General features: G+C 74.5%; 60 protein-coding genes (2 of these 60 running past the window's edge). 31 read left to right on the plus strand and 29 right to left on the minus strand.

The genetic code is table 11. The features are described 5' to 3' along the window. On the plus strand, positions 1–262 hold the 3' portion of the coding sequence (locus ZF1_RS08135) for a class I SAM-dependent methyltransferase (RefSeq protein WP_482636910.1). Its footprint begins 491 nt before the window's first position; only the last 262 of its 753 coding nucleotides appear in the window; its start codon lies beyond the left edge, outside the window; its stop codon occupies positions 260–262. A gap of 22 nt (positions 263–284) precedes the next feature. Here ZF1_RS08135 and ZF1_RS08140 read toward each other — a convergent pair whose 3' ends face one another. Then, positions 285–767 carry a Rieske (2Fe-2S) protein gene (locus ZF1_RS08140; RefSeq protein WP_482636911.1) on the minus strand — a complete coding sequence of 161 codons (483 nt, stop codon included), beginning with the start codon at positions 765–767 and terminating at the stop codon, positions 285–287. Between the two features lie 171 nt (positions 768–938). On the opposite strand from ZF1_RS08140, the gene ZF1_RS08145 reads away from it, so the two are divergent. Together ZF1_RS08145 and rlmN are read left to right on the plus strand one after the other, a co-directional pair. Then, positions 939–1,517, plus strand: a complete 579-nt coding sequence (locus ZF1_RS08145) for a hypothetical protein (RefSeq protein WP_337830210.1) — start codon at positions 939–941, stop codon at positions 1,515–1,517. A gap of 31 nt (positions 1,518–1,548) precedes the next feature. Beyond that, complete coding sequence (rlmN, locus tag ZF1_RS08150; RefSeq protein WP_482636912.1) at positions 1,549–2,658, plus strand: dual-specificity RNA methyltransferase RlmN; 1,110 nt, start codon at positions 1,549–1,551, stop codon at positions 2,656–2,658. 87 nt (positions 2,659–2,745) lie between these two features. On the opposite strand, the gene ZF1_RS08155 is transcribed toward rlmN, so the two are convergent. From ZF1_RS08155 to ZF1_RS08170, 4 genes are read right to left on the minus strand one after another with little or no spacing between them, the layout of a single operon-like run. Next, positions 2,746–3,870, minus strand: coding sequence for an ABC transporter ATP-binding protein (locus ZF1_RS08155; protein ID WP_482636913.1), 1,125 nt, complete (start codon positions 3,868–3,870; stop codon positions 2,746–2,748). A 30-nt stretch (positions 3,871–3,900) separates the two neighbouring features. Further along, positions 3,901–4,764 (minus strand): carbohydrate ABC transporter permease, encoded by an 864-nt coding sequence (locus ZF1_RS08160; RefSeq protein WP_224403201.1) that lies wholly within the window; start codon positions 4,762–4,764, stop codon positions 3,901–3,903. Next, a complete protein-coding gene (locus ZF1_RS08165) occupies positions 4,764–5,702 on the minus strand; it encodes a carbohydrate ABC transporter permease (RefSeq protein ID WP_373324099.1) in 939 nt (312 codons plus the stop codon). Before ZF1_RS08165 ends, ZF1_RS08160 begins: the two co-directional genes overlap by 1 nt. Then, positions 5,699–7,096, minus strand: a complete 1,398-nt coding sequence (locus ZF1_RS08170; protein WP_226369757.1) for an ABC transporter substrate-binding protein — start codon at positions 7,094–7,096, stop codon at positions 5,699–5,701. Before ZF1_RS08170 ends, ZF1_RS08165 begins: the two co-directional genes overlap by 4 nt. Before the next feature lie 159 nt (positions 7,097–7,255). On the opposite strand from ZF1_RS08170, the gene ZF1_RS08175 reads away from it, so the two are divergent. After that, complete coding sequence (locus ZF1_RS08175; RefSeq protein ID WP_482636914.1) at positions 7,256–8,248, plus strand: LacI family DNA-binding transcriptional regulator; 993 nt, start codon at positions 7,256–7,258, stop codon at positions 8,246–8,248. Between the two features lie 58 nt (positions 8,249–8,306). Here the strand turns inward: ZF1_RS08175 and ZF1_RS08180 are convergent, their stop codons facing one another. After that, entirely contained in the window at positions 8,307–9,173 is an 867-nt protein-coding gene (locus tag ZF1_RS08180) for a DUF559 domain-containing protein (RefSeq protein ID WP_482636915.1), read from the minus strand. A 125-nt stretch (positions 9,174–9,298) separates the two neighbouring features. Further along, complete coding sequence (locus ZF1_RS08185) at positions 9,299–10,363, minus strand: ATP-dependent DNA ligase (protein ID WP_208822446.1); 1,065 nt, start codon at positions 10,361–10,363, stop codon at positions 9,299–9,301. Between the two features lie 89 nt (positions 10,364–10,452). On the opposite strand from ZF1_RS08185, the gene mug reads away from it, so the two are divergent. Then, entirely contained in the window at positions 10,453–11,025 is a 573-nt protein-coding gene (gene mug / locus ZF1_RS08190) for a G/U mismatch-specific DNA glycosylase (protein ID WP_251784826.1), read from the plus strand. Here the strand turns inward: mug and ZF1_RS08195 are convergent. Genes ZF1_RS08195 through ZF1_RS08205 form a run of 3 tightly spaced genes read right to left on the minus strand, consistent with a single transcriptional unit; the run spans position 11,022 to position 12,485 of the window. Beyond that, a complete protein-coding gene (locus ZF1_RS08195) occupies positions 11,022–11,198 on the minus strand; it encodes a hypothetical protein (protein ID WP_208822450.1) in 177 nt (58 codons plus the stop codon). The genes mug and ZF1_RS08195 overlap by 4 nt on opposite strands. Before the next feature lie 11 nt (positions 11,199–11,209). After that, a complete protein-coding gene (ligD, locus tag ZF1_RS08200) occupies positions 11,210–12,190 on the minus strand; it encodes a non-homologous end-joining DNA ligase (RefSeq protein WP_476654148.1) in 981 nt (326 codons plus the stop codon). 7 nt (positions 12,191–12,197) lie between these two features. After that, complete coding sequence (locus ZF1_RS08205; RefSeq protein ID WP_168172194.1) at positions 12,198–12,485, minus strand: DUF2631 domain-containing protein; 288 nt, start codon at positions 12,483–12,485, stop codon at positions 12,198–12,200. A 73-nt stretch (positions 12,486–12,558) separates the two neighbouring features. On the opposite strand from ZF1_RS08205, the gene dxr reads away from it, so the two are divergent. The 10 genes from dxr (at position 12,559) to map (ending at position 22,107) form a co-directional block, all read left to right on the plus strand. Beyond that, positions 12,559–13,704 (plus strand): 1-deoxy-D-xylulose-5-phosphate reductoisomerase, encoded by a 1,146-nt coding sequence (gene dxr, locus ZF1_RS08210; protein ID WP_346101981.1) that lies wholly within the window; start codon positions 12,559–12,561, stop codon positions 13,702–13,704. After that, on the plus strand, positions 13,701–15,020 hold the full coding sequence (locus ZF1_RS08215) for a M50 family metallopeptidase (RefSeq protein ID WP_345642852.1): 1,320 nt from the start codon (positions 13,701–13,703) through the stop codon (positions 15,018–15,020). Before dxr ends, ZF1_RS08215 begins: the two co-directional genes overlap by 4 nt. Next, positions 15,017–15,508, plus strand: coding sequence for a phosphatase domain-containing protein (locus ZF1_RS08220; RefSeq protein WP_482636916.1), 492 nt, complete (start codon positions 15,017–15,019; stop codon positions 15,506–15,508). Before ZF1_RS08215 ends, ZF1_RS08220 begins: the two co-directional genes overlap by 4 nt. Positions 15,509–15,563: 55 nt before the next feature. Continuing rightward, a complete protein-coding gene (ispG, locus tag ZF1_RS08225; protein ID WP_174565920.1) occupies positions 15,564–16,721 on the plus strand; it encodes a flavodoxin-dependent (E)-4-hydroxy-3-methylbut-2-enyl-diphosphate synthase in 1,158 nt (385 codons plus the stop codon). A 45-nt stretch (positions 16,722–16,766) separates the two neighbouring features. Further along, a complete protein-coding gene (locus ZF1_RS08230; RefSeq protein WP_251784821.1) occupies positions 16,767–17,600 on the plus strand; it encodes a GNAT family N-acetyltransferase in 834 nt (277 codons plus the stop codon). Positions 17,601–17,701: 101 nt separating this feature from the next. Continuing rightward, positions 17,702–18,412 (plus strand): CPBP family intramembrane glutamic endopeptidase, encoded by a 711-nt coding sequence (locus ZF1_RS08235; RefSeq protein ID WP_482636917.1) that lies wholly within the window; start codon positions 17,702–17,704, stop codon positions 18,410–18,412. A gap of 39 nt (positions 18,413–18,451) precedes the next feature. Beyond that, positions 18,452–18,898, plus strand: coding sequence for a MarR family winged helix-turn-helix transcriptional regulator (locus ZF1_RS08240; protein WP_208822458.1), 447 nt, complete (start codon positions 18,452–18,454; stop codon positions 18,896–18,898). A gap of 52 nt (positions 18,899–18,950) precedes the next feature. Then, positions 18,951–20,783, plus strand: coding sequence for a penicillin-binding transpeptidase domain-containing protein (locus tag ZF1_RS08245; RefSeq protein WP_482636918.1), 1,833 nt, complete (start codon positions 18,951–18,953; stop codon positions 20,781–20,783). 57 nt (positions 20,784–20,840) lie between these two features. Beyond that, the gene (locus ZF1_RS08250; protein WP_224403194.1) at positions 20,841–21,224 is read left to right on the plus strand and encodes a DUF3054 domain-containing protein; all 384 of its coding nucleotides are present in this window, start codon (positions 20,841–20,843) and stop codon (positions 21,222–21,224) included. A 25-nt stretch (positions 21,225–21,249) separates the two neighbouring features. After that, positions 21,250–22,107 (plus strand): type I methionyl aminopeptidase, encoded by an 858-nt coding sequence (gene map / locus ZF1_RS08255; RefSeq protein ID WP_073578284.1) that lies wholly within the window; start codon positions 21,250–21,252, stop codon positions 22,105–22,107. Positions 22,108–22,131: 24 nt separating this feature from the next. Here the strand turns inward: map and ZF1_RS08260 are convergent, their stop codons facing one another. Genes ZF1_RS08260 through ZF1_RS08290 form a run of 7 tightly spaced genes read right to left on the minus strand, consistent with a single transcriptional unit; the run spans position 22,132 to position 28,953 of the window. Next, complete coding sequence (locus ZF1_RS08260) at positions 22,132–22,596, minus strand: peroxiredoxin (protein ID WP_178376828.1); 465 nt, start codon at positions 22,594–22,596, stop codon at positions 22,132–22,134. 32 nt (positions 22,597–22,628) lie between these two features. Next, entirely contained in the window at positions 22,629–23,438 is an 810-nt protein-coding gene (locus tag ZF1_RS08265; RefSeq protein ID WP_405418587.1) for a DUF1295 domain-containing protein, read from the minus strand. Further along, positions 23,435–24,832 carry a class I SAM-dependent methyltransferase gene (locus ZF1_RS08270; RefSeq protein WP_482636919.1) on the minus strand — a complete coding sequence of 466 codons (1,398 nt, stop codon included), beginning with the start codon at positions 24,830–24,832 and terminating at the stop codon, positions 23,435–23,437. Before ZF1_RS08270 ends, ZF1_RS08265 begins: the two co-directional genes overlap by 4 nt. Before the next feature lie 11 nt (positions 24,833–24,843). Further along, a complete protein-coding gene (locus ZF1_RS08275; protein WP_482636920.1) occupies positions 24,844–26,151 on the minus strand; it encodes a class I SAM-dependent methyltransferase in 1,308 nt (435 codons plus the stop codon). Next, entirely contained in the window at positions 26,148–26,924 is a 777-nt protein-coding gene (locus tag ZF1_RS08280) for a DUF1365 domain-containing protein (RefSeq protein ID WP_208822470.1), read from the minus strand. Before ZF1_RS08280 ends, ZF1_RS08275 begins: the two co-directional genes overlap by 4 nt. Next, positions 26,921–28,228 (minus strand): NAD(P)/FAD-dependent oxidoreductase, encoded by a 1,308-nt coding sequence (locus ZF1_RS08285; protein WP_476654154.1) that lies wholly within the window; start codon positions 28,226–28,228, stop codon positions 26,921–26,923. Before ZF1_RS08285 ends, ZF1_RS08280 begins: the two co-directional genes overlap by 4 nt. Continuing rightward, positions 28,225–28,953, minus strand: a complete 729-nt coding sequence (locus ZF1_RS08290; RefSeq protein WP_405418581.1) for an alpha/beta hydrolase — start codon at positions 28,951–28,953, stop codon at positions 28,225–28,227. The genes ZF1_RS08285 and ZF1_RS08290 overlap by 4 nt, the downstream gene beginning before the upstream one ends. Before the next feature lie 352 nt (positions 28,954–29,305). Between ZF1_RS08290 and ZF1_RS08295 the strand changes: the two genes are divergently transcribed. Then, positions 29,306–30,115 (plus strand): lysophospholipid acyltransferase family protein, encoded by an 810-nt coding sequence (locus tag ZF1_RS08295; protein WP_226355786.1) that lies wholly within the window; start codon positions 29,306–29,308, stop codon positions 30,113–30,115. A 3-nt stretch (positions 30,116–30,118) separates the two neighbouring features. On the opposite strand, the gene ZF1_RS08300 is transcribed toward ZF1_RS08295, so the two are convergent. Further along, the gene (locus ZF1_RS08300) at positions 30,119–31,510 is read right to left on the minus strand and encodes a mycothione reductase (RefSeq protein ID WP_405418579.1); all 1,392 of its coding nucleotides are present in this window, start codon (positions 31,508–31,510) and stop codon (positions 30,119–30,121) included. 54 nt (positions 31,511–31,564) lie between these two features. On the opposite strand from ZF1_RS08300, the gene ZF1_RS08305 reads away from it, so the two are divergent. Then, positions 31,565–32,029, plus strand: coding sequence for a GNAT family N-acetyltransferase (locus ZF1_RS08305; protein ID WP_482636921.1), 465 nt, complete (start codon positions 31,565–31,567; stop codon positions 32,027–32,029). Between the two features lie 7 nt (positions 32,030–32,036). On the opposite strand, the gene ZF1_RS08310 is transcribed toward ZF1_RS08305, so the two are convergent. Further along, the gene (locus ZF1_RS08310; RefSeq protein ID WP_482636922.1) at positions 32,037–32,969 is read right to left on the minus strand and encodes an SCO6745 family protein; all 933 of its coding nucleotides are present in this window, start codon (positions 32,967–32,969) and stop codon (positions 32,037–32,039) included. Positions 32,970–33,157: 188 nt separating this feature from the next. Between ZF1_RS08310 and ZF1_RS08315 the strand changes: the two genes are divergently transcribed. Then, positions 33,158–33,586: a LapA family protein gene (locus ZF1_RS08315; protein ID WP_178376818.1), complete on the plus strand. Its 429-nt coding sequence runs from the start codon at positions 33,158–33,160 to the stop codon at positions 33,584–33,586. 45 nt (positions 33,587–33,631) lie between these two features. On the opposite strand, the gene ZF1_RS08320 is transcribed toward ZF1_RS08315, so the two are convergent. From ZF1_RS08320 to yaaA, 4 genes are all read right to left on the minus strand, one after another. Beyond that, complete coding sequence (locus ZF1_RS08320; RefSeq protein WP_482636923.1) at positions 33,632–35,419, minus strand: DEAD/DEAH box helicase; 1,788 nt, start codon at positions 35,417–35,419, stop codon at positions 33,632–33,634. 247 nt (positions 35,420–35,666) lie between these two features. Beyond that, positions 35,667–36,593: an RIO1 family regulatory kinase/ATPase domain-containing protein gene (locus ZF1_RS08325; protein ID WP_482636924.1), complete on the minus strand. Its 927-nt coding sequence runs from the start codon at positions 36,591–36,593 to the stop codon at positions 35,667–35,669. Between the two features lie 247 nt (positions 36,594–36,840). Continuing rightward, positions 36,841–37,311 (minus strand): hypothetical protein, encoded by a 471-nt coding sequence (locus ZF1_RS08330; protein WP_482636925.1) that lies wholly within the window; start codon positions 37,309–37,311, stop codon positions 36,841–36,843. Between the two features lie 38 nt (positions 37,312–37,349). After that, positions 37,350–38,099, minus strand: a complete 750-nt coding sequence (gene yaaA, locus ZF1_RS08335) for a peroxide stress protein YaaA (protein WP_405418574.1) — start codon at positions 38,097–38,099, stop codon at positions 37,350–37,352. Between the two features lie 277 nt (positions 38,100–38,376). Here yaaA and ZF1_RS08340 point away from each other — a divergent pair, with 277 nt between their 5' ends. Both ZF1_RS08340 and metX read left to right on the plus strand, forming a co-directional pair. Beyond that, positions 38,377–39,687 carry a bifunctional o-acetylhomoserine/o-acetylserine sulfhydrylase gene (locus tag ZF1_RS08340; RefSeq protein WP_405418573.1) on the plus strand — a complete coding sequence of 437 codons (1,311 nt, stop codon included), beginning with the start codon at positions 38,377–38,379 and terminating at the stop codon, positions 39,685–39,687. 25 nt (positions 39,688–39,712) lie between these two features. After that, positions 39,713–40,849: a homoserine O-acetyltransferase MetX gene (metX, locus tag ZF1_RS08345; RefSeq protein ID WP_482638686.1), complete on the plus strand. Its 1,137-nt coding sequence runs from the start codon at positions 39,713–39,715 to the stop codon at positions 40,847–40,849. A gap of 45 nt (positions 40,850–40,894) precedes the next feature. On the opposite strand, the gene ZF1_RS08350 is transcribed toward metX, so the two are convergent. Further along, positions 40,895–41,317 (minus strand): PPOX class F420-dependent oxidoreductase, encoded by a 423-nt coding sequence (locus tag ZF1_RS08350; protein ID WP_482636926.1) that lies wholly within the window; start codon positions 41,315–41,317, stop codon positions 40,895–40,897. 66 nt (positions 41,318–41,383) lie between these two features. Between ZF1_RS08350 and ZF1_RS08355 the strand changes: the two genes are divergently transcribed. Then, entirely contained in the window at positions 41,384–43,162 is a 1,779-nt protein-coding gene (locus tag ZF1_RS08355) for a proline--tRNA ligase (protein ID WP_482636927.1), read from the plus strand. A 103-nt stretch (positions 43,163–43,265) separates the two neighbouring features. On the opposite strand, the gene ZF1_RS08360 is transcribed toward ZF1_RS08355, so the two are convergent. Then, the gene (locus tag ZF1_RS08360; protein WP_482636928.1) at positions 43,266–44,042 is read right to left on the minus strand and encodes a hypothetical protein; all 777 of its coding nucleotides are present in this window, start codon (positions 44,040–44,042) and stop codon (positions 43,266–43,268) included. A 95-nt stretch (positions 44,043–44,137) separates the two neighbouring features. Further along, positions 44,138–44,548 (minus strand): secondary thiamine-phosphate synthase enzyme YjbQ, encoded by a 411-nt coding sequence (locus tag ZF1_RS08365; RefSeq protein ID WP_208826695.1) that lies wholly within the window; start codon positions 44,546–44,548, stop codon positions 44,138–44,140. 37 nt (positions 44,549–44,585) lie between these two features. Between ZF1_RS08365 and ZF1_RS08370 the strand changes: the two genes are divergently transcribed. Next, positions 44,586–45,653 (plus strand): aminotransferase class V-fold PLP-dependent enzyme, encoded by a 1,068-nt coding sequence (locus ZF1_RS08370; protein WP_482636929.1) that lies wholly within the window; start codon positions 44,586–44,588, stop codon positions 45,651–45,653. 13 nt (positions 45,654–45,666) lie between these two features. On the opposite strand, the gene ZF1_RS08375 is transcribed toward ZF1_RS08370, so the two are convergent. Next, positions 45,667–46,149 (minus strand): ferritin-like domain-containing protein, encoded by a 483-nt coding sequence (locus tag ZF1_RS08375; RefSeq protein ID WP_482636930.1) that lies wholly within the window; start codon positions 46,147–46,149, stop codon positions 45,667–45,669. Next, a complete protein-coding gene (locus ZF1_RS08380) occupies positions 46,146–46,691 on the minus strand; it encodes a hypothetical protein (protein ID WP_100880012.1) in 546 nt (181 codons plus the stop codon). The genes ZF1_RS08375 and ZF1_RS08380 overlap by 4 nt, the downstream gene beginning before the upstream one ends. A gap of 322 nt (positions 46,692–47,013) precedes the next feature. Between ZF1_RS08380 and rimP the strand changes: the two genes are divergently transcribed. The 9 genes from rimP (at position 47,014) to ZF1_RS08425 (ending at position 56,340) form a co-directional block, all read left to right on the plus strand. After that, positions 47,014–47,637, plus strand: coding sequence for a ribosome maturation factor RimP (gene rimP / locus ZF1_RS08385; protein WP_482636931.1), 624 nt, complete (start codon positions 47,014–47,016; stop codon positions 47,635–47,637). Next, a complete protein-coding gene (gene nusA / locus ZF1_RS08390) occupies positions 47,634–48,677 on the plus strand; it encodes a transcription termination factor NusA (protein WP_226365945.1) in 1,044 nt (347 codons plus the stop codon). Before rimP ends, nusA begins: the two co-directional genes overlap by 4 nt. 35 nt (positions 48,678–48,712) lie before the next feature. Next, entirely contained in the window at positions 48,713–49,099 is a 387-nt protein-coding gene (locus ZF1_RS08395) for a YlxR family protein (RefSeq protein WP_405418568.1), read from the plus strand. Positions 49,100–49,196: 97 nt separating this feature from the next. Further along, the gene (infB, locus tag ZF1_RS08400; protein ID WP_482636932.1) at positions 49,197–52,220 is read left to right on the plus strand and encodes a translation initiation factor IF-2; all 3,024 of its coding nucleotides are present in this window, start codon (positions 49,197–49,199) and stop codon (positions 52,218–52,220) included. A gap of 69 nt (positions 52,221–52,289) precedes the next feature. After that, complete coding sequence (locus tag ZF1_RS08405) at positions 52,290–52,583, plus strand: DUF503 domain-containing protein (protein WP_062401124.1); 294 nt, start codon at positions 52,290–52,292, stop codon at positions 52,581–52,583. A gap of 144 nt (positions 52,584–52,727) precedes the next feature. After that, a complete protein-coding gene (gene rbfA, locus ZF1_RS08410) occupies positions 52,728–53,174 on the plus strand; it encodes a 30S ribosome-binding factor RbfA (RefSeq protein ID WP_062401126.1) in 447 nt (148 codons plus the stop codon). Beyond that, a complete protein-coding gene (locus ZF1_RS08415) occupies positions 53,171–54,169 on the plus strand; it encodes a DHH family phosphoesterase (protein WP_482636933.1) in 999 nt (332 codons plus the stop codon). Before rbfA ends, ZF1_RS08415 begins: the two co-directional genes overlap by 4 nt. A gap of 129 nt (positions 54,170–54,298) precedes the next feature. Further along, positions 54,299–54,940 (plus strand): class I SAM-dependent methyltransferase, encoded by a 642-nt coding sequence (locus tag ZF1_RS08420; RefSeq protein ID WP_374231413.1) that lies wholly within the window; start codon positions 54,299–54,301, stop codon positions 54,938–54,940. After that, positions 54,937–56,340 carry an MATE family efflux transporter gene (locus ZF1_RS08425; protein ID WP_482636934.1) on the plus strand — a complete coding sequence of 468 codons (1,404 nt, stop codon included), beginning with the start codon at positions 54,937–54,939 and terminating at the stop codon, positions 56,338–56,340. Before ZF1_RS08420 ends, ZF1_RS08425 begins: the two co-directional genes overlap by 4 nt. 163 nt (positions 56,341–56,503) lie before the next feature. Here ZF1_RS08425 and ZF1_RS08430 read toward each other — a convergent pair whose 3' ends face one another. Next, a protein-coding gene (locus ZF1_RS08430) for a sensor histidine kinase (protein ID WP_482636935.1) crosses the window boundary here: on the minus strand, positions 56,504–56,612 show its final stretch. It continues 1,670 nt past the right edge of the window; 109 of the gene's 1,779 nt are visible here — the last part of the coding sequence; its start codon lies beyond the right edge, outside the window — the gene reads right to left on this strand; it ends in the stop codon at positions 56,504–56,506.

Consider the following 56,612-nt stretch of genomic DNA (forward strand, 5'->3'; position numbering starts at 1 on the left):
CGGGACGTGGCTGCGTGCCGACCTGCCCCGCTACGACCCGCCCGCGGTCGACCGGTTCTTCGCCGCCCACGGCTTCGCGCTGCGCCGGGTCGTCTCGACCTGGCGGTTCGACACCCGCGCGGACCTGGAGGAGGTCCTGCGCATCGAGTTCTCCGCCCGGACCGCGCGCCGGGCGATCGACGACGTCGCCGACCGCACCGTGCGCGTGGGCTACCGGCTCCACACCCGGCGCCGCGCCGACGGCCTCGTCCTGCCGTCCTGAGCCCGCGGCGCCGGGAGCGGCCTCAGGCCAGGGTGATCGACCCGTCCGCGACGGTGACCTGCCGCGGGTCGAGCGGCCGCTGGGCCGGCCCGTCGACGACGGCGCCGTCGAGGGAGAAGCGGCTGTTGTGGCACGGGCAGACGATCTGGCCGTCGGTGACCTGGCTGACGGTGCAGCCCTGGTGCGGGCAGATCGCGGACAGGCCGGTGAACGACCCCTGCTGCGGCTGGGTCACGACGACCTGCGCGTCGGCGTAGATCGCGCCGCCGCCGACCGGCACCGCGGACGCCGGGCCGAGGACGGTGCCGGGGGAGCCCTCCGGGGCGTCCCCGGTCTGGGCCTGCCCGCCGCCTGCGGTGGTGCTGGAACCGCCGCCACCGCAGGCGGCGACCGCGCCGATCGCGGCCACGCCGGCACCGGCGATCATCGCGCGGCGGCCGAGGGCAGGCCCTCCGGCGCGCGGGGCGGGATCGGGCTCGGTGGAGGACGTCGTGGGGAGGGTCATGGCTCTCCTGGGGGAGGCCGGGCGGGCCCGGCGGTGTGGTGGTGGCGGCCCGGGGCTCGGGGACCCGGGGCACGTGACGAGCCTCCCATGATGTCCGGTTCGAGGTAGGACGGGTGTGTCGTTCCGCCACACCTGCGCCGTGTCCCGGGCCGCTCTCGCTACCGTGGATGCATGCCGTACACGATGCGCCAGCCGTCGCTGGGCGTTCCCGTGCCGAGCCTGGAGATCGTCCTGGGCCTGCTGGCCTGGGTGGTCGGTGCGGGCGGCCTCGGGAACGGGTTCGCCACCGTCCTCGTCGCGCTCGGGATCTTCCTGACCGCGTACCTGTGGATCGTGCGCCGGCGCAACGCCGCGATGGCGGTGACCCTGCACCCCGAGCGGAAGCGGCGGATGCAGCGGCTGGTCGTGATCGGCGTCGCCGGGGTCGTGCTGCTTCCGTCGCTGCTGTCCCTGGTCGACTACGGCGAGCTGGCCACCGCCCTGTCCGCCGCCCTCGTCGGGGTGCTGCTGATCCAGGCGTCCACCGTGCTGGAGGAGCGCAGCCTCGTCGCGACCGGCGGCCTGGTGCTGCTCATCGCCGCGTTCGGCGCCTTCCTGGCCCTGACCTACCAGGGCCAGGGGACCGGGTCCGCGGTGCCGGTGACCGGGCTCTGCGCCGGGATCGTGCTGTGGGTCGCGGCCGCGCGCAGGCTCGGGATCCTGGAGGACCTGTCCCGGCGCTACAACGTGCGGATCCCCGGGATCCGCTGACCCGCGGCCGGGCTGGCACACTGGAGGTGCCATGTCCAGCCTCCCGCTCGTCTTCGACGCACCCCGCCGCGGTACTCCGCCCCGCCACCTCGCCGACGTCGACCCGGCCGACCGTGCCGCCGTCGCGCAGGAGCTCGGCGTACCGCGGTTCCGCCTCGACCAGTTGGCCCGCCACTGGTTCGGTCGTCTCACCGACGACCTCGACACCATGAGCGACCTCGGGGGTGACGTCCGGGAGAAGCTGCGCCCGCTGCTCCCGCCGCTGGTCACGCCGCTGACCGAGAAGGCCTGCGACGGCGGCGCCACCCGCAAGACGCTGTGGCGCGGCCACGACGGCGTGCTCGCCGAGAGCGTGCTGATGCGCTACCCGGACCGGGCGACGGTCTGCATCTCCAGCCAGGCCGGCTGCGGGATGGCGTGCCCGTTCTGCGCCACCGGCCAGGGCGGCCTGCAGCGCAACCTGTCGACCGCCGAGATCGTCGACCAGGTCCGCCGCGCCGCCGCCCAGGCCCGCGACGGCGTGCTGGACGAGCCGACCCGGCTGTCGAACGTCGTGTTCATGGGGATGGGCGAGCCGCTCGCCAACTACAAGCGGGTCGTCGCCGCCGTCCGCCGGATCACCGAGCCGGCCCCGGACGGGCTGGGCATCTCCGCGCGCGGGGTCACCGTGTCCACCGTCGGGCTCGTCCCGGCGATCGACCGGCTCCGCGAGGAGGGGATCCCGGTCACCCTGGCCATCTCGCTGCACTGCCCGGACGACGAGCTGCGCGACACCCTCGTACCGGTCAACAACCGGTGGAAGGTGGCCGAGGTCCTCGACGCGGGCCAGCGCTACGCCACCACGACCGGCCGCCGCGTCTCCATCGAGTACGCGCTGATCCGCGACGTGAACGACCAGCCGTGGCGCGCCGACATGCTGGCGAAGGTCCTGCGGCAGCACATCGGCACGTCCCGGGTGCACGTCAACCTCATCCCGCTGAACCCGACGCCGGGCAGCGAGTGGGACGCGTCGCCGAAGCCCGTCGAGGAGGAGTTCGTGCGCCGGGTGCGCGCGGCCGGCGTCGCCTGCACCGTCCGCGACACCCGCGGCCAGGAGATCGACGCGGCCTGCGGACAGCTCGCCGCGTCGCATCCGGGCTGACCCGCCCGGCGACCCCCTCGGCAGTTCGCCGCGTCGCATCCGGGCCGGCCCGCCCGGCGACCCCCTCGCGTCGCCGGGCGAACCCGCTCAGAGCCGGTCGCCGCTCTCCGGGTGGAACAGGTGCAGCCCCTCGGTCGACGGCGTCAGTGCGACCCGGTCCCCGCGCCGCGCCCCGGTGCGCCCCGCGGTCCGCACGACGACGGCGTCGTCGCGCGAGCCGGTCAGCGACGCCGTCGCCGACAGGTCACCGGAGGACTCGGCCAGGGTGCCGTAGAGGTAGGCGTCCGACCCGAGCTCCTCGACGACGTCGACCCGGGCCGGGATGCCCTCGCCGCCGTCGGGGGAGACCGTCCACTGCTCGGGACGGATGCCCAGGGTCACCTCGGTGAGCTGGTGCGCCCCGATCGTCGACCGGACGTCCTGGGCCAGCGCGACCTCCCGCCCGGCGAGGGTCACTCCGCGCTCGGTCACCTTCGCGGTGAACAGGTTCATCGCCGGCGAACCGATGAACCCGGCGACGAACGCGTTCTGCGGCCGGTCGTACAGGTCGGCCGGGCTGGCGAACTGCTGCAGCTTCCCGTCGGCGAGCAGCGCGACGCGGTCGCCCATCGTCATGGCCTCGACCTGGTCGTGGGTGACGTAGACGGTGGTGACGCCCAGACGTCGCTGCAGCGCCGCGATCTCGGTGCGGGTCTGCACCCGCATCTTCGCGTCGAGGTTCGACAGCGGCTCGTCCATCAGGAAGACCCGCGGCTCGCGCACGATCGCCCGGCCCATCGCGACGCGCTGGCGCTGGCCGCCGGACAGGGCGCGCGGTTTGCGGTCGAGGTAGTCGGTCAGGCCGAGGATCTCGGCGGCCTCCTTGACCTTGACCGCGCGCTCGGCCTTGTCGATCCCGGCCATCTTCAGCGGGAACGCCATGTTCTCCCCGACGGTCTTGTTCGGGTAGAGCGCGTAGTTCTGGAACACCATGGCGATGTCCCGGTCCCGGGAGGGGACCCCGACCATGTTCTCGCCGTCGATCCGGATCGAGCCGCCGTCGATCTCCTCGAGGCCCGCGAGCATCCGCAGCGCCGTCGACTTGCCCGATCCGGACGGCCCGACGAGCACGACGAACTCGCCGTCCTCGATCGTCAGGTCCAGCCGGTCGACGGCCGGCTTGGCTCCGGGGGTGTAGATCCGAGATGCCTGGTCGAACACCACGTCAGCCACGGCGGGCTCCCATCCTGGTCACGAACACGATCACTTGACGGCCCCGAAGGACAGGCCCTGGACCAGCTTGTTCTGGGCGATCCAGCCGGCGATGACGACCGGCAGCGCGGCCACGGTGGCCGCCGCGCAGAGGCTGGCGAAGTACAGGCCCTCGGAGGTGATGAACCCGACGAGGTACACGGGCACGGTCGCGGCCCGCGAGGCGGTCAGGTTCACCGCGAAGAAGAACTCGTTCCAGGCGAAGATCATGCAGATCAGCGCGGTGGCGGCCATGCCGGGCGAGATGATCGGCAGCACGACCTCGCGCAGCGAGCGCCACAGCGACGCCCCGTCCATGCTCGCGGCCTCCAGGAGCTCCTTGGGGACCTCCAGGAAGAACGACCGCATCATCCACACCGCGATCGGCAGGTTCATCGCCGTGTAGAGCACGACGAGCGTCCAGATGTTGTCCAGGGCACCCAGGTAGTTCACGACGACGTAGATCGGCACGATCGCCGCGACGACCGGCAGCATCTTGGTCGAGATGAAGAAGAACAGCACGTCCTGGGTCTTGCGCACCGGCCGCAGCGACAGCGCGAACGCGGCCGGGGTGCCCAGCAGGAGCACCAGGACCGTCGAGGCGACCGTCGCGAACAGCGAGTTGAGCAGGTAGGGCCCGACCCCGCCGCCGAACACCTCGGCGAAGTTGTCGAACGTGGGGACGAAGAACACCGTCGGCGGGATCGTGACGGCCTGTGCCTCGGTCTTGAAGGCGGTCATCACCATCCACAGCACGGGGAAGAAGAACCCGAGCCCGACGATCCAGGCCAGCACGCTCAGCAGCGGCCCGGCCCCGCGCGGCGCCTTCCGCGGCGTCGTCGCGGGGGTGGAGGTCCGTTCGGCGACTGCGGTCATCACGCCTCCTCGGCGGCGGAGAAGCTGCGGAAGATCAGGCGCAGCGCCAGGGTGGCGACGATGATCGTCGCCACCACGGTGACCACGCCCATCGCGGCGGACTCGCCGATGTCGAAGCCCAGGAACGCCCGCTGGTAGATGTAGAACGGCAGGTTCGCCGACGCCGTGCCCGGACCGCCCTGGGTCATCATGTAGATCGTGTCGAACGTGTTGACCAGGTAGATGGCGCCGAGCACGACACCGAGCTCGATGAACCGCTGCAGGTGCGGCAGTGTCACCTCGCGGAACACCGCGAACCCGGTCGCCCCGTCCATCCGGGCGGCCTCGAGGACCTCCTGCGGCTGGGAGCCGAGCCCGGCGAGGATCAGCAGCATCATGAACGGCGTCCACTGCCACACCAGCGCGATGATCACCGCTGCCCGCGGGAAGGTGGACACCCAGTCGGTCTGCCCGGCGCCGAACGGCGAGAGCAGGAAGTTCACCAGGCCGTAGGTGGGGTCGAACAGCACCGACTTCCACAGCAGCGCACCGGCGACCGGAGTGATCAGGAACGGCGTGATGATCAGCGTCCGGACGATGCCGCGGCCGAGGAACGCGCGGTTGAGCAGCAGCGCGATCAGCAGCCCGAGCACCATCGCGATCGCGACCGCGCCCAGGGTGAGCAGGATCGAGTTCAGCGCGACGCCGCGGAACTGCGAGTCGGTGAACACCGTCGCGTAGTTCTCCAGCCCGACGAAGCGCTGGCTGCCGGGGCGCACCAGGTTCCAGGACTGCAGCGAGTACCAGATCGTCACCAGGAACGGCAGCTGCGTGACGATGATGGTGAAGATCAGCGCGGGCAGCAGCGGTGCCCGGCGGATCCAGCCGTCGCGGCGCTCCGCGGCCGGTGAGGTCTGCCGTTCCGGTGCCGCCTGCGGTGGTGCCTCTGTGGTCGTCACCGGTCGCCCCCGCTCTGCTGGTAGGACTCGCCGACGGTCTCGGCGTACTGCTGGGCCTGGTCGAGGGCCTCGTCAGCGGTCTGCTGCCCGGCGATGGCCGCGGAGATCTGCTGGCTGACCCGGGTCCCCAGGTCCTGGAACTCGGGGATCCCGACGAACTGCAGCCCGGTGTACGGGACGGGGTCGCGGGTCGGCCGGTCCTGGTCGGCGGCGTTGATCGCGGCGATGGTCTGCGGCGCGTAGGCCTTCGACGCCGCGACGTACTCGGGGATCCGGTAGGTCGACTGGCGGGCGCCGGGCGGGACCGAGGTCCAGCCGAGCTCCTCGCCGACCATCTTCTGGTACGGCTTGGACGTCATCCAGGACAGGAACTTCCAGGTCGCGTCGACCTGCTCGGGGCCCTTCTCCGCGGTGGTGCGGGGGATGGCCAGCGCCCACGAGTACAGCCAGCCCGAGGACAGGCCGTCGACGCCGGTCGGCGCCGGCGCGTAGCCGACCTTCCCGGCGACGTTGGACTGGGCCGGGTCCTCCAGCAGACCTGCGGCGACGGTGGCGTCGAACCACATCGCGGTGTTGCCCTGGCTGAACTGGTTGCCGCACTCGGAGAACCCGGAGCCCGCGGCGCCGGCCTGGCCGTCGCGGCGGACGAGGTCGACGTAGAAGTTGACCGCCTTGCGCACCTCGGGGGAGGTCAGCTGGGCGTTCCACCGGTCGTCGAACCAGCGGCCGCCGTAGGAGTTGATCATCGCGTCGACCGGGGCCATGACCTCGCCCCAGCCGGGCTTGCCGCGCAGGCAGATGCCACCGCGGCCCTGCTCGCGGTCGGTGAGGCGGTCGGCGAACTGCGCGACCTGGTCCCAGGTCGGCTTCGCGGGCATCGTCAGCCCGGCCTGCTCGAACAGGTCCTTGCGGTACATCAGGAACGCGGACTCGCCGTAGAACGGCACCGAGTACATGTGTCCGTCGGGGCCGGACAGGGCGCCGCGGATGGTCGGTGTGAAGTCGTCCCGGTCGTAGCCGGGCGTGGCGTCCATCAGCGGGTCGAGGTCGACCAGCCAGCCGTTGCGGGCCCACTGGGGGGTCTCGTAGTTCGAGATCATCACGGCGTCGAACTCGTCGCCGCCGGTGGCGACCGACGCGGTGATCTTCGCGCGGGCCTCGTTCTCGGACAGGCTCACGAAGCGCACGGTGATGCCGGGATTCTCGGCCTCGAACCGGGGGCTGAGCTCGATCGCGTCCTCCATCTGCGGGTTGGACACGATCGCGATCGTCACGATCCGGGTGCCCTGAGGCAGGCCGAACGTTCCGGCCCCGGCGCAGCCGGTGAGGGCGAGACCGATGACCGCCAGCAACGCGGTGAGGACGGCGGGACGCGACCTGGTTCTCGGGCGCACGGGCACTCTCCTCGTCGTCGAGGGCTCCGACGGGTGTGCAACGGGGTGGTCCGGGACACGTCCGTCCGGTATGACCGGTGCACGGTATGCGTGGAGTAACCGCTTGCGCAACCGGTTGCCTGTACGCTGTCGCCAACCCGTGACCCGCCTCGGAGGTGCGTGATCGCGACCATGGCCGAGGTCGCCCGGCTCGCCGGGGTCTCCACCGCGACCGTGTCCCACGTCCTGAACGGCACCCGGCCCGTCCGGGAGACCACCCGCGAGCAGGTGCTGGCCGCGATGGCGCAGGTGCACTACACACCCAACGCCGCCGCACGCTCGCTCGCGACCGCGCGCACCCGGACCGTCGGGCTCGCGCTGTCGGCGATCTCCAACCCGTACCTGGGCGAGCTGCTGCACGCGATCGAGGACGAGTCCGCCGCGGTCGGGCACACCCTCCTGCTCGCCGACCCGCACGACGACCCGGGCTACGAGGCGACGGCCGTCGCGCAGCTCCGCAGCCGCGTCGACGGCGTGCTGTTCGCCCCCTCGGGCGACTCCACCGCGACCCTCGAGGCGCTCGCGGCACAGGGCGTGCCGACGGTGCTGGTGGACCGGATGCTCGACGGCGAGCTGGACGAGGTCGGCTCGGAGAACGTCGAGCCCGTCGCCGGGCTGGTCACCCACCTGGCCGAGGCCGGGCACGCGAGCATCGGCTTCGTCGCCGGCCTGGCCGGACTCGCGACGACCGTCGAGCGCCTCGCCGGGTACCGCCTCGGGATGCGCCGGGCCGGCCTCCCGCCCGGGCCGGTGGTGGAGGGACGCTCGGACAGCGAGCCCGCCCGCGTCGTCGTGCGCGAGCTGCTGGCCTCGCCCGAGCGGCCCGCCGCGCTGGTCACCGGCAACAACGCGATGACGATCGGCGCCGTCCAGGCCGCCCACGACCTGGGCCTGCACATCCCCGGGGACCTGGCGCTGGCCGCGTTCGACGACTTCCCGTGGGCCGACGCGTTCAGCCCGCGCCTCACCGTCGTCGCGCAGCCGTTCGCGGACATCGGGCGCGAGGCGGTCCGGCTGCTGCTGCGCCGCATGGCCGAGCCCGAGGCGCAGCGGCGCTCGCTGCGGCTGCCGACGACCTTCGTGCACCGGGAGTCGTGCGGCTGCCGCCCATGATCCTTCTCTGCGGAGCGTGCGATGTCCCGCAGGGTGCACCGGGCTCCACGGAGAAGGATCACCGCAGCGCCGCCGACCGGATCCGGCCCACCGTGTCGCCCGGCCGGTCCCGGACGTCCTGCCAGGTGAACCGCAGCACCGTCCACCCCGCGGCGACCAGTGCGTTCTGCTTGCGCCGGTCGGCCCGGAAGCGGGCCGGGTCCGAGTGGAACGCCCAGCCGTCGATCTCCACCGCGAGCCGTTCCGCCACGAACGCGACGTCCACCCGCCACGGACCGAAGGGCCACCCGAGGACGAACCCGGTGAGCCCCGCCCGTCGCAGGTGCGCGACGAGGCGCCGCTCGGCCCGCGAGTCGGCCCGGTCGGCGGCCTCGACGACGAGCTCGCGGGCCCGGGCCCAGCCGTGGGCGCCGACCCCGCGCTGGAACGCGGCGAGCAGCTCGGGGAAGGGCAACCCCCGCTGCAGCACCCGGTCGAGGAAGGTGGTGCCGTCGGTGAGGGCGACGGCCGTCTCCAGCGCGGTCAGGGCCGGCGCCGTGACGGCGACCCCGCGCCGTTCCGTCCGGTCCGCCGCGTCCAGGGTGCGCCGGCGGACCCGGATCCGGTCCGGTGGTGTGCGCCGCGCGTGCGCGGGGACGGTCACCCCCACGACCGGGAACGCGGTGCTGGGTACCGACATCCGGTGCAGGAACGCCGCTGCGGGCCCGTCGACGACGGCGCCCGGCCCGGCCCACAACGCGGCGGCCACCACCCGTCCCCATGCGGTGGGCCGGTGCGACGACGCCCGATACACCCCCGGTGCGACGATCACCAGGGCGCCGCGGGTGACCCGGGCGCGCAGTGCCCTCGCCGAGATCCCGCACGCCAGCGCCTGCCCTCGGGAGAACACCCCGTCCTGGCCGCGCAGCACCGTGTCCAGGTCCATGCGGCGCACCCTGGCCGGGAGCCGCGCGCGCCACGGGCGAACGCGGGGGAGCCGTTCGCAGTCGTGATCCTTCTCCGCGGAGTCCGGGGTCCCCCGCAGGGCGGTGCGGGTTCCACGGAGAAGGATCACCCGCGCCCGGCGAGCACCTCCGCGAGGTCGAAGTTCACGGGGCGCTCCAGCTGCTCGTAGGTGCACGAGGCAGGCTCGCGGTCCGGGCGCCACCGCACGAACTGGGTGGTGTGGCGGAACCGCTCGCCCTCCATGTAGTCGTAGCGGACCTCGACCACCCGCTCCGGGCGCAGCGGGACGAAGGACAGGTCCTTGCCGGCGTTCCACCGGCTCGTCTCGGACTTGCGCGGCGTCCGCTCGCCCTCCAGCTGCTTCGCCCAGGCCCACGGGTGGTCGTCGAAGTCGGTGACCAGCGGCTGCAGCTCGGTCATGAGCTCACGGCGGCGCGCCATCGGGAACGCCCCGACGACCCCGACCGACACCAGCACCCCGCGGGCATCGTGCAGGCCGAGCAGCAGCGACCCGACGGCGTCCGGGCCGGACTTGTGCACCCGGTACCCGGCGACGACGCAGTCCGCGGTCCGCTCGTGCTTCACCTTGGTCATGACGCGCTTGTCGGGCTGGTAGGTCCCGGCCGGGTCCTTCGCGATGAGCCCGTCGAGCCCGGCGCCCTCGAACTTCTCGAACCAGCGGCGCGCGGTGGCGGTGTCGTCGGTGACCGGGGTGAGGTGCACCGGCGGGGCGACGCCGGCGAACGCCTCCTCCAGCAGCGCGCGGCGCTCGGCGAACGGGCGCGCGGTGAGGTCGTCGTCGCCGAGCGCCAGCAGGTCGAAGGCGACGAACGACGCCGGCGTCTCGGTCGAGAGCAGCGTCACCCGGCTGGCCGCGGGGTGGATCCGCTGCTGGAGCGCCTCGAAGTCCAGTGCGTTCCCGGAGGCGACGACGATCTCCCCGTCGACCACCGCGCGCGGCGGGAAGTGCGCCTTCACCGCCTCGACGACCTCGGGGAAGTAGCGGGTCATCGGCTTCTCGTTGCGGGAGCCGATCTCCACCTCGTCGCCGTCGCGGAAGACGATCGAGCGGAAGCCGTCCCACTTGGGCTCGTAGAGCCTGCCCTCGGGGATCGACGGGGCGGGCTTGGCCAGCATCGGCTTCACCGGGGGCATCACGGGCAGGTCCACGGCGGACGAGTCTCCTCTCGATCGTCGGCGCGAGCATCCCGGCTCGCCCGTCCGAGGGGGGACCGGCCCGGTGCGCCAGACTGATCGGTGTGGGACGACTGCCCGACCGGGAGGCGCTGGAGCGGGCGCGGGACGCGACGATCGACGACGTCCTGCCCGGGCCCGGCGACCCGCCGCTGCGGGTGCTGTTCTGCGGCATCAACCCCGGCCTGGTGTCGGCCGCGACCGGGCACCACTTCGCCCGTCCCGGCAACCGGTTCTGGCCGGTGCTGCACGGGTCCGGGTTCACCCCGCGCCTGCTGGCCCCGGCCGAGCAGGGCGAGCTGGCGCGGCTCGGGCTCGGCATCACGAACATGGCTCCCCGGGCCACCGCGCGGGCCGACGAGCTGTCCGACGACGAGGTCGTCGCCGGTGGGGAGCGGCTGCGCGCGCTCGTCGCGGCGCGGGAGCCGGGGTGGCTGGCCGTCGTCGGCATCGGGGCCTACCGGACCGCGTTCGGGCGGCGCGACGCGGCGGTGGGGGAGCAGACCGACCGGCTGGGGACGACCGGGATCTGGGTGCTGCCGAACCCCTCGGGGCTCAACGCGCACTGGTCGCGCGCGGCGATGGTCGCCGAGTTCGCGCGGCTGCGGGCCCGCGCCCGGGAGCAGGGGCCGGGCTAGGCCCCCGGGGTCGTCGAGCGCAGGAACAGCCCGAGCGCCAGGCCGACGGCGAGGAAGACCAGCAGCCACCACCACGTGCCGGACAGCACCCATACGGCGGACCCGACGGCGAGACCACCGCCGATCCCGTACCCGAGGCGGTTCAACCTGTCCTTGCGTGGCCCGTCGTCCATGGGCGCCGAGCCTAGCGGCCGCCCCCGTCGAGATCGGGCAGATCGGGCGTCTCCGCGCCGTCGCGCTCGTCGCGGTCGGCCCACTCCAGCAACGGCTCGATGCCGAACACGGCCTCGTCGATGCCGGCGTGCAGGTCGCCCAGCTCGGCGTAGCGTGCCGGGACGGTGGCGATCGTGAAGTCCCGGGGCTCGCAGTCGTCGATCTCGTCCCAGGCCACCGGGGCCGACACCCGCGCGTCGGGGGTGCCGCGCACCGAGTAGGCGCAGGCGATCGTGTGGTCGCGGGCGTTCTGGTTGTAGTCGACGAAGACCGTCGACGGGTCGCGGTCCTTGCGCCACCAGGACAGGTCGACGCGGTCGCAGCGGCGCTCCACCTCGCGGGCGAACGCGTGCGCGGCGCGGCGGACGTCGGCGAACCCGTGGTCGGGCGGGATGCGCACGTAGACGTGCAGTCCGGAGCCGCCGGAGGTCTTCGGGAACCCGGTCGCGCCCAGCTCGTCGAGCACCTCGTGCACCACGCCGGCGACGCGGCGGACGTCGGTCCAGGAGGCGTCGGGCATCGGGTCCAGGTCGATGCGCCACTCGTCGGGGGACTCGACGTCGGCGGCGCGGGAGTTCCAGGGGTGGAACTCGACGGTGGACATCTGCACCGCCCAGACGACGTCGGCCGGGTGGGCGACGCACAGCTCGTCGGCGGTGCGGTTGTACCGCGGGAAGGTCACGCGGACGGTGCGCACCCAGTCGGGGGCGCCGCGCGGCAGCCGCTTCTGGTGCACCTTCTCCCCGGTGACGCCGGTGGGGAAGCGGTGCAGCATGCACGGCCGGTCGCGCAGCGCGCGGACGACGCCGTCGCCGACGGCGGTGTAGTAGTCGGCGAGGTCCCGCTTGGTCTCGCCCCGCTCGGGGAAATAGACGCGGTCGGGGCTGGACAGCCGCACCACGCGGTCGCCGATCGTCAGCTCGACCGGCTCACCCGCCCCGCGCGCGGCCACCCGTGGCTCAGAGCCGGCGACGCCGCCGGTAGACCGGGTACGCGACCGCGCCGATCAGGCAGACGGCAGCGGGCACGGCCGAGAACAGGAACTCGGTCCAGCTCACCGGGTGCCCGATGGTGAACAGCAGCAGCACGATGCCGGTGACGGCGGCCGCGATCGGCAGACCCTTGGGGAAGTTCTGGTGCCAGCCCCAGTCGACCGACGGCTCGTCGGCCGGGTCGACCCCGGAGGCGACCGCGATCTCGCGGGTCTTGCTGGTCGTTGCGCTGTGCGCCACTGCCTTGCTGGCCACCGTGTGTCCTCCTGCTCCGGCTCCGTGCGGGGTCATCGTCGCACAGCTCGCGGGCCGAGGATGATGTGCGGTGATGAAGTCACTCGTCGTGTTGGGCAGCACCGGGTCGATCGGCACCCAGGCCCTGGACGTGATCACCCGCGCCGGCGGGTTCACGGTGTCCGGGCTGGCCGCGGGCGGATCGGACGTGGACCTGCTGGTGTCCCAGGTCCGCACGCACCGGGTCGGGCGGGTCGCGGTCGCGTCCGCCGCGGCGGCGGCGCGGCTGCGGGAGGAGCTGCCCGGCGTCGAGGTGCTCGACGGCCCGGACGCCGCGACCGAGCTGGTCACCGCGTGCGGCGCCGACATCGTCCTGAACGGCATCACCGGCTCCCGCGGCCTCGGCCCGACCCTGGCCGCGCTCGCCACCGGTGCCCGGCTCGCGCTGGCGAACAAGGAGTCGCTGGTCGCGGGTGGTCCGCTGGTGTCGGCGGCGGCCGCGCCGGGGCAGATCGTGCCGGTCGACTCCGAGCACTCCGCGCTCGCGCAGTGCCTGCGCGGCGGGCGGGAGTCCGAGGTCGACCGGCTGGTCCTCACCGCCTCGGGCGGCCCGTTCCGCGGCCGGTCGCGCGCGTCGCTGCGGGACGTGACCGTCGAGCAGGCCCTGAAGCACCCGACCTGGGACATGGGCCCGGTCATCACCATCAACTCGGCGACGCTGGTGAACAAGGGCCTCGAGGTGATCGAGGCGCACCTGCTGTTCGGGGTGCCCTACGACCGCATCGACGTCACCGTGCACCCGCAGTCGATCGTGCACTCGATGGTCACCTTCACCGACGGCTCGACGATCGCGCAGGCGTCGCCGCCGGACATGCGGCTGCCGATCGCGCTGGCGCTCGGCTGGCCGGACCGCATCGCCGGCGCCTCGGCGCCGTGCCGCTGGGACACCGCGCAGAGCTGGACCTTCGAGCCCCTCGACGACGACGCGTTCCCCGGTGTGCGGCTGGCGCGCGCCGCCGGGACCACGGGCGGCTGCCTGCCCGCGGTGCTCAACGCGGCCAACGAGGAGCTCGTCGAGGCGTTCGTCGCCGGGGCGATCGGCTACACCGACGTCACCGACCTCCTCGGCGGGGTGCTGGAGGCGGCCGACGCCTGGACGGGTGACCCGGCTACCGTGGACGACGTGCTGGCTGCCGAGACCTGGGCCCGCGCCCACGCGCGCGAGAAGGCGGGAACGTGACCATCGTCTGGACGGTCGTCGGTATCGCGATCTTCTTCTTCGGGCTGCTGCTGTCGATCGCCTGGCACGAGCTCGGGCACTTCACCACGGCCCGCTGGTTCGGGATCAAGGTCCCGGAGTTCATGGTCGGCTTCGGCCGCACCCTCTGGTCGGTGCGTCGTGGCGAGACCGAGTACGGCATCAAGATGATCCCGCTGGGCGGCTACGTCCGGATGATCGGGATGCTGCCGCCCGCGAAGGGCGGGACGCTGGGCCGCAACCGTCGCACCGGTCCCTTCCAGGGGCTGATGGACGACGCCAGGGCGCAGTCGCAGATGGACGTGCGGCCGGAGGACGCGGACCGGCAGTTCTGGACGCGGTCACCGTGGAAGCGGATCGTCGTCATGTTCGCCGGGCCGTTCATGAACCTGATCCTGGCGGTGGTGCTTTTTTCCCTGGTCCTGATGGGGATCGGCGTACCGACCGCTACCACCCAGATCGAGTCGCTCGAGAAGTGCGTGCTCCCGGCCGTCGCGGTCCAGGACGGTGTCCCGCAGGAGTGCCCGGCCGGAGCGCCGCTCGCCCCTGCGCTCGCGGCCGGGGTCCAGCCCGACGACCGCATCCTGTCGGTCCGTGGGCAGGAGTTCGGGCCGGACGACGGTACCGCGCTCCAGGATGCGATCCGCGCGTCGTCGGGGCCCACCCCGGTCGTCGTGGAGCGGGCCGGCCGGCAGATCCCGCTGACCGTCGACGTCATCCCAAACGTCCTGCCGGCACGGGGCTCTGCGGACCCCTACGCCACGGTGACGGCGGGCTATCTCGGTGTTGCGCTCGACACGCAGTACACGCAGCTCGGGCCGGGTGACGTCGCCGCTCAGATCGGCAACGGCGTCGTCCGCACGGCGGAGGCGATCACCCAGATCCCCGCCCGCATCCCGGCCCTGTTCGGTGCCGCGTTCCTCGGCGAGGAGCGGAGCCAGGACAGCCCCATGGGCGTCGTCGGCGTCTCGCGGATCGGCGGCGAGATCCTCGCCCAGCAGGACGTCCCGTGGCAGGCCGATGTCAGCCGGTTCCTGATGATGCTGGCCGCGGTGAACCTGTCGCTGTTCCTGCTGAACCTGCTCCCGGTCCCGCCGCTGGACGGCGGCCAGATCGTCCCGGCGATCTGGGAGGCCATCAAGCGCAACACCGCGAAGCTGCTCGGGCGCCCCGACCCCGGGCCGGTCGACGCGGCCAAGCTCCTGCCCGTCGCCTACGTCTTCGTGATCGTCTTCCTGGGGTTCTCCGTCATGGTCGCGATCGCCGACATCGTCAACCCGGTGCGGCTGTTCGGGTGAGCGCAGCACCCGAGGGCGCACGCCCGCTGGCCGTCTTCGACATCGACGGCGTCCTCGCCGACGTCTCGCACCGGCTGCACTTCCTCGACGTGCACCGGTGGGAGAAGTTCTTCGCCGCCGCGCACGCCGACCCGCTGCTCGACGAGGGCGCGGACCGGTTGCGCGCGGCCCAGGACGAGTACGACGTCGTCTACCTGACCGGTCGCCCCGAGCGGAACCGCAGGCTGACCGAGACCTGGCTGAAGGGCTTCGGCCTGCCGACCGGGCCGCTGTTCATGCGCCCCGACGACGACCACCGCCCCGCCCGCTACGTCAAGCGCGAGGTCCTGCGGCTGCTGGCCCGGGAGCGCGAGATCGCGATGATCCTCGACGACGACCCCGCCGTCGTCCGGGTGCTGGAGGCCGACGGGTGGCCGGTCGAGCTCGCGACCTGGCTGCCGCACAGCTCGACGCTGCAGGACGCGCAGGAGAACCAGGGCCGCACGTAGTGCCCCTGCTCACCGGGTACGGCGGGTCCCGCGGCGCGGTGGGATAGTGGAGGTCGTGAGCGTCTCCCTGGGTATGCCGTCCGCGCCCGCGCCGACCCTGGCCCCGCGCCGGAGGACGCGGCAGCTGCAGGTCGGCCCGGTCGGTGTCGGATCCGACCACCCGATCTCCGTCCAGTCCATGACGACCACCCTGACCTCCGACGTCAACGCGACCCTCCAGCAGATCGCCGAGCTGACCGCGGCCGGCTGCGACATCGTGCGCGTCGCCTGCCCGTCCGCCGACGACGCCGAGGCCCTGCCCGCGATCGCGCAGAAGTCGCAGATCCCGGTGATCGCCGACATCCACTTCCAGCCCAAGTACGTGTTCGCCGCGATCGAGGCAGGCTGTGCCGCGGTGCGGGTGAACCCGGGCAACATCCGCAAGTTCGACGACCAGGTCAAGGAGATCGCGCAGGCCGCGAAGGACCACGGCACGCCGATCCGGATCGGTGTCAACGCGGGCTCGCTCGACAAGCGCCTGATGGAGAAGTACGGCAAGGCGACGCCCGAGGCGCTCGCCGAGTCGGCCATGTGGGAGGCGGGCCTGTTCGCCGAGCACGACTTCCACGACATCAAGATCTCGGTCAAGCACAACGACCCGGTCGTCATGGTGCGGGCCTACGAGCTGCTCGCCGAGCAGTGCGACTACCCGCTGCACCTGGGCGTCACCGAGGCCGGGCCCGCGTTCCAGGGCACGATCAAGTCGGCCGTCGCGTTCGGGGCGCTGCTGCGCCAGGGCATCGGCGACACCATCCGGGTCTCGCTGTCCGCGCCGCCGGTCGAGGAGATCAAGGTCGGCCAGCAGATCCTGGAGTCGCTGAACCTGCGCCCGCGCAAGCTGGAGATCGTCTCCTGCCCGTCCTGCGGTCGGGCCCAGGTCGACGTCTACACCCTCGCCGACGAGGTCACCGCCGGTCTGACCGGCATGGAGGTCCCGCTGCGCGTGGCCGTCATGGGCTGCGTCGTCAACGGTCCCGGCGAGGCGCGCGAGGCCGATCTCGGCGTCGCCTCCGGCAACGGCAAGGGCCAGATCTTCGTCAAGGGCGAGGTCATCAAGACCGTCCCCGAGCACAAGATCGTGGAGACGCTGATCGAGGAGGCCATGCGGCTCGCCGAGGAGATGGGCGAGAGCGTGGACGGTGTGACGGGTGAACCGCAGGTGACCGTCGGCTGAGCGAGTGCCGGTACCGGACGGGCGTCGGCGTGGCATCATGAACCCGTGCTGAGGGTGGCCGGAGCACGGCTTCTCGACGATCGTCACCGCTCCGGGGTGCACGACGTGCTCGACGCCGACCCGGTCGCCGCGTGCATGGTCGCCTCCCGTATCGAGGCGGTCGGCCTCGACCCGTGGCGGCTGGGCGGTGAGCTGTGGTCCCACGGGGCCCCGGCGGACGGTCTGTGCTTCTCCGGGGCGAACCTGGTGCCGCTGCGCGGTGACCGGGCGGCGCTGCGTGCCTTCGCCGACCGGGCCCGCCGGGCCGGACGGGTGTGCTCGTCGCTGGTGGGGCGGGCCGAGCTCGTCCTGCCGCTGTGGGAAGAGCTCGCACCGGGCTGGGGCCCGGCCCGCGAGATCCGGCCCGACCAGCCGCTGATGACCCTCGAACGGCCGCCCATGATCGCGCCCGACGCCCGGGTGCGTCCGGTCCGGATCTCCGAGCTCGACCGCTACCTGCCGGCCGCCGTCGCGATGTTCACCGAGGAGGTCGGCGTCGACCCCCGGGAGGGCGACGGCGGGGCGGGCTACCGGGCCCGGGTCGCCGAGCTGATCACGTCCGGGCGGGCGTTCGCCCGGTTCCACGACGGTGAGGTCGTGTTCAAGGCCGAGATCGGCGCCCTGTCGCGCACCGTCGGCCAGATCCAGGGGGTCTGGGTGGACCCGGCCTGGCGCGGGCACGGGCTCGGCACGGCCGGGACGTCGGCGGTCGCGGTCGCGCTCGCCGGGATGGGCCGCTGCGCCAGCCTGTACGTCAACGCCTTCAACGCCCCGGCCAGGGCCGCGTACCAGCGGGTCGGGTTCGTGCAGGTCGCGCGGTTCGCCACCGTCCTGTTCTGACCACGATCGGGTCGCGGTGCTTGACCGTGCCGCAACGGCACGGTGTCGACTCGGCCGTGGCCGCGGACATCCGCCGCGCCACCACGAGCAGGGAGGTCGTCGTGTCCCGTTCCAGCTCCGCGTCGCCGGTCGTCACCGGGACCGGTCCGCGCCCGGGGTGGGTGGAGGTCGTCGTCGGCCTGGTCGTGCTGGCCGCCGTCGCCTACGGGGGCGGACCGCTGGTGCTGCGGACCCTCGACCCCGGTCCGCTCGCCGGGGGCCTGTTCCTCGCGGCGCTGTCGGGGATCGCGGGCATCGCCGGGTTCGCCGCGGCCATCGCGGTCCGGCGTCGCCCGCTGCCGGAGTTCGGCGTGCGGGCGACGTCCATGCGCTGGCTGCTGCTCGGCGCCGCCGGGGCGGTCCTGGCCTTCGTCGTCAGCCGGCTGCTGGTGGTCGGGATGGTCGCGCTCGGGATCGAGCCGGAGAACATCCAGGGCGCCTACGCCGACGCGGGCAGCGGCGGGGCCTGGTCGGTGGCGCTGTCGCTGCTGTTCCTCGCGGTGCTGACACCGCTGGGGGAGGAGCTGCTGTTCCGCGGGGTGGTCACCTCGGCGCTGCTGCGCTACGGCGCCGTCGTCGGTGTGCTGGGCAGTGCCGTGGTCTTCGCGCTGGCGCACGGGCTGAACGTGGTGTTCCTGACGGCGCTGGTCGTCGGGCTGGTCGCGGGTGAGCTGCGACGACGCAGCGGCTCGGTGTGGCCGGGGGTGGTCACCCACCTGGTGCACAACGCCATGGCCCAGGTCGTCGCGCTGGCGTTCGCCGGGGTGCTGTGAGCGACGGGCAGCTACCAGGCGCCTGATAGCGTCCGGTCCGTGCCCGACGAGGACGTGCCGCTCTGGGAGCTCATCCGGACGGCCCACGTCGTCGCCCGGGGATTCCACCGGGTGTTCGCCCGGGCCGGCCTGACCGCGACCGGCTTCGGCGTGCTCGCCGAGCTCGCCGACCGCGAACGGACGGGCGGGCCGCCGCCGTCGCAGGCCGAGCTCGCCCGGATCGTGCTGCTGCGCCCGCAGAGCGTGGGGGAGCTGGTCACCGACCTCGTCGCCCGTGGCCTCGTCCGCCGCGACGGGCCGGGCGGCCGTGGGCGCCGCGCCGGTCTGGAGCTCACCGACGACGGCCGCGCCGCGCTGCAGCGTGCCCGGCCGCTGGTGCAGGAGTTCACCGCGCCGGAGGCCATCGGGCTCGACCGGGACCGGACCGCCGAGCTGACCGCGATGCTGCGGACCGTGCGCGAGACCCTGGCCGCGGCGGAGGACTGACGGGGCGCCCGGACACCCGGGCCTCACACCGGGCGCGGCATACTCGCTGATCGTGATCGCCACCCTGCGGAAGCGCCCCCTGGTCCTGGCCGCCGCGATCGTCGTGCTCGTCGCGGTGGGTGTCGTGGTGGCGCTGCTGCGCCCCTGGGGAGGTGCCGGGACGACCGCCGAGCGGTACGTCACGGCCTGGGCCGCGGGGGACGCGCCGGGTGCGGCCGTCTACACCACGGACGCGGAGACGGCGGGCGCCTACCTGCAGAAGTCCCGCGACGACCTCGCCCCGGCCGGCATGACCGCCCGGGTGACCGGCACCCGCACCGACGGCGACCGCGCGACGTCGACGGTGGAGGTCGCCTGGGACCTGGGGCAGGGCCGGGCCTGGAACTACACCCTGGACCTGCCGCTCGTCGCCGCCGACGACACCGCGGGCAACGACACCGGCTGGGCGGTCGCGTGGTCGCCCGCCGCGTTCGCGCCGGGCCTCACCGACGGCCAGCGCCCGGTGACCCGCACCGTGACCGCCGCCCCGGCGCCCGTCCTCGACGCCGGCGGGGCCACGCTGCTCGCGCCCACCCCGGTCGTCACCGTCACCCTGGACAAGGCGCAGGTCGGGCAGGCCGCGGGTGGGCTCGGCTCCGCACTGGGCACGATCGACCCCGCGATCACGGCGTCGAGCATCACCGCGGGCGCGAACGCCGTGCCGGACGGACAGGCCTACACCGTCGTCGTGCTGCGGGAGCCCGACTACCAGCGGGTCCGCGACCGGATCTACGACCTGCCCGGCGTCCGGTTCGTGTCCTCGACGCGGCTGCTGCCGCCCGACCAGGGCTTCGCGGGGCAGCTGATGCAGGGCGCCCGCGCCGACATCGAGAAGGCCGCCGGCGGGACGCCCGGCTGGTCGGTCGACGTCGTCGGCGCCCGCGGCGAGACCGTCCGCTCGGTGGCCGGGCAGCCCGCCGGGCCGGGGAAGCCGGTCACCCTGGAGCTGGACCGCACCGTGCAGGACGCGGCGCAGGCCGCCGTCGACGCCGACTCCAAGCAGGCCATGATCGTCGCGATCCGGCCGTCCACCGGGGCGGTGCTCGCGGTGGCGCAGAACGCGGCCGCCGACCGCGACGGCGCGCTGGCCCTGACCGGCCGCTACCCGCCCGGCTCCACCTTCAAGATCGTCACCGCGTACGGGGCGATGCCGGCGGAGAACCTCACCCCGCAGTCCCCGGTCGAGTGCCCCGGCACCACCGTCATCGACGGGCGCACCATCCCCAACGAGGACTCCTTCGTGCTCGGCACCGTGCCGCTGACCGAGGCGTTCGCACAGTCCTGCAACACCACGTTCTCCCGGCTCGCCCTCGGCCTGCCCGCCGGCGGCCTCCCGGACGCCGGGAAGGCGCTCGGCTTCGGCGCGGACTGGAAGATCCCCGGGATGACGACGATCACCGGTACCGTCTCGCCCGCGACCGACGACCTGCAGCGGGCCAGCGACGGCTTCGGACAGGGCGACGTCCTCGCCTCCCCGTTCGGCATGGCGCTGGTGTCGGCGACGGTCCAGCACGGCGCGCCCGTCACGCCGTCGCTGATCCGCGGGGCGACGACCGAGGCCGCCGTCGCGCCGGGCACCCCGGACCGCGCGGTGCTCGACCAGCTGCGCCCGATGATGCGCGCCGTCGTCACCTCCGGGACGGCGCGGGCCGCCGCCGGGCAGGGCGAGGTGTACGGCAAGACCGGCACCGCCGAGTACGCGGGCCCCGACGGCGGCAACCGCTCGCACGGCTGGTTCACCGGTTACCGCGGTGACCTGGCCTTCGCCACCCTCATCGTCGACGGCGGGTCGTCCGGGCCCGCGGTGCAGATGACGGCGCGCTTCCTGGCGGGCGTCCCGCGCTGAGCGACCGGCCGGGCGGCGGCGGGACGGCGTCGTGCCGGGCGCCCTACCCTGGTCGTCGTGCACCCCAGCCGGATCCCCGCCCTGGCGTTCGTGGCCGACCTCGTCGCCGTCGTGGTGTTCGCCGCCATCGGGAGGCTGAGCCACGCCGAGGCCGACAGCGTGCTCGGCCTGCTCGGCACCGCGCTGCCGTTCGCGCTGGGGGTCGCGGCGGCCTGGGCGACGCCGTGGGTGCGGTCGGCGCCGGCGTCGCTGCGCGCCGGGGCGGTCGTGCTCGCCGGGGCCGTGGTCGTCGGGCTCGTGCTGCGGCTGGGGTTCCTGGGGCGGCTGCCGCTGTCGTTCGCGGTCGTCGCGACGATCTCGCTGGCGGTGCTGCTGCTGGGCTGGCGGGGGATCTCCGCCGCCGTCGCGCGGATGCGGGCCCCGCGCACCCCGACCCGCTGAGGGCCCCGGACGTACGATGGGGGTCATGTCGACCCGCACGCTGCTCGTCCCCGGTACGCCGACCCCAAGTCGCGAGGTGCCGTCGCACATCCCGCGTCCGGAGTACGTCGGCAAGCCGGCCCCGGCACGCAGCCGCCGCGGCGACATCCAGACGCCCGAGACGATCGAGCTGATGCGCCACGCCGGGAAGATCGCGGCCCAGGCGCTGCAGCTCGCGGGGGAGACCGTCCGCCCCGGCATCACCACCGACGAGATCGACCGCGTGGTCCACGAGTTCCTCGTCGACCACGATGCGTACCCCTCGACGCTGGGCTACCGCGGCTTCCCCAAGTCGTGCTGCACCAGCCTCAACGAGGTCATCTGCCACGGCATCCCGGACACGACCGTCATCGACGACGGCGACGTGCTCAACGTCGACGTCACCGCGTTCGTCGGCGGGGTGCACGGCGACACCAACGCGACCTTCCTCGCCGGTGACGTGTCGGAGGAGGCGCGGCTGCTCGTCGAGCGCACCCGCGAGGCCACGATGCGCGCCATCAAGGCCGTCCGCCCCGGGCGTGAGCTGAACGTCGTCGGCCGGGTCATCGAGTCCTACGCCAAGCGCTTCGGCTATGGCGTGGTCCGCGACTTCACCGGCCACGGCATCGCCCACGAGTTCCACTCCGGGCTGGTCGTGCTGCACTACGACCAGCCCGACGTGCACACCGTCCTCGAGCCGGGGATGACCTTCACCATCGAGCCGATGATCACCCTCGGCGGCATCGACTACGACACCTGGGACGACGACTGGACCGTCGTCACCAAGGACAAGTCGTGGGTCGCGCAGTTCGAGCACACCATCGTGGTGACCGACGACGGCGCGGAGATCCTGACCCTGCCCTGAGGCGGGGCCGCCCGGCGTGTGCGGTCAGGCGGCGGCGCGCTCGCGCAGCAGGGCCAGCGCCTCGTCGGCGTGCTTGTTCATGTCGGTCTCGGACCCGATCTCGGCGAGGACCGCGCGGTCCGGGCCGATCACGAACGTCTTGCGGCGGGTGTGGAAGTTCCCCGGGAGCCAGGCGCGGTAGGCGCCGAAGGACTTCGCGACGGCGTGGTCGGCGTCGGACAGCAGCGGGAACCCGAAGCCGTTCGCGGCGGCGAACATGTTCTGCTTGTCCGGCCGGTCCGAGGAGATCCCGACCGGCTGCGCGCCGACCTCGGCGAACTCGGCCGCGAGGTCCCGGAAGTGGCAGGCCTCGGCCGTGCAGCCACCGGTCATCGCGGCCGGGTAGAAGAACAGGACGACGGGCCCGGCCGCCAGCAGGTCGGACAGCCGGCGCGGTGCGCCGGCCTCGTCGGGCAGCTCGAAGTCGGTGGCGGTGTCGCCGACGGCCATGGTGTCTCCTCGGGTCGCGGGTGCGGGGTGGGTCAGGAACGTGGGGGCAGCGGGAGGAACCCGCTGGTGCGGCGGACGTAGTCGGCGTAGCCGGGGCGCCGGTCGGCGATGTCGCGTTCCAGCAGCGCCGCGCCGGTGCCCTTCATCAGGTTCGCCGTGATCACGGCGACCCCGACGAGGCCGATCAGCCCGGCCGGGTGGTGCAGGGCGAGGATGCCCAGGCCCCACCAGACGCAGGCGTCGCCGAAGTAGTTGGGGTGGCGGGTGAACCGCCACAGCCCGCGGTCCATCACCTCGCCGCGGTTCGCGGGGTCGGCGGTGAACCGGGCGAGCTGGGCGTCGCCGACGGACTCGAAGGTGAACCCGACCGCCCAGACGAGCACGCCGAGCACGGTGACGGCGACCAGCCATCCGGCGGCCGCGGTGCCGTACTGGGCGACCTGCACGGGGAGCGAGACGACCCACATCACCGCGCCCTGGGTGAGGTAGACGCGCCGGCCGATCGAGCCGCGCTCGCGCAGGTCGACGTAGCGCCGGTCCTCGGGCTTCCCGTGGTTGCGCCGCGCGATGTGGCGGGCCAGCCGCCCGCCCCACACCGCGACGAGCACGACCACCAGGGCGCGCCGCCAGCCGTCGCCGGTCGGGTCGAGGGCCGTCGCGGTCACCGCGGTGACGAACGCGACCCACACGAACCCGAGCCCCCAGACGACGTCGACGCCGTCGTGCCGGCCGCGCCGCACGCCGATCGCGTACGCGAGGGCCATGAGCACGGCGACGGCGACGGCGGTGACGCCGAGGTTGACGGCCCACGCCGCCCAGGGGAACGGGTTCACCCCGGTCATGCTGTCGCGGCCGGCGACGGCGCGCCCGCCGGGGCGGACCCGACGGCCGGGTCGAGCCCCAGGATCCCGGTGCGGCTGCGCGGGAGCCCGGAGGTGCCGTCGGCACCGGGGCGGACCGTGAGGATCTGGTGCACGCCCATCCGGTTCTCCTCGAACGCCAGCGCGGCGCCGGCCAGGTACAGCAGCCAGATCCGCCACTGCTCCTCGCCGATCATCCGGACCGCGGTGTCGCGGTGCGCCTGCAGCGTCTCCAGCCAGGGCCGGACCGTCCACACGTAGTGCTCGCGCAGCGAGTGCACGTCGACGATCTCGTGCCCGGCCTGCTCCAGGAACCCGAGGGTCTCACCGAGCGGGCGCATGTACATGTCCGGCGCGACGTAGGCCTCCATGAACGCGCCGCCGGCCGGTGCGGTGTTCGCCCCGACCGACCCGCGCGACATCTGCTGCAGCAGCAGGCGTCCGTGCGGGCGCAGCATGCGGTGCAGCTGTGCGGCGTAGACGCCGTAGTTCTCCTGCCCGACGTGCTCGCCCATCTCGATGGAGGACACGGCGTCGAAGGGCTGCTCGGAGATCTCGCGGTAGTCCTGCAGCCGGATCTCCACCCGCTCGGACAGCCCCGCCCGGCGGACGCGCTCGACGCCGTAGTCGCGCTGCTGGGCGGACAGGGTCACGCCGGTGGCGTGCACGCCGTAGTGCTCGGCCGCGTGCACGAGCAGCGAGGCCCACCCGCAGCCGACGTCGAGCAGCCGCATCCCCGGCGCCAGGCCGAGCTTGCGGCAGATCAGGTCCAGCTTGTCGCGCTGGGCGTCGACCAGGGTGTAGCCGGGCCCCTCGTCGCGGGTCCAGTAGCCGCACGAGTAGGCCATCTGCGGATCGAGCAGGAAGGCGTAGAACTCGTTCGACAGGTCGTAGTGGTGGCTGATCGCGTCGCGGTCGCGGCGACGGCTGTGCCGCCGCCCGCCCAGCCGGGCCTCCGACGCCGGCGGCCGCGGCGGGGGGCCGACGGCGCCGAGCCGGGCCGCGGTGCCCAGCGCACCCAGCTTCTGACGCAGGTCGAGCGTCGCCGAACCGGTCCCCGGCTTCGCGGTGCCGATGCTCGCTCCGCCTGCGCTGCGCGAGAGCGCCCAGAACCGGGACAGCCCGTCGGCGACGTCCCCGTCCACGGACAGGTCGCCGGAGACGAACGCGCGGGCCAGGCCGAGCTCGCCCGGCGCCCACAGCAGCCGGCGCAGGGCGCGGCGGCGGTTCACGATCACCGTCGGTGGGTTCGGGTCGTCGGGGGTGCCGGTGCGGCCTGCCTCGCTGCCGTCCCAGGCGCGCAGCCGCACCGGGAGCGGGGCGCCGAGGACGTCCTCCAGGAGCGAGGTGAGGCGCTCCGCGGGGGTGGTGGTCATGAGGGCACCTCTCAGAAGGACGGGCGGCGCTGCAGCGAGAACTGGACGACGTCGAGGTAGCCGACGCGGAACCCGGCCTCGCAGTAGCCGAGGTAGAACTCCCACATCCGCCGGAACGTCTCGTCGAAGCCGAGTGCCTCGACCTCGTCCCACCGCGTGAGGAAGCGGGTGCGCCAGTGGCCCAGGGTGCGGGCGTAGTCGTAGCCCAGGCTCCGGCGCTCGGCGACGCGCAGCCCGCCGGTGTGCCGGGCGAGGTTGTCCTCGATGGCCTCGACCGACGGGATGATCCCGCCGGGGAAGACGTACTTGTGGATCCAGGTGTAGTCGTTGCGGGCGACCATCATCCGGTCGTGCGGCATGGTGATCGACTGCAGGCCGACCCGCCCGCCCGGCTTGAGCAGCCGGTCCAGCGCGGCGAAGTACGTCGGCCAGTACTCGACGCCGACGGCCTCGATCATCTCGACCGACACGACGGCGTCGTAGGAGCCCTGGGCCTCGCGGTAGTCGCGCAGCAGCACCTGCACCCGGTCGGCCACGCCCGCCTCGGCGAGCCGCGCCTCGGCGAGGGCCTTCTGCTCCTGCGAGATCGTCAGCGTGGTGACCCGGGCGCCGCGCTGCGCGGCCCGCGTCGCGAGCCCGCCCCAGCCGGTGCCGATCTCCAGCACGTGCATCCCGGCCTCGACGCCCGCCATGTCCAGGATGCCGTCGATCTTGCGTTCCTGGGCGAGGACGAGGTCGTCGGAACCGTCGGCGAACCAGCCGGCGGAGTAGGACATGGTGTCGTCGAGGAACAGCGCGAACAGCTCGTTGGACAGGTCGTAGTGGCGGTGGATGTTCTCCCGCGACCCCTCGACCGAGTTGACCTCGGCGGTGGGCCGGCGGGCCTCGGCGAACCGGCGGCCCAGCCGCTGCAGGGCGGGCGGCACCAGCGTCGACAGCCGGGCGGCGAACGGGGTGAGCAGCCCGGGCAGGTCGGTGGTCGTCCAGTCGCCGACCATGTACGACTCGCCGAACCCGATCTTGGAGTTCGCGCCGAGCCGGTGGAAGAACGCCGACGGGCGCTCGATGCGCATGACCGGCGAGGTCGGGCCGCCCGCACCGAGCCGCTCCCCGCCGGGGAACACCACCCGCACCGGCAGCGACCGGACCGCGTTGCGGAACAGCGACTCCGCGATCCGGGCCTTGGCCGGAGCCACGGGCGGTGTCGCCAGACCGGGCCACACACCCTCGTTGGGGCGGGGCACGGCGTGCCTACGGGGCCGGGCGCCGCGCACGCCACCGGGGGTGGGCACGGCGATCCCGTCGTGCTGCATGGTCATCGCGTGACCCCTTCCTGGTGCTGATCCTGTGTGGAGTGTTCGTCGGGGAGGCCCGCGCGGTTCTGTGGTGGCCGGGCCGGTTTCGGCACGACCGGCAGCTTCGTCCACAGCGCGATGCCGTGGCGCCGGATCAGCGCCGCGGTCCGCTGGGTGACCAGTGGGCGGCGCAGCACCGTGCGCGCCACCTGCCGGGTGGTCGCGGGCCTGCGGATCCCGGCCAGGGTGGCGACGAAGGCGGGCGCACCGTCCTGGTGCAGCGTGATCGCGATGCCGAGCCGGTCGTCGGGCTCGGGCAGGCGCATCGTGTAGTGGCCGTCGACCGTGAGGAACGGCGAGACGTAGAACTCCTTGTCCACGCCCGCCCGCCCCGACGGGTCCGGGTGCAGCAGGTAGCAGTGCCGCTCGCCGTAGGTGTTGTGCACCTCCGCGACCACGCAGGCGAGCGTGCCGTCGGCGCGGTGGCACCAGAACACCGAGATCGGGTTGAACACGTAGCCGAGCACCCGGGCGTGGGCGAGCATCAGGACCCGGCCCCCGGCCAGGTCGATGCCGTGCGCGGCCAGGTAGGTGTCGACGTTCTCCCGGATCCCGCGCTCCGGGTCCCCGAGGTGGTCGCGGGCGTCGAAGCGGGCGAACGGGCGCAGCCAGAACGGCAGCCGCGGCAGCGCGTCCAGGTCGACGAGCCAGTAGTAGATCGAATGCGAGAACGCCGTCTCCAGGTCGCGCCTGCGGGCGTGACGGACCTCGGCGTCGTAGAGCGCCGGGGTGCTCACCAGCTCACCCCGAGCGCGCGGGCGGCGCGCACGCCCGAGGCGCAGCCGTCCTCGTGGAAGCCCCAGCCGTGGTAGGCACCGGCGTAGGCGGTGACCGGGGTGTTCAGCTCCGGCAGGCGGCGCTGGGCGGCCACCGATTCCGGCGTGTACACCGGGTGCTCGTAGGTCATCCGCGCGACGACGGCGTCCGGGTCGATCCGCCCGGCGCCGTTCAGCGTGACCACCCAGTCGTCGGGGTCGGTGAGGCGCATCAGCCGGTTCATGTCGTAGCTGACCAGGACCGGGGCCGCGGTGCCGTCGGATCCGCCTGGCCCGCCCGTGGCGTCCGCACAGGCGGGCTTGAGGTAGTTCCAGGACGCCCGGGCGCCGGACCGGCGCGGCAGCAGCGAGGTGTCGTGGTGCAGCCAGGTCTCGTTGCGGGAGTAGGTGAACGCCCCCAGCACGGCCCGCTCGTCGGCGGTGGCGCCGTCGCCGAGGACCGCCAGCGCCTGGTCGGGGTGGGTCGCGAGCACGACGTGGTCGAACGCGGCGACGGTGTCGGCGTCGTCGCGGACCTCGACGCCCGCGGTCGAGCGCAGGACCGAGCGGACCGGCGTCGCGGTGCGCACCGCCGGGAGCTGCTTGACGACACGGTCCACGTAGGAGCGGGACCCGCCGGTGACGGTCCGCCACTGCGGGGAGCCGCCGATCCCGAGCATGCCGTGGTGGTCGAGGAAGGTGAACAGGTAGCGCGCCGGGTAGTCCAGCGAGAGCGCCGCGCCCGCCGACCACACGCAGGACACCACCGGGATCATGAAGTGCTGCACGAAGTAGCGGGAGTAGCCGCCGATCGCGAGGAACGCCCCGAGCGTCACATCGCCGGCGGACTCCTCGGCCAGGACCCGGCGTGCGTGCCGGTGGAACCGCACGACCTCGCCGAGCATCCGCAGGTAGGCCGGCCGGGCCACGTTGGAGGCCTGCGGGAACAGACCACCCAGCTTGCGGGCACCGGCGTACTCCAGCCCGCAGCCGTCGCAGCGCACCGACATCGACATGTCGGAGTCCTGGGTGGCCACCCCCAGCTCGCCGAACAGGCGCAGCAGGTTCGGGTAGGTGCGGTCGTTGTGGACGATGAACCCGGAGTCGACGTGGGTGGTCCCGCCGTCCGAGGACGCCAGCTCGTGGGTGTGGGCGTGCCCGCCCGGGCGGGCGTCGGCCTCGTACAGCGTCACGTCGTGGCTGCGGGACAGCAGGTAGGCGGCCGTCAGACCGGACACCCCGCTGCCGACCACGGCGACGGTCGGACGCGCCTGCGGTGCACTCACCTGTCAACTCCTTCGAGGGCGACCCGCAGCCCGGCCGGGGCGGGTTCCGCCATGGCGTTCGCGATGACCGGGTCACGGGGTTCGGCCCCGAGCTCGCCGAGTGCGAAACGTCGCACCAGGGCGGTCCAGTCACCGGCGCGGCGGAGCATGGCGTGGCCGTCGCCGAGCACGTCGAAGCGGGCGACCCGGTCGGTCACCGACCGGGCGCGCAGGGCGTAGGCGTAGGACGCCGCGGGGTCGGTCATCCGCTCCCGGTCGCCGTGCGCGATCAGCACCGACCGCCCGGCGAGCTGGTCGACCGGGTCGGAGCCCTCCAGCCAGGGGGCGAGCCCGCACACCGCGACGACGCCGGGTGCGCCCGCCGCCCGCAGCACCGCGCGGGCACCCATCGAGTGCCCGACGAGCACGACCGGGCGGCCCGGGTAGCGGCGCGCGAGCTCGTGGACGGCCCACTCGGCGTCGCGGTAGGCGTCCATGGCCGGGCCGTTCCAGCCCCGCACCCGGTAGCGCAGCAGGTGCACCGCGACGCCCGAGCCCGTCCCGGTCCGGTGGGCGCGCCCGCCGCGCTCCAGGGAGTGCGCGAACGGCAGCATGCGCAGCAGGGCCAGCCCGCGCCGGGCGGGCGCCGTGGAGTGCGACTTCCCGCCGTGGGCGACGAGCACGACACCGGCCGGTTCGGGGTGTCGGTCGCCGGCGTTCTCCAGCCACGGACTCGGATCGGGCACGGGGCGCCTCGCAGGGGACGGGGTGCACGGGGCACCGGGACGGTCTCGGCGCGTGTTCGTCCGGCGGCCCGGTGGTGGCCGGTCGGTGGGACCGTCCTCACATCGGGTCGGCCCGGACACGGTCCGCGACCGGTGCGTACCCGTCGACCCTAGATCGGGTCCGCAGTACCTCGCTCGTCGAGACATCTCGGCGCGCGGGGATCGCTCGAACGGGTGAGGTGTGCATCACCTCCGGTGGTCGCGGCCGGGGTGGGTAGGACCACGGACGCATCCGGTCGTGGTGAGGGGCGAAGATGGTCGCGTGCCCGGGACCGGGCGCCGCGGACGGACGGGCGGGGAGAGGACGACGACGATGGGCGTGCCACCGGAGCTGACGGTGTGGCAGAAGGTCGTGGCGACGGTGCGACGCCGGCGTCGCGGGTCGGGCTTCTGGTTCGGGCTCGCGATCGCGGTGATCTGGCCGTTCGTCGTCTTCGGGACCCGGCTGGGCTGGCGCGGCGCGGAGCACCTGCCGCGCACCGGCGGCGCCCTGCTGGTCGGCAACCACGTCTCGTTCTCCGACCCGATCTTCGACATCGCCTTCGGCACCGCGCACGGCCGGATCCCGCGGTTCCTGGCCAAGGGCGAGCTGTGGTCGGTGCCGGTGGTCAAGTGGGTGCTCGGGCACGGCGGGCACATCCCGGTGTACCGGTCGTCGAAGCGGGCGGCGGAGTCGTTCACCGGCTCGATCGACGCCCTGGAGCGCGGGGAGATCGTCGCGATCTACCCGGAGGGCACCTACACCCGCGACCCCGGGCACTGGCCGATGAAGCCGAAGAACGGCGTCGCCCGGATCGCGCTGCGCTCCGGCGCCCCGGTGATCCCGATGGCGAACTGGGGCACCCAGGACTTCCTGCCCGCCGACGGGAAGCCGACGCCGTTCCCGCGCAAGCGGGTCACGGTCGCGCTCGGCCCGCCGGTGGACCTCTCGGAGTTCGCCGGGAAGCCGCTCACGAAGACCACCCTCGACGCGGCCACCGCGAAGATCATGGACGCGGTGACCGGGCTGCTCGAGGAGCTGCGCGGGGAGACCCGCCCGGCGACGACGTACGACCCGGAGGCGCGGCCGCGTCCGGAGGCGCCCGGCGAGCCGCTCGACCCGGCCGAGCGCGCCGCCGGCTGATCCTCAGATCTCCAGGCCGAGCAGGGCGTTCTCGATGACCTCGGGCAGCGCCGGGTGGATCCAGTACTGCCCGGTCGCGATCTCGGAGACGGTCTGGCCGAACACCATCGCCTGGATCAGCTGCTGGACCAGCGTCGACGCCTGCGGCCCGAGCAGGTGCGCGCCCAGCAGTCGTCCGGTGCCCTTCTCCGCGACCAGCTTGCAGATGCCGGTGCGGTCCTCCATCGCCCAGCCGTAGGCGACGTCGCCGACGTTCTGCACCTTGACCGCGATGTCGAACCCGGCGTCGCGGGCCTCGGTCTCGGTCATCCCGACCGAGGCGATCTGCGGCTCGGTGAACACCGCGGCCGGGACGAAGTCGTGGTTGGTGGCGCGCAGGTCGTCCGGGTGCGCCAGGTTGTGCCCGACGATCTTGGCCTCGTGGTTGGCCACGTGCTTGAGCTGGTGCGGGGAGCTCACGTCGCCCAGCGCCCACACGCCCGCCGCGGACACGCTGCGCTGGTACTCGTCGACGGCGACCCGGCCGTCGGCGTGCACGGTCACGCCGCCCCGGTCCAGGTCCATCCGGTCGCCGTTGGGCATCCGGCCGGTGGCGACGAGCAGCGTGTCGGCGACGACGGTGGAGCCGTCGTCGAGGGTGATCTCCACCTCGCCGGGGCCGCCGCTGCCGTCGCCGGACAGCGCGGTGACCTGACGGCCCAGCCGGCAGTCCCAGCGGGCGGTGGCGACCTCGGTGAACCGGTCGGACAGCGTGTCGTCGAGGTGGCGCAGCAGCTTCGGTCCGCGGGCGATGACGGTGACCTCGGCGCCGAGCGCGGAGAACACGTGCGCGAACTCGGACGCGATGTAGCCGCCGCCGAGGATCGCGAGCCGGCGCGGGACGTCGTCGACCCGCATCACCGTGTCGGAGGTCTCGAACGGCACGCCGGCGTCGTGGACCAGCGGCGGGATGCTCGGCCGCGACCCGGCGGCGATGACGATCCGGTCGCCGGTGACGGTGTCGGTGCCGGAGCCGTCGGTGCGCTCGACGCCCAGCTCGCGCTCGCCGGTGAAGCGGGCGTGCCCGAAGTACACGGTGACGTTGGGGCTGCGGTCGACCCGGTAGGAGCGCCCACCGTCGGAGATCGGGTCGATCCGGCCGAACACCCGGTCCCGGATGTCGGTCCAGCGGACCTTGTCGACGGTGCCGTCGACGCCGTAGGTGTGCGCGTGCCGGATGGTCTCGGCGACGTCCGCGGCGTAGACGTACATCTTGGTCGGGATGCAGCCGACGTTCAGGCAGGTCCCGCCGAACACCCCGTGCTCGACGATCGCGACGTCGAGATCGGCGAAGCGTTCGTCGATGAAGGTGTTTCCGGAACCGGTGCCGATGACGACCAGATCATGGTGGGCCACGTCGCGAGGCTAACCGCTTCCGCGGGCCCGCGACGCTCTGGTACCCCTCTGCGGATGACCGTTCCCACACCGGCCGCGGCGACCCCGACCCTGCACCGCGACTGGGCCGCCGACCTCGACCCGGCCACCCTGTACGCGCTGCTCGCGCTGCGCACCGCGATCTTCGTCGTCGAGCAGGAGTGCCCCTACCAGGAGCTCGACGGGCGCGACCTCGAACCGCGCACCCGGCACCACTGGCTGGCCGACGGCAGCACGGTCGTCGCGACCCTGCGGCTGCTGGCCGACCCCGGCGGGGTGCTGCGGATCGGCCGGGTCTGCACCCGCGCCGACGCGCGCGGACGCGGGCTGGGGCACCGGCTGATGGACTCGGTGCTCGCCGAGGTCGGCGACCGCCCCTGCGTGCTCGACGCCCAGGAGGTCCAGGAGCCGTTCTACGCCCGGCACGGATTCGTGCCGGCGGGGGAGCGGTTCGTCGAGGACGGCATCCCGCACGTCCCGATGGAGCGCCGCCGCTCCTGAGCGGGGCTCAGCCCGCGGCCCGCTTGCGCAGGTCCGGCGGGAACTGCCCGGCGTCGATGCAGGCCTGCGACCAGCGGTCCAGGTCGGCGGTGACGCCGTCGAGGTCGTCGCCCAGCGCGGCGACCAGGTCGTCCTGGGAGGCGTCGGTGGCGGCCTCGACCCGGTCGCGGAAGCGGCGGCCGTCGTCGGTGAGGGCGGCGTCGGGCCCGGCGGAGGTGGTCAGGCCCTCCTCGGCGAGCCTGCGGGCGCCCGCGTCGGCCATGTCCTGCGGCCAGGCGCGGGTGCCGGAGTACTCGCCGAGCGGGTAGCCGACCCACAGCTCGGCGAGGACGCCCATCCGCACCGGGTCCAGCCCGGCCGCGACGGAGGCGGCCACGTGGCCGTCGCCGCGGTGCTCGCGCACCAGGTCGGCGGCCCGCCACAGCCGCCCGGCCGGATCCTGCGGACGGGGCCGGGCACGCAGGGCGGAGAACAGCGGCCTGCCCGCGCCGGACACCGCGTCGACGGCGCGCTCCAGGATCCCGGCGACCTCGGCGACGCGGCCCGCGTCGGTCTCCTCGCCGAGGACCGCGCGCAGACTCGTGGCGGTCTCGGCGTCGCGCAGCTGCTGCAGCTCCTCGACGTCGACGAGGCGCAGCGCGTCCTCCCAGGTGGAGCCGACGAACCCGGGCTCGAACACGGCGAACGCGGCGGCGACCAGCGCCCCCGGCGCCCGGCCGCCGAACGGTCCGCCGCGCCCGCCGACGTAGGCGGTGAAGAAGTCCAGGCCGCGGGCGCCGACGGCGTCGCCGAACCGGGAGGACCAGACGTCGTGCATCGCGACCGGTTCGAGCGCGTCGCGCAGCCGGCGGGCCGGTGCGCCGCCGGTCACCGCGCCGGGCACCTCGATCCCCTCCGGTGCGGCGGCGAAGAAGACCCGGACGGCCTCGGCGTGGTCCACGTGCGCTCCTCGCGGGGTTCGGCGGCGCTGCCGGCCCGACGGTAGTTCCTCGGCCGGTGGCGCACGACCGGACGGCGGGCGTGCCCCGCGCGTCGCCGTCGCCGGGACGCCGAGTGCGCGATACTCCCGCGCGTGCCCGGAACCGGAGGGTGCACGAGCGGACACGCTGGGAGAGGAAGGCGGAACGGATGAGCGACGACCGACGGGGCGGCGACTCCCCGGCCTGGGGGCGGGTCGGACCGGAGGACCCGACGGCGGACCCGGCGACCCATCCGGCGCTGCGCACACCCGACCCCACGGCCGATCAGCCGACCGTGGCGGTGCCGGTGGAGGGCGGCGGCCCGGGTTCCGAGGCCACCACCGAGAAGCGCGCGATCCCGCACACCCGCACCGGCGGGCTGTGGGCCGCGCTGATCCTCTCGGCGGTCGTGCTGATCTTCCTGCTGGTGTTCATCCTGCAGAACACCGAGCCGGTCGCGATCAACTTCCTGTGGCTGACCGGGACGCTGCCCACCGGGGTGGCGCTGCTGTTCGCCGCGATCGCCGGGATCCTGCTGGTCGCCGTGCCCGGGACGGGCCGGATCCTGCAGCTGCGCCGGCAGGCGCGGCGAGGCTGACCCGCACGGGTCGCGGCCGGGGCGCCTGCCGCGACCCGGGGGAGGTCAGCGCCGTCGGCGCGGCCGGTCGGTGCGCGCGGTCCCGCCCGCGGCCGGGCGGCGGCGGGGTGTCGGCTTCGGCGGCTTGGCGACGACGATCGGCTCGCCGGACGGCTCCCGCGAGCCGGTCACGCGGACCAGGTCCGGGTGCCCCGGGCGGACCGTCGAGACCTCGGCGGAGACCCCCGCCTGGCGGGTGAGCAGGTCCACCTCGGCGCGCTGCTCGGGCGTTGCCAGCGTCACCACGACGCCGTCCTCACCGGCCCGGGCGGTACGCCCGGCACGGTGCAGGTAGGCCTTGGGGTCGGCGGGCGGGTCGACGTGCACGACGAGCCCGACGTCGTCGATGTGGATGCCGCGGGCCGCGACGTCGGTCGCGACGAGCACCGGCACCGCGCCGGAGCGGAAGTCGTCGAGCGCGCGGTTGCGCTGGCTCTGCGAGCGGCCACCGTGCAGCGGCCCGGCGGCGACGCCCTCGCGGCGCAGCACCCGCACCATCCGGTCGGCGCCGTGCTTGGTGCGCACGAACAGGATCGTGCGGCCCTCCCGGGCGGCGATCTCGGCGACGACGCGGGACCGGTCGTCGCGGTCGACGACGAGCACGTGGTGCTCCATCGTCGCGACGCTGCCGGTCGGCGGGGCGACCGAGCGGGTCACCGGGTCGGTGAGGTGGCGCCGGACCAGCGTGTCGACGTCGCCGTCGAGGGTCGCGGAGAACAGCAGGCGCTGCCCGTCGGCGGGGGTGCGGTCGAGGATCGCGCGGACCTGGGGCAGGAAGCCCATGTCGGCCATGCGGTCGGCCTCGTCCAGCGCGGTGATCGTGACCTCGGACAGGTCGCAGGTGCGCTGCTGCAGGTGGTCGGACAGCCGGCCCGGGGTGGCGACCAGCAGGTCGACCCCGCGCCGGAGCTCGGCGACCTGCTTGTTCATCGACATCCCGCCGACGATGTCGGTCACCCGCAGGTCGACCGCCTTCGCCAGCGGCGCCAGGACCGCGACGACCTGAGTGGCGAGCTCGCGGGTCGGGACCAGCACCAGACCGCGCGGGGCGGTCGGGCGGGAGCGCTCCCCGGCCAGGCGGGCCAGCAGCGCGAGCCCGAAGGCGAGGGTCTTGCCGGACCCGGTCTGGCCGCGTCCGAGCAGGTCGCGCCCGGCGAGGGTGTCGGGCAGCGTGGCCGCCTGCACCGGGAACGGGGCGGTGAAGCCCTGCTCGGCCAGTGCCTTGGTCAGGCGCTCGGGCAGGCCCAGCTCGGCGAACGACGGCATGCCGTCCTCGGGCTCGACCCACTGCGGCTCCGGCTCCGCCTTCGGGGCGGCGGCGCGGGCCGGGGCCGGCCGCGACGCCGCGGCGCCGCCGCCACCACCGCGGCGGCCGCGGCGGGCGGCCGGACGGTCACCGCCGCGCTGCGCGGACCGGGCGGGGCCGCGGTCGACCCGGCTCCCGTCCTGGAGGTGCTCGCGACGCTCGGCGCGGTTGCCGCCGCCGTCGCCGGAGCGCTCGCCCCGGGCGGAGCGGTCCCCACGGGGGGCGCCGGAGCGCTCGCCGCGGGCGGGGCCGCCGGTGCGGGCGCCCCGGGCCGGACGCGGGGCGTCGCGGCGGTCGTCGTCGCGGGCGGGACGGTCGCGGCGGTCGTCGCCGCGGGTCTCGGTGCGGCGGTCGTCGCGCCGGGCCGACCCGCGGTGGGCGCCACCGTCGGCGGACGGCCCGGACGGGCGGGTGGCCCGCCGGCGGGCGGGACGGTCGGACGTGGCGCCGGCTTCGGACGACGGCGGGCGGAACTGCGGCCTGGTCAAGACAGGTCTCCTCGAGAACGTGGCACGTCCTGCGGAGACCTCGGGGGAGGTGTGCTCGGCCGACGGGCCCGGGCGCGGCGGCGCGTCGTCGCGGTGCGCGCTCCGTGATGGAAGGGCTCGGCCCGGCGGCTCTGGCGGCCGGGCGCTCGTCGATCCACACTACGCGCCGTGCCCGTGCTCCCCGGTGCCGGGCCGCCGGGGCGCGACGCGTGACGCCACGTCGCGCCCCGGGGAACGGCGGGGCGGGTCAGCCCAGCAGGGTGCGTTCCCGCAGCTCGGTGAGGAGCCGCCCGGGTGCGGCGGGGTCGAGCCCGCGGGCGACGAACCAGTCGCCGATGCGTCGGACGTCACGGTCCAGGAACTCCGGTCCCTGCGGGTTCCCGACGACGTCGACGACCTGTGGCAGGTCGATCAGCACCGCCCGGCCGTGGTGGACGAGCACGTTGTAGGCCGACAGGTCGCCGTGTGCCCAGCCGAGGTCGGCGAGCACGCCGAGGGCGTCGACGAGGTCGTGCCACAGCGCGGTCAGCTCGCCCGCGTCCGGGCGCAGCCCGGCGAGCCGGGGTGCGGCGCGCCCGTCGGGCGTGCCGAGGAACTCCAGCAGGACCTCGGTCCCGTCGACCGACACCGGGTAGGGCACCGGGGCGCCCGCGGAGTGCAGCCGGGCGAGCGCGGCGAACTCGGCCGCCGCCCACTGCCCGGCGATGAGGTCGCGGCCCAGCGCGGTGCGCTGCGCCATCGCCCGTGTCTCCCGGGAGCGCCGGACGCGGCGCCCCTCCAGGTAGCCGGCGTCGCGGTGGAACATGCGGTGCGCGGGGTCGCGGTAGCGCTTGGCGGCGAGCAGCACCCCGTCGTGGCCGGGGAGTCCGCGTTCGACGAGGTGCACGTCGGCCTCCTTGCCGGTCTTGAGCACCCCGCGCTCGTGGTCGACGGCGCCGGCGTCGGTCACCAGCCAGCCGGGGCGGGGGTGCGGGCCACGGGCACCGGCGGGCAGCCCGGGCCAGGTGGACCAGCGGTCACCACCGCCGGGGACCTCGGCGGTGTCGGGGTCGTGCCCGGCCCGGCCGTCCAGGGCGAGCGCGGCGGTGTCGGCGCGGCCGGGACGGAGGCGGGGCTCGTCGTCGTCGAAACGGCGGCGACGGCGGACGGGATCGGGACGGTCGGAGGAGTACACGTGCGGCTCCGGAGGCGGCAGGGAGTGCCGCGCGGAGCCGGTCCTCAGGGACCGGTCGTGCCGCGCGGCGGGGACGGTGCGGGCGGGCAGGCGCTGCGCACCCGGACACGACGGACGGCCATCGGTACGCACCTCCCCGCTCGCACCGCGCGGCCCTGCCGCGCCACCGGCCCCTCCGGCCGGTGGCGACCCTGCCGGACGCCGTCCCGGCCCGCCACCGGTTTTCCGCGCCGCGCGGGCCCTGCGCTCAGCCGAAGGCGCTGAGTGCGCCGAGCCCGATCGCGGCGAACAGCGCCGCCCACACCACGACGGCCACGACCTGCCAGATCACGACCTGGCGCCGGTCCAGTCCGGCGGCGACCATCCCGAACGCGGTCACCGAGATCGCCATCAGGGTCGGGGCCAGCAGCGACGCGACCGGGACGCCGTAGCGGTCCACCCGGGCGATCACCTTCTGCCGCCGCTCCGACGGCGGCCGCGACGCGCGGCGGCCGAGTCCCCGCCGGGCCCGGTCGCCCAGCCGCACCGCGACGACCAGGGCCAGCACGTTGCCCGCGATCGCCCCGGCGGCGGCGAGGAGCACCGGCATGCCGGTGATCGTCCCGACCAGCGTGCCCGTGTAGGACTCCAGGAACGGCACCACGCCGATCACGAACACCGCCAGGAACTGCCACACCGGGCCCACGGCGGCGACCCACAGGTTCAGCTGCTCCACCATGCCCGGATCATGCCGTATGTCCGACTCGGTGCGCGGGTTCAGGCCGGGATGACGAGATCCAGGTGGTCGCCGTCGCGCTCGACGACGTGTCCCGCCCGCCGCGCGATCCGGGCCACCGCGCCGGCGTCGGCGGGCTCGGCCCGGGAGGTCGCCAGCAGCCGGGCCAGGCCGCCCTTGTGCGACTTGTTGTGGTGGCTGACGACCGACCGACTCCCGTCCGGTCGCCGGGCCAGCACGTTCACCGTCACCGCGCCGGGGACCGTCCCGAGCGCGGCGTAGCCGCCGGAGCGGAGGTCGACGACGAGCTCGCCGTCGGCGATGCGGGCCAGCAGCGGGTCGAGCGCCGGTCGCCAGCGCGCGGCCAGGGTGCCCGAGCCGGGCAGCTTCGAGCCCGCCGAGAGCCGGTAGGGCGGGATCGGGTCGTCGGCCCCGAGCAGTCCGAACAGCGCCGAGCACACCGCGAGCCGGGATCGGGCCCGGTCCCGGGTGGCGCGGGTGAAGGAGCCGGCGTCGAGGGCGTGGTAGAGGACCCCGGTGTAGCGGTCCAGCGCGGGCAGCGTCGGGTTCGTGCGCAGCGCGGCGTTGCGGTCGATCTCGGCGTCCTGGCGCTGCGACACCTCGAGCGCGGCGCGCGCGGCCGGCCGATCGCCGGCCAGTGCGACGAGCTCGTCGCAGAGGTCCGTGCGGACGGGGCCGAGGTCGGCGTCGTGGGAGAGCGCGGCGAGGTCGAGCGGCGGGCCGTCGCCGCCGTCACGCTTGGTCTCCGAGGGCGGCAGCAGGACGAGCACGGCGCATCAGACTAGTGATCGCCGCGCGCGGCCGTTGTGCCCGCCGGGGGACCGCACTAGGTTCGGGCCCGTGACCTGCCTGGTGGCGCGCATCCACGTCGACTGCATGCGGATCACGAGCGCGGCCTGTCGCCCCTGCCGCTGACCCGCGCTCGTCCGAGGGCCCACGTACGCGTCCGCCCCGCCACAGCCCCTGTAACCGCCGCGATCGACCGACTCGGGCCCGGCCCGCCTCGGCACGCTCACACCGGCGGTCGACCCGAAGAGGAGTCCCACCGTGACCGACCCCGACACCACCGCCAACTGGTCGTTCGAGACCAAGCAGGTGCACGCCGGCGCCGCACCCGACCCGACCACGAACGCCCGGGCCACGCCGATCTACCAGACGACGTCCTACGTCTTCCGCGACACCGACCACGCCGCGAACCTGTTCGGGCTCGCCGAGTTCGGCAACATCTACACGCGGATCATGAACCCCACCCAGGACGTGCTGGAGCAGCGCGTCGCCGCGCTGGAGGGCGGGGCCGCGGCCCTGGCCGTCGCGTCCGGGCAGGCCGCGCAGGCGCTGGCGGTCCAGAACATCGCCGAGGCCGGGGACCACATCGTCTCCAGCGCCTCGCTCTACGGCGGCACCTACAACCAGTTCCACTACACCTTCCCGAAGATGGGTATCGAGGTCACCTTCGTGGAGGACCCCGACGACCTGGAGGAGTGGAGGGCCGCGATCCGGCCGAACACCAAGGCCCTCTACGGCGAGACGCTGGGCAACCCGCGCGGGAACATCCTCGACATCGCCGCCGTCGCCGGTGTCGCGCACGCCGCCGGGGTTCCGCTGATCGTCGACAACACCATCCCGACCCCGTACCTGGTGCGGCCGATCGAGCACGGCGCCGACATCGTCGTCGAGTCCCTGACCAAGTTCCTCGGCGGCCACGGCACCTCGGTCGGCGGCATCATCGTCGACTCCGGGACGTTCGACTGGGTCGCCAACTCCGCCAAGTTCCCCGGCCTGACCAGCCCGGACCCGAGCTACCACGGCGCGGTGTTCACCGACGCCGTCGGCCCGATCGCCTACATCATCAAGGCCCGTGTGCAGCTGCTGCGCGACCTCGGCCCGGCGATCTCCCCGCAGAACGCGTTCCTGATCCTGCAGGGCATCGAGACGCTGTCGCTGCGGATGGACCGGCACAACCAGAACGCCCAGGCGCTGGCCGAGTGGCTGGAGGGGCGCGACGAGGTGGAGCAGGTCCACTACGCCGGTCTCCCGTCCAGCCCGTGGCACGCCCTCCAGCAGAAGTACCTGCCCAAGGGCGGCGGCGCGATCGTGGCCTTCGAGCTGCGGGGCGGTGTCGAGGCGGGCAAGAAGTTCGTGAACGCCCTCGAGCTGCACAGCCACCTCGCCAACATCGGCGACGTCCGCAGCCTGGTCATCCACCCGGCGTCGACCACGCACAGCCAGCTCTCCGCGGAGGAGCAGCTCGCCTCCGGCGTGACCCCGGGCCTGGTCCGGCTGTCGGTGGGCCTCGAGGGCATCGAGGACCTCAAGGCCGACCTGGACGCCGGTTTCCGCGCCGCGAAGGGCGCCTGAGAGCGGATCTGATTACCTGGTGTCCGTGAACGACTTCGAGCTCCCTCCCGCCAGCGGCGCCTGGCGGGAGGGGGACGACCCCGGCCGCCGCCACTTCCTCGACCTGCCCGCGCCGCTGAAGCTGGCGGCCGGCGGGGAGCTGCCGGGCGTGCGCCTGGCCTACGAGACCTGGGGCGAGCTCGCACCGGACGGCTCCAACGCCGTCCTCGTCCTGCACGCCCTCACCGGCGACGCGCACCTGGAGGGCCCCGCCGGCCCCGGGCACCCGACGTCCGGCTGGTGGCCCGGGCTGATCGAGCCGGGCGGACCGCTGGACCCGGCCCGCTGGTTCGTCGTCGCGCCGAACGCGGTCGGCGGCTGCCAGGGCAGCACCGGTCCGGCGTCCCGTGCGCAGGACGGGCGGACCTGGGGCAGCCGGTTCCCGACGGTCACCGTGCGGGACACCGTCGTCGCCGAGCAGTACCTGGCCGACGCGCTCGGCATCGACGCGTTCGCCTGCGTGATCGGCGGCTCGATGGGGTCCATGCGGTCCCTGGAGTGGGCGGCCACCGAGCCCGACCGGGTACGGCGGCTGTTCCTGCTCGCCGGGCCCGCGGCGTCGTCGGCGGACCAGATCGGCTGGGCGAGCCCGCAGATCCAGGCCATCACCTCCGACCCGCACTGGCACGGCGGTGACTACCACGACACGCCCGAGGGGCCCTGGCGCGGACTGGGTGTCGCGCGGCGGATCGCGCACCTGTCGTACCGGTCGGGCTTCGAGCTGGCGACCCGGTTCGGCCGTGACCCGCAGTCCGGTGAGGACCCCTTCGCCGGCGGCCGCTACGCCGTGGAGTCCTACCTGGACCACCACGCGCACAAGCTGGTGCACCGCTTCGACGCCGCGTCCTACGTGCGGCTGACCCAGGCGATGAACCACCACGACGTGGGCCGCGACCGGGGCGGGGTGGCGTCGGCGCTGTCGCGGGTCCGGGCCAGGACCTACGTCGCCGGGGTCACCTCCGACCGGCTCTACCCGCTCGCCGAGCAGCAGGAGCTGGCCGACGGCATCCCCGGCGCCGACCCGCTCAAGGTGATCGACTCGCCGTACGGGCACGACGGGTTCCTGGTGGAGACACCGACGGTGGCCCGGCTGCTGGCCGAACTGCTCGACGAGGCGGTCTGATCCGCCGGGGCCGCGCCACCGGGCGCGGCCCCGGCCGGACCGCCGTCAGCCCAGGTTCTCGCCGCAGACGCGCTGCACCCGCATCGTCATCAGCACCCGCCGGTCCCGGACCATGACCTCGCGGTACTCGTCCCAGTCCGGGTGCTCCCCGGCGGCGGCGCGGTACCAGTCGACCAGCGCCTGCACGGCGGGGCCGCCGGGGGAGTCGTCGGGGCCGAGCAGCTCCACCGGGCCCTCGGCCGTCGCCCAGGAGCGGCCGTCGGTGCTCTCCACCGACAGCGCCGCCCGCGGGTCCCGCCGCAGGTTCGCGGTCTTCGCCCGCCCCTCGGTCATCGACACCTGCACCGTCCCGGCAGCGCGGTCGTAGTACGGCGTCACCGGCGACAGCTGGGGCATGCCACTGCGCTTGATCGTCGCGAGGACGCCCTGGCGTGCCCCCGCGAGCAGCTCGTGCTGTTCGTCTCCCATGCCCCGAGTCTGCCCGCTCCGGAACCGGGATGAGCGGCTCCGGGGTCCCTCGCTACCCTTCTGCAGGTGTTGACCCGGATGTCGTCGCTGTTCCTGCGCACCCTGCGTGAGGACCCGGCCGACGCGGAGGTACCCAGCCACAAGCTGCTGGTCCGCGCCGGTTATGTCCGTCGCGTGGCCCCGGGCGTGTACTCCTGGCTGCCGCTCGGTCTCACGGTGCTCCGCCGCGTCGAGAAGGTCGTGCGCGAGGAGATGGACGCCATGGGCGGCCAGGAGATCCAGTTCCCGGCCCTGCTGCCGCGCGAGCCCTACGAGACGACGAACCGGTGGACCGAGTACGGCCCGAACCTGTTCCGCCTCAAGGACCGCAAGGGCGGCGACTACCTGCTCGGCCCGACCCACGAGGAACTGTTCACCCTCGCGGTCAAGGGCGAGTACTCGTCCTACAAGGACTACCCGGTCATCCTCTACCAGATCCAGAACAAGTACCGCGACGAGGAGCGCCCCCGCGCGGGCATCCTGCGCGGCCGCGAGTTCCTCATGAAGGACTCCTACTCCTTCGACCTCACCGACGAGGGCCTGTCGGAGTCCTACCGCAAGCACCGCGACGCCTACGTGAAGATCTTCGACCGGCTCGGGCTGCGCTACGTGATCGTGTCCGCGACCTCGGGTGCGATGGGCGGGTCGGCTTCGGAGGAGTTCCTCGCCGAGTCCGAGACCGGTGAGGACACCTTCGTCCGCGGTCCCGGCGGCTACGCGGCCAACGTCGAGGCCGTCACGACGCCCGCGCCCCCGGCGATCCCGCTCGACGGGCTGCCCGTGGCGCAGGTGCACCACACCCCGGACACCCCGACCATCGAGTCGCTGGTCGACTTCCTCAACGCGCACCGCGAGAGCAGCGTCAGCGGAACGAGCCTCGGCGCCGAGCGGACCTTCACCGCGGCCGACACGCTGAAGAACGTGCTGGTCAAGACGCGGCAGCCGGGCGCGGACGAGTGGGAGCTGCTGGGGATCGGCGTCCCCGGCGACCGCGAGGTCGACATGAAGCGCCTGGAGGCGTCGCTGGAGCCCGCCGAGGTGGCGCTGCTCGACGAGGCCGACTTCGCCCGCAACGGGTTCCTGGTCAAGGGCTACATCGGGCCGGGCGCGCTCGCCGCGAACGGCGTCCGCTACCTCGTGGACCCGCGGATCGTCACCGGCACCGCCTGGGTCACCGGCGCGGACAAGGCCGACCACCACGTCGTCGACCTCGTCGCGGGCCGCGACTTCACCCCGGACGGCACGATCGAGGCCGCCGAGGTGCGCGCGGGGGACCCGTCCCCGGACGGCACCGGCGTGCTGGAGGCCGCCCGCGGCATCGAGATCGGGCACATCTTCCAGCTCGGCCGCAAGTACGCCGACGCCTTCTCCCTCGACGCGCTGGGCCCGGACTCCAAGCCGGTCCGGATCACGATGGGCTCCTACGGCATCGGTGTCTCCCGGCTGGTCGCCGCGATCGCCGAGCAGTCCCACGACGGCTCCGGCCTGGTGTGGCCGCGGTCGGTGGCGCCGTTCGACGTGCACGTCGTCGTCGCGGGCAAGTCCGCGGAGCTGCTGGAGGGCGGCGAGGCCGTCGCCGCCGAGCTGGAGGCCCAGGGACTGTCGGTCGTGCTCGACGACCGCAAGGCGAGCCCCGGCGTGAAGTTCGCCGACGCCGAGCTGATCGGCGTGCCGACGATCGTCGTCGTCGGGCGGGGGCTCGCCGACGGGAAGCTGGAGCTCAAGGACCGCGCCACCGGCGAGCGGAGCGAGATCGACCGCGCCGGTGCCGCCGAGCTGGTCGCGGGGATCGTCCGCGGGGCCTGAGCGGCACCGCCACCCCGCGCCGCCGCCACCCCGCGTCCGCACGAACGGGCCCTTCGTGCGAACCTTTCGTACGAAGGGCCCGTTCGTGCGAACCAGGCGGGGGTCAGCCGGGGCGGACCGCCGAGGCGGCGAGGTCGGTGAGGGCCGAGCGGGGGACCGCGTCGCCCGGGCCGCCGCCCGCGTCCGCGGCGACGACCAGCATCGCGACGCCGACCGACCCGTCCCGGGCCTGGGTGCGGGGGACCGCCAGCACCCCGACCGCGCCGTCGGTGGCGCGGCACCCGCCGGCCCCCGACGCGGTGCCGTCGGTGCGGACCGTGGCCTCGACCCACGTCCCCGGCTCACCGCTGCCCGGACGTGGTCCGGGCGGCCCGACCGCCACCTGCGGTGCGGAGCCGGCGTAGGCCGACTCCCCGGCGCCGCGGGCGAACGCCTGCGCGGCCTGCTCGACCGTCGTCCCGGCCGGGACGGCGACGAGTGCGGCCGCGGCGACCCCGCGTGGCGCGGCGCCGACGGGGCAGTCGCCCGCGGCGAACGGCGGCGCCTCGGCGAGCCGGGCGAACGGCACCCCGAACACGTCCAGGGCGGGCGCGCCGGCGGTCGGGGCCGTCCACCCCGGCGGGGGCGTGACGGCGAACGCGGCGGGCTCCGCGGCCGGGGCGGGTGCGGGGGCGGCCGGTCCGGCCGATCCGGCCGGGGTGGCGGTGGTGGAGTCCGGGCGGATGCCGCCGAGCCCGGCCACCGCGCCGGCCACGACCAGCACGGCGACGGCGGCGGCCAGCGCGGGACGCAGCCGTCGCCCGGAACCGGGGGAGGGGGCGCCCGGGCGCGACGGTGTCGCGGGAGCCGGGCGGTCGGTCGTCGTCCGGCCGGAGGTCACCGGCGCAGCGTACGGCGGTGTCGCGCGACCCCGGTGCGGTGTTCCGTCGGGCGGGCGGCCGTGGTCGCCCGGCGGTCCGGGGCGTGCGGCGGGCCTCAGCCCGGCAGCAGCGTCAGCCGCACCGACCGCGTCGGGTTGTCGATGTTGGTGTCGACCAGGCAGATCGACTGCCAGGTCCCCAGCGCCGGGCGGCCGTCGATCACCGGCACCGTCGTCGACGGCGGCACGAACGCGGGCAGTACGTGGTCGCGCCCGTGCCCGGAGCTGCCGTGCCGGTGCCGCCACCGGTCGTCGGCGGGGAGCAGCTCGCGCAGATGCTCGAGCAGGTCGGAGTCGCTGCCCGCGCCGGTCTCGATGACGGCGATGCCTGCCGTCGCGTGCGGCACGAAGACGTTGAGCAGGCCGTCACCGGCACCGCAGTCGGACAGGAAGCGTTCGATCCGATGCGTCAGGTCCACGACGGTCTCCTCGGAACCGGTCCGGATCTCGATCAGCTCGCTGTGCACGACCTCGACACTAGGACGCTCACTACGCTCGGGCAGCGTGGACGACACCGTCACCGTCGCCGGGTGGGAACTGCCACACCGGCCCGGCTACCTGAACACCGCGAGCATCGGCATCCCGCCGCTGCGGGCGTCGGCGGTGGTCGCCGACGTCGTGGCGCGCTGGGCGGTCGGCGCGGCCTCGCCGAAGGACTTCGACGACGACGTCGAGGCGGCCCGCGCGGGGTTCGCCGCGATCACCGGGGTGCCGGTCGCCGACGTCGCGCAGGGCGCCACGACCTCCGGCCTGATCGGTCCGCTCGCCGCGTCGGTGCCCGACGGCACCCGCGTGCTCGTCGCCCGCGGCGAGTTCTCCTCGGTGACCCGGCCGTTCGCGGTGCAGGCCCACCGCGGGGTCCGGGTGACCGAGGTGCCGCTCCCGGAGCTGGCGGCCCACGCCGCCGACCACGACCTCGTCGCGGTGTCGGTGGTGCAGTCCGCCGACGGCGCGATCACCGACGTCGACGCGCTGCTCGCCGCCCGCGCCCGCAGCGGCGTGCGGCTGCTGTTCGACGTCACCCAGGCCGCCGGGTGGCTCCCGCTGCGTCTGCACGACGCCGACGCCGTCGTCGGTGCCGGGTACAAGTGGCTGCTCGCGCCGCGCGGCACCGCCTGGCTGGCCCGGCGTCCGTCGTGGGTGGACGGGCCGCCCGCCGGGGCGTGCTGGCCGGAGCCCGTCCCGCACTCCGCGGGCTGGTACGGCACCCGGGACCGCTGGGGCGGCGGGCTCTACACCCCGGACCCGCCCGCGCGGCCCGGGCCGGCCGGCGGCGAGGAGGCCCCCGTCTGGTTCGCCCACGCCGGCGCCGCGGTGACGCTGCCCTGGCTGGCCTCGCTCGACGCCGACGGCCTGCGCGCGCACTGCGTCGGTCTCGCGGACACCCTGCGCGAGCGGCTCGGGATGCCGCCCGCCGGGTCGGCCATCGTGTCGGTGCGCGCCGAGGGGGCGGCCGACCGGCTGGCCGCGGCCGGGATCACCGCCGCCGTGCGCGACGGGGCCGCCCGGCTGGCGTTCCACCTGTCGACCACCCCTGACGACGTCGAGGCGGCCGCCGCGGCGCTCCGCTGAGCGCCGCGACCCCTCAGCTGCGGCCGGGGAACACCGGTACGACGGGGGACCGCTCGGTGACCCCGCGCCAGTACGCGAGCCGGCCGGTGCACTCGACCATCGCCTTGAGCCCGGCCTCGCGCAGCGGGACCGACGACGACCGCTCGGTCACCGACCGCCAGGCGGCGATCGCGTCGGTCTCGGCCGACACCAGCAGCGCCCCGGCCGACACCCCGTCGACGACGGGCTGCGGGGCGGCGTACGCCGGCTGCGCCGAGACCGGCCGCTGCCCGATGTCGGACAGGGTCTGGGTGATCTGACCGCGCAGGGTGGTGTGGGCCTCGATGTCGCCGCGGGCCCGGGTCGCCCACTCCGGCGGGATGAACGCGAGCGCCATCTTGTACGCCCACAGCGCCGCGTGCTCGCAGGCGAGTGCCCGCTGCAGCGCCTCGACGGTGACCTGGGGGACCTGCGGCTCGTCGTCGGAGGACTGCCGCGGCTGTGGACCCGCGCTCACGCCGGCGCCCCGGTCAGGACCGCCGCGTAGGTGGCGCAGCAGGCGGCGACCTCGGCGACCAGACCCACCTGCAGCGCCGAGGCGCGGGGGACGACCTCGCCTGCGCTGCGGGCCGACCCGGCGACGGCGTCGCGCACCGCGGCGAGATCCCCCGACGGGGGTGTCGCGGGGGCGGCGATCTGGCCCGGAGTGCGCCCGCCCGCCTGGTCCAGCGCGGCGGCGTGCTCCATCCGGGCCGCGCGCAGCGGCTCCAGCCGGCCCGCGAGCGACGGGTCGCCGGTCACCGCGGCGACGACCAGCGCGGCGTCGGACCGGGCTGCGTCGGCGAGCGCGAGCAGGGCGTCGGAGGCGTCCTCGGTGCGCGTCGTCGCGCTCGAGCAGCCCGCCAGCGGCACCATCGCGGCCACCGCGGCCGTGGTGGCCAGCACCTGGCGCCGCGTCGGGCGGGCACCGCCGCGGCGGGTCACCGGTGACGGGGTCACCGACGGCGGCGGCCCGGCCGGGGACACCCGGGGCGACACGGATGGCTCGCGGTCGTTCACGTCGGGTCATGCTGCCAGCACGTGCCGGGCCGCCCGGCACCGACCGTGCCCGCCCGGGCCGCGGACGACCGCCCACCGACGGGCCACCGACCGGCGGCCCGCCGGGCCGACGCGCTAGGCTCGTCGGCCGTCCCCACCGTCACCGGCACCGTCCGGTCCCGGCCGGACGCGTCGCGGTGTGCGGCGCCGACGTCGCATGCCGTCCGCACGCGTCCGACGTGCCCGCCCACCGGCGGTCACGGCACCACGATCGACGCCCACCCGAAGCCCCGCCGACCGGTCGCCACCGCGGCGGGCACCCTGACACGAGGAGAGTCACCCGATGCGCAGTCCGGACCCCGCACAGCTGGCAGACCAGCTGCGCGGCGTGCTCGAGCCGGTGGTCCACGGGGCCGGGCTGGAGATCGACGCCGTGGAGGTCCGCACCGCCGGGCGACGGCACTCGGTCAAGCTCGTCGTCGACCTGCCCGAGTCCTCGCCCGCGACCGGCATCGACCTCGACGTCATCGCCCGGCTCAGCCGCTCCGCGGCCGCCGAGCTGGACCCGCACGAGCACCTCATCGAGGGCTCGTACACGCTCGAGGTGACCTCGCCCGGGATCGACCGGCCGCTCACCGAGCCCCGGCACTGGCGGCGGGCCTACCTGCGCCTGGCGCGGATCACCCTGACCGACGGCACCGTCGTCGAGGCCCGGGTCGGCCGGCTCGACGGCGACACGGTCGCCGTCGCGGTCCCCGGCCGGAAGGCGCCGGAACGGCGGGAGATCCCGCTCGCCGGGATCCGGCACGCCCAGGTGCAGGTCGAGTTCAAGCCCGCACCGCCCGCCGAGACCGCACTGCTCGACCCGGACGCGCTGTCCGGCAGCACCGACGGGGCCGACGGGGCCCCCACGAACCACGACGACGGCGGCGCCGTCGAGACCGTCCGCGACGAGGAGAACCGGTGAACGTCGACATCCCCGCGCTGCGCGCGATCGAGCGGGACAAGGAGATCCCGTTCGAGACGGTCCTCTCGGCCATCGAGACGGCGCTGCTCACCGCCTACCGGCACACCGACGGCCACCACCCGGACGCCCGCGTCGACATCGACCGCAAGACCGGTGTGGTGCGGGTCATGGTCCGCGACGCCGCCGACGCCTCCGAGGACGGCACCCCCGGCCCGGAGTTCGACGACACACCCGAGGGCTTCGGCCGGATCGCGGCGACCACCGCCCGCCAGGTCATCCTGCAGCGGCTGCGCGACGCCGAGCACGAGCGCACCTACGGCGAGTTCTCCACCAAGGAGGGCGAGGTCGTCGCGGGCATCGTGCAGCGCGACGCGCGCGCCAACGCCCGCGGCGTCGTCGTGGTCGAGCTCTCCGGCGGCACCGAGGCCGTGCTGCCCGCCGCCGAGCAGGTGCCGGGTGAGGTCTACCGGCACGGCGACCGGATCCGCTGCTTCGTCATCGGCGTGAACCGCGGCCCGCGGGGCACCTCGATCACACTCTCGCGGACCCACCCGAACCTGGTGCGGAAGCTGTTCGCCCTCGAGGTGCCCGAGCTCGTCGACGGCTCCGTCGAGATCGTCTCGGTGGCCCGTGAGGCCGGGTTCCGTTCCAAGATCGCGGTGCGCTCGACCCGCTCCGGGCTCAACGCCAAGGGCGCCTGCATCGGCCCGATGGGTGCCCGGGTGCGCGGTGTGATGGGCGAGCTGGCCGGCGAGAAGATCGACATCATCGACTGGTCCGAGGACCCGGCCGAGTTCGTCGGCAACGCGCTCTCGCCGTCGAAGGTGGTCTCGGTGACCGTGCTCGACGAGCGCGCCCGGATCGCCCGCGTCGTCGTGCCGGACTTCCAGCTGTCGCTGGCGATCGGCAAGGAGGGGCAGAACGCCCGGCTCGCCGCCCGTCTCACCGGCTGGAAGATCGACATCCGCAGCGACGCCGACCCGCGCGACCCGGTCACCCCCGACGGTGGGCCGGCCGACCCCGCCGGGGAGCCGTCCTGACCGACGGAGATCAACAGCAGGGGTCGGGCGAGGGAATGCCCGACGATCGCCCTGCGCTACACTCGTCATCGGCCCGCGGTCGCGGACCGTCGCCCACGCACACCCGGTCGGTTCCGATCCGGACCTGTGTGGGGTGCCGGACCCGGGAACGGGCCGACGTACTGTTGCGGGTGGTCGTGGAGAACGGACGTTGCATTCCGGATCCGCGCCGCCGTCTCCCCGGACGGGGTGCCTGGTTGCACCTCTCGACGGGGTGCCTGGACAGGGCCGAGCGACGCTCGGCGTTCGCCCGGGCGTTACGCGTCCGCTCGGCACCGGACGTCACCGCCGTCAGGCGGTGGCTGCAGGAGCCGCGCGACCCGCTGGGGCCCGGGAACCTCTCGGACCCGTCATCGGAAGAAAGCAAGGTCGACCCGTCATGAGCCAGCAGTGAAGATCGCACCATGAACGTGCTTCGACACTAGGTTCGAGGTCGAGCGGGATGCTGCCGCCCGGCCTCCGGTCAGGATGAGGAGAGCAGTGGCAGGCAAGGCCCGCGTGCACGAGCTCGCGAAAGAGCTCGGAATCAGCAGTAAGCAGGTCCTCAGCAAGCTGCAGGACCTGGGGGAGTACGTGAAGTCCCCCTCCTCCACCGTGGAGGCCCCGGTCGCGCGCAAGCTGCGCGACGCGATGGCCTCCGGTGGGGGCGCCGCCGGCGGTCAGCGCCGCGGTTCCGGCGCGCCCGGTGGCGGTCGTCCGCGCGCCGGTGGCTCCGGCGCCCCGTCGCCGTCGCGCCCGACCCCGGGTCCGGCCCCCAAGCCCGGCCCGCGTCCGGGTCCGCCGGCCCCCGCGGCACCCACCCCGGGTGCCCCGTCGCCGGCGCAGCCCGCGGCGCGCACCGACGTCCCGAAGCCGGGACCGGCCGCGCCCAAGCCCGGCCCACAGGCCCCGGCGGCTCCGGCCGTCGAGACCCCCGCCGCGGCCGCCGAGGCCCCGGCCGCGCCGCGGCCCGGTTCCGCCGCGCCGAAGCCCGGTCCGGCGGCCCCGAAGCCGGGTCCGGCCGCGCCGAAGCCCGCCCCCGCGCCCCGTCCGGGCCAGGGACAGGGACAGGGACAGGGTGGCCAGGGCGGCGGCGCCCCGCGTCCCGCCGGCGAGCGTGGCGCCCGTCCGGGCCCGCGCCAGCCGCGCGTCGGCAACAACCCGTTCGGCGTCGGCCAGGGTTCGCCCAAGCCGGGCCCGCGTCCCGGCCCGCCGCAGCCCCAGCAGGGCGGTGGCGGCCAGCAGGGCGGCGGCCGTCCCGAGGCTCCGGCCGCGCGTTCCGGTGAGGCTCCGCCGCGTCCGCCCCGTCCGGGCGGCGCTCCGGGTTCGGGCGGTCCCCGTCCGAACCCGGGCAACATGCCTCCGCGGCCGAACCCGGGCATGATGCCCGCGCGTCCGGCTGCGGGTCGTCCCGGTGCCGGTGGCCGTGGTGGCCCCGGCGGCGGTCGTGGTGGCCCCGGCGGTGGCCGTGGCGGCCCCGGTGGCGGTCGTCCCGGTGGCGGTGGCGGCGGTTTCCGTCCCGGTGGCGGCGGTCCCGGTGGTCCGCCCCCGGCCGGTGGATTCCGTGGTCGTCCCGGTGGCGGCGGTCGTCCCGGTGGCCGCGGCGGTGCCGCGGGTGCCTTCGGCCGTCCCGGCGGACCGGCCCGCAGGGGTCGCAAGTCGAAGCGGCAGAAGCGCCAGGAGTACGACGCCATGGCTGCTCCCTCGGTGGGCGGCGTCCGCCTGCCGAAGGGCAACGGCGAGACCGTCCGGCTGCCGCGTGGCGCGTCGCTGACCGACTTCGCCGAGAAGATCAACGCCAACCCGGCCTCGCTGGTGCAGGTGTTGTTCCACCTCGGTGAGATGGTCACGGCCACCGCGTCGGTCTCGGACGAGATCCTGGAGCTGCTCGGCCAGGAGATGAACTACCGCGTGCAGGTCGTCTCCCCCGAGGAGGAGGACCGTGCGCTGCTGGAGTCGTTCGACATCGAGTTCGGTGACCCGGGCGACGAGGACGCGCTCGAGGCGCGTCCGCCGGTCGTGACCGTCATGGGTCACGTCGACCACGGTAAGACGCGGCTGCTGGACACGGTCCGCAAGGCGAACGTCCGCGAGGGCGAGGCCGGCGGCATCACCCAGCACATCGGCGCCTACCAGGTCGCGGCCGAGCTCGAGGGCGAGGAGCGGCTCATCACGTTCATCGACACCCCGGGTCACGAGGCGTTCACCGCCATGCGTGCCCGTGGTGCGAAGTCCACCGACATCGCGGTCATCGTGGTGGCGGCGGACGACGGCGTGATGCCGCAGACCGTCGAGTCGATCAACCACGCGCAGGCGGCCGGTCTGCCGATCGTCGTCGCGGTCAACAAGATCGACGTCGAGGGTGCGAACCCGCAGAAGATCCGCCAGCAGCTCACCGAGTACAACCTGGTGGCCGAGGAGTACGGCGGCGACACCATGTTCGTCGACATCTCCGCGAAGCAGGGCACCAACATCGAGGCCCTGCTCGAGGCGATCCTGCTGACCGCCGACGCGGCGCTCGACCTGCGGGCCAACCCCGAGATGGAGGCGCAGGGCGTCACCATCGAGGGTCACCTGGACCGCGGCCGCGGCCCGGTGGCCACGGTGCTGGTCCAGCGCGGAACGCTCCGGGTCGGCGACTCGGTCGTGGCCGGCGACGCCTCCGGGCGCGTCCGGCGCATGGTCGACGAGCACGGCCAGGACGTCACCGAGGCGCTCCCGTCGCGTCCGGTGCAGGTCATCGGTCTGACGTCGGTGCCGGGTGCGGGCGACACGTTCCTCGTCGTGGACGAGGACCGGGTCGCGCGCCAGATCGCCGACCGGCGGCGTGCCCGCGAGCGGAACGCCGAGCTGGCGAGCCGTCGCAAGCGCGTCAGCCTGGAGGACCTGGACGCCGCGCTGAAGGAGACCAACACCCTCAACCTGATCATCAAGGGTGACAACTCGGGCACCGTCGAGGCGCTCGAGGAAGCCCTGATGAAGCTGGACGTGGGTGAGGAGGTCGAGCTGCGGGTCATCCACCGCGGCGTCGGCGGTATCACCGAGGGCGACATCAACCTCGCCATCGCGGACAACGTCATCGTCATGGGCTTCAACGTCCGTGCCGAGGGCAAGGCCACCGAGCTGGCCAACCGCGAGGGCGTCGAGATCCGCTACTACTCGGTGATCTACCAGGCGATCGACGAGATCGAGGCGGCCCTCAAGGGCATGCTCAAGCCGGAGTACGAGGAGGTCGAGCTGGGCCGCGCGGAGGTCCGCGAGGTCTTCAAGTCCTCGAAGTTCGGCACGATCGCCGGTTGCCTGGTGATGAGCGGGGAGATCCGCCGGAACGCCCGGGCGCGCCTGCTGCGCGACTCGAAGGTGATCCACGAGAACCTCCCGATCTCGTCGCTGCGCCGGTTCAAGGACGACGTGGTCGAGGTCCGCGAGGGCTTCGAGTGCGGTCTGACGCTCGGTACCTACGGCGACATCAAGGTCGACGACGTCATCGAGACGTTCGAGATGCGGGAGAAGCCGCGCGACTAGCGGCTGACGAACGCGCTCCGACGGGGCGGCCGGTCACCGGCCGCCCCGTCGGCGTCAGCGGAGGTGTGTGTGTACGTCGGCTCCCTGGAGTGTGACGTGCTGCTCGGCGACGTCCGGTCGCTGAAGCAGAAGCGTTCGGCGGTGCGTCCGCTGCTGGCCGAGCTGCGCCGGTTCGAGGTGGCGGCGGCCGAGGCGGGCCATCTGGACCTGCACCGCCGTGCGCTGATCGGGGTGAGCTGTGTCGCCGCCGACGCGGGGCACGTCCGTGCCCTGCTGGAGCGGTGCGAGCGGCTGGTGGCCGCCCGCCCCGAGCTGGAGCTGCTGTCGGCCCGGACCCGGCTGTTCGGCCCCGACGACGACTGAGTCCCGGCGGTCGGGGGACGGACGCAGCGGCACCGCGTCCCGGCGGTCGGGGGACGAACCGGCAGGACCGAGAATCGAACGCGGCGTGACCCCGCGACCCGTGCCTAGACTCGGGCTCGCACGACCCGCTGGAAGGAGCAGGACATGGTCGACCAGGCCCGCGCGCGCAAGCTCGCGAAGCGGATCTCGCAGATCGTCGCGGAGGCCCTCGAGCACGAGGTGAAGGATCCGCGGCTGGCGATGGTGACGATCACCGACACCCGTGTCACCGGCGACCTGCGCGAGGCGACCGTGTTCTACACGGTCATGGGTGCCTCGCTGGAGGAGGAGCCGGACACCGCGGGGGCCGCCGCCGCGCTGCAGAGCGCGAGCGGGGTGCTCCGCAGCCGGGTGGGGCAGCAGACCGGGGTGCGGCACACGCCGAGCCTCGCGTTCGTGCTGGACGCGGTGCCGGACACGGCCCGCCGGATGGAGGAGCTGCTGGCCCGCACCCGCGCCTCCGACGAGGAGGTGGCCCGGCTGGCGGCCACGGCGTCGCCGGCGGGGGACGCGGACCCGTACAAGGCCCCGCGGGAGACCGACGCCGAGTGACCGGCGGCGCGCACGAGCCCGTCCCGGGTCCCGGTCCGGTCGACCCGGCCGGGGCCGCGGCGGTGCTGCGCCGGGCCCGTGACGTGCTCGTGGTCGGGCACGTCCGGCCCGACGCGGACGCCGCGGGCAGCGCCCTGGCCCTGGCCACGGCGCTGCACCGCGCGGGGACCCCGGTCACCGTGTCGTTCGGCGGGCCGGACCCGGTGCCCGCCGGGCTGGTCGACACCCTCGACCCCGACGGGCTGGTCGTCGCCTCGGTGGACGCGCCGCGCGCGCCGGACCTGCTGGTCTGCTGCGACATCTCGTCGTCCCGCCGGCTGGGGGACCTGGAACCGGTGCTGGACACGTCCGGGTCGTCGCTGGCGGTGGACCACCACGCGTCGTTCGTGGCGTTCACGGACCGGTACCTCGTCGACCCGGGCGCCCCGGCGACGGTGACGCTCGTCCGGGCGGTGCTCGCCGAGCTGGGCGCCCCGCTGGACGCGGTCCTCGCTCGGTCCCTGTTCGCGGGGCTCTACACCGACACCGGTGGTTTCCGGCGGGGTGGTGCGGAGGCGCTCCGGATGGGCGCCGAGCTCGTCGAGGCCGGTGCCGAGCCCGCGCCGCTGCTGCGGGACATCGGCGGTCCGGTGCCGTTCGCGTGGCTCGCCGCGCAGGCCACGGTGCTGGCCGGGGCCCACCGGGAGGCGGGCGTCGCGGCGGGGGCCGACCTGGTGTGGGCCGCCGTCGACGTGGCGACGGCGACCCGGTTCCGGGACCGCACGGTCGCCCTGGTCGGGCCGCTGCAGGCCGCGGCCGGGGGCGGGGTGGCGGCGCTGCTGACCGAGACGGCACCGGGGGAGTGGTCGGTGTCGCTGCGCGGCAACGGGTCCCCGGACCTGTCCCGGGTGGCGACGGCGCTCGGCGGCGGCGGGCACACCGGTGCCGCCGGGTTCGAGCGCTCCGGTACCCGCGACGGGCTCCTGGAGCTGCTCCGGGCGGAGCTGGCCCGCTGAGCACGTGCCCGGTTGATCGGGTTCATCCGGGGTACATCGCCGCGACACCACGATCGGATGGACCTCGGGGCGGTCCGGTGTCGCGGCACCGGGGCACGTAGCGTGTCCCGCGAGACCAGGAGGTGAGCGGTGCGATCCGAGCCCGCTGCGGCCCGCGGGGGCGACGACAGTCACGGCAACGAGCCCAGCGGGTGGCCGGAGTTCCTCCGGGCCTGGCTGCGCAACCCGGCCCAGGTGGGTGCGGTGTGGCCGAGCTCGCCGCGGCTGTCGGCCAAGCTGGCCCGTATCGCGCCGGGTCACGGCGCGCCGGTCGTCGTGGAGCTGGGGCCGGGCACCGGCGCCGTCACCACGCAGGTCGGCAGGCGGCTCCCGCCGGAGGGCCGGCATCTGGCCGTCGAGCTCGACCCGCGGATGGCCCGCTTCCTGCAGGACCGCCACCCGGGCGTCGAGGTCGTGAACGGTGACGCCCGCAAGCTGGGGTCGCTGCTCGCCGAGCGCGACATCACCTCGGTCGACGCGGTGATCTCCGGGCTGCCCTGGTCGCTGTTCGACCGGGCGATGCAGCAGGAGATCCTCGACCAGGTCGTCGGGGCGGTGGGGGAGACCGGTGCGTTCGCGACGTTCGCCTACTCCCACACCCTGCCGATGCCCTCGGCGCGGCGGTTCAAGGCGGCCCTGCACGACACGTTCGACGAGGTCGTGATGACCCGCACGGTGTGGCGCAACCTGCCGCCCGCATTCTGCTTCCTCTGCCGTCGTCCCCGTCGGTGACCCGGTCCGCCCCCATCGCGGGCGGGCCCCGTGACATCCTCCGGCTCGCCCTGCCCGCGCTCCCGGTGCTGGCGGCCGAGCCGCTGTTCCTGCTGGTCGACACCGCCGTCGTCGGGCGGCTGGGTGGGCTGCCGCTGGCCTCGCTCGCCGTCGCGGCGGTGCTGTTCGCGCAGGTCACGACCCAGCTGACGTTCCTGTCCTACGGGACGACGGCGCGCGCGGCCCGGTTCTACGGTGCCGGGCGCCGGTCGGCCGCGGTGGCGGAGGGTGTGCAGGCGACCTGGCTGGCGCTGGGCGTCGGGCTGCTGGTCGTCGTGCTCGGACAGCTCGCCGCGGCACCGCTGGCGGGGCTGCTCGCCGGGGACCCGGTGATCGCCGAGGGCGCGGTGTCGTGGCTGCGGATCGCGCTGCTCGGCGCCCCGCTGGTCCTGGTGACGCTGGCCGGCAACGGCTGGATGCGCGGGGTGCAGGACACCCGTCGCCCGATGTGGATCGTGATCGGCGGCAACCTGCTGTCCGCGCTGCTCTGCCCGCTGCTGGTGCACGGGGCGGGGGACTGGGCGGGCTGGGGGCTGGAGGGCTCGGCGATCGCCAACGTCGCGGGGCAGGCCGTCGCGGCGTCGCTGTTCCTGCGGGCGCTGGTCGTCGAACGCCGGCGCGCGCCCGCCGGTGACCCGGTCCGCTTCGCCCCGGACGCCGCGGTGCTCCGTTCGCAGGCGACGATGGGCCGCGACCTGATCGTGCGGTCGCTGGGGTTCCAGGCCTGCTTCCTGTCCGCGACGGCGGTCGCCGCCCGGTTCGGGTCCGAGTCCGTCGCCGCGCACCAGATCGTGCTGCAGCTGTGGGTGTTCCAGTCCCTCGTGCTCGATGCGGTCGCGATCGCGGCGCAGTCGCTGGTCGGGGCCGCCCTGGGTGGCGCGGACGGCGGACACGGTGCGGACGGCGGACACGGTGCGGACGGCGACCGTGCGGACACCGGACCGGCGCGGTCGCTCGCCGCCCGGGTCACCCGCTACGGCCTCGTGCTCGGCTGCGGGTTCGGCGTGCTGTTCGCCTCGCTCTACCCCGTCCTGCCGCCGGTGTTCACCCGCGACGCGGCGGTCCTCGCGGCGATCCCCGCGGCGTGGTGGTTCTTCACCGCGCTGCAGCCGATCGCCGGGGTGGTGTTCGCCCTGGACGGCGTGCTGCTCGGCGCCGGTGACGCGGCCTTCCTGCGCACCACGACGCTGCTCGCCGCGCTCGGCGGGTTCCTGCCGATGATCTGGCTGTCGCTGCTGTTCGGGTGGGGGCTGGCCGGGATCTGGACCGGGCTCGCCGCGTTCATGGTGGTGCGCCTGGTCGCGGTGGGGCTGCGGGCGCGGTCGGGGCGCTGGGCGGTCCCGGGGGAGGTCCGGGCCTGACGCGCGTGGCCCGTCGACGGAGCCCGGGCGGCCGAGCGGCACACCAGGCACCCGGTGACGAGGTCCGGAGGTGCATGACGTGCCACTCGGCGGTTCCGGGACGGGGCACCGAGCCACGTCCCGCGCGGCGCTCCTCCCGCCTGGGGCCCGGTGGTGGCGGGGTTCAGCCCCGGTCGGTGGCCGGGGTCTCCGGACGGTGGACGGCGGCACCCGGCCGGTGGAGCGGCGCCCCGGGGTCCTCCGGCGGCCCGGTGTTCCCGTCGTCCCCGGGG

The organism is Pseudonocardia sp. ZF1 (assembly GCF_056835605.1).

Bases quoted from the DNA above. Each gene is read 5' to 3' on its own strand.
- dxr (WP_346101981.1), top strand. From the start codon at position 12,559: ATGAAGTCACTCGTCGTGTTGGGCAGCACCGGGTCGATCGGCACCCAG.
- rimP (WP_482636931.1), top strand. From the start codon at position 47,014: ATGCGCAGTCCGGACCCCGCACAGCTGGCAGACCAGCTGCGCGGCGTG.
- ZF1_RS08395 (WP_405418568.1), top strand. From the start codon at position 48,713: ATGCCCGACGATCGCCCTGCGCTACACTCGTCATCGGCCCGCGGTCGC.
- ZF1_RS08260 (WP_178376828.1), bottom strand. From the start codon at position 22,596: ATGGCCGTCGGCGACACCGCCACCGACTTCGAGCTGCCCGACGAGGCC.
- ZF1_RS08305 (WP_482636921.1), top strand. From the start codon at position 31,565: ATGACCGTTCCCACACCGGCCGCGGCGACCCCGACCCTGCACCGCGAC.
- rlmN (WP_482636912.1), top strand. From the start codon at position 1,549: ATGTCCAGCCTCCCGCTCGTCTTCGACGCACCCCGCCGCGGTACTCCG.
- ZF1_RS08195 (WP_208822450.1), bottom strand. From the start codon at position 11,198: ATGGACGACGGGCCACGCAAGGACAGGTTGAACCGCCTCGGGTACGGG.
- ZF1_RS08145 (WP_337830210.1), top strand. From the start codon at position 939: ATGCCGTACACGATGCGCCAGCCGTCGCTGGGCGTTCCCGTGCCGAGC.
- ZF1_RS08295 (WP_226355786.1), top strand. From the start codon at position 29,306: ATGGGCGTGCCACCGGAGCTGACGGTGTGGCAGAAGGTCGTGGCGACG.
- ZF1_RS08160 (WP_224403201.1), bottom strand. From the start codon at position 4,764: ATGACCGCAGTCGCCGAACGGACCTCCACCCCCGCGACGACGCCGCGG.
- ZF1_RS08315 (WP_178376818.1), top strand. From the start codon at position 33,158: ATGAGCGACGACCGACGGGGCGGCGACTCCCCGGCCTGGGGGCGGGTC.
- ZF1_RS08180 (WP_482636915.1), bottom strand. From the start codon at position 9,173: ATGGACCTGGACACGGTGCTGCGCGGCCAGGACGGGGTGTTCTCCCGA.
- map (WP_073578284.1), top strand. From the start codon at position 21,250: ATGTCGACCCGCACGCTGCTCGTCCCCGGTACGCCGACCCCAAGTCGC.
- ZF1_RS08265 (WP_405418587.1), bottom strand. From the start codon at position 23,438: ATGACCGGGGTGAACCCGTTCCCCTGGGCGGCGTGGGCCGTCAACCTC.
- rbfA (WP_062401126.1), top strand. From the start codon at position 52,728: ATGGTCGACCAGGCCCGCGCGCGCAAGCTCGCGAAGCGGATCTCGCAG.
- ZF1_RS08330 (WP_482636925.1), bottom strand. From the start codon at position 37,311: ATGGTGGAGCAGCTGAACCTGTGGGTCGCCGCCGTGGGCCCGGTGTGG.
- ZF1_RS08140 (WP_482636911.1), bottom strand. From the start codon at position 767: ATGACCCTCCCCACGACGTCCTCCACCGAGCCCGATCCCGCCCCGCGC.
- ZF1_RS08275 (WP_482636920.1), bottom strand. From the start codon at position 26,151: ATGACCATGCAGCACGACGGGATCGCCGTGCCCACCCCCGGTGGCGTG.
- ZF1_RS08350 (WP_482636926.1), bottom strand. From the start codon at position 41,317: ATGGGAGACGAACAGCACGAGCTGCTCGCGGGGGCACGCCAGGGCGTC.
- ZF1_RS08270 (WP_482636919.1), bottom strand. From the start codon at position 24,832: ATGACCACCACCCCCGCGGAGCGCCTCACCTCGCTCCTGGAGGACGTC.